The sequence below is a fragment of the Methylobacter tundripaludum SV96 genome, assembly GCF_000190755.2.
In the GTDB taxonomy this organism is placed as follows: Bacteria; Pseudomonadota; Gammaproteobacteria; order Methylococcales; family Methylomonadaceae; genus Methylobacter_A; species Methylobacter_A tundripaludum.
Genome location: NZ_JH109152.1, coordinates 1,091,864 through 1,149,534, shown reverse-complemented (window position 1 = coordinate 1,149,534; position 57,671 = coordinate 1,091,864). Strand labels below are relative to the sequence as shown.

Genomic DNA, 57,671 nt, shown 5'->3' with positions numbered 1-57,671 from the left:
TACCTCAAACGTCGAGATTACCTCCGGTACCGCCTTTACCATCACCTTGAGCGCCACCGACAAGGCGGCCATCAACCAGATGATCAACAAAAACGGCACGGCGTCGACCGGCGCAACAACCTATAACCTCGCCGCTGCCGAAGACTGGACAGCCGGAGCGGCTGCCGGTGTCACCGATGCGGACCTGACCGGCAACGGCATCACCGCCGGCAATGTCGCGGTACCTACCATTACCTCCGCTACTTATGCCAATAACACAGGCGTACTGGTAGTGACTGGCGCCAATTTTTTGAAAAAGGCAGGGGCTACCAACGACATTGATGCTTCCAAATTGACTTTTACCGGTCAGGGTGGAGCTACTTACACCTTAACAGGCACTGCAAGCGTTGAAATCACCTCGGCTACTGAGTTTACGCTGACGCTGACGGGCGCGGACAAGACCGGTGTCAACGCCTTGTTCAACAAGACCGGTCTCAACGCTAACGATAACACGGTCTACAATCTGGCCGCCGCAGAAGACTGGGCCGCAGGCGCGGATGCAGCGGTGGTAGTAGCCGACCTCACCAACAATGGCATTACGGTGACGGCCAACGTAGCGCCCACCGCCAGCAATGGCGCAATAACCGTCAATGAAGATACAAGCTATACCTTCGTGGCGGGTGACTTCAATTTCAGCGATGTGGATCCCGGCAATGTCTTGACTCAGGTGCAGATTACCTCGCTGCCGTCCACCGGCACTCTGGCTCTGAATGGGACAGCAGTTACCGCCAACCAGGTAATAACCAAGGCTGATATTGACGCAGGTAAGCTTACTATCAGAGGCGCGACAGACGCTTTCGGTACCGCGAATACCAGCGTCCAGTTCAAGGTTCACGACGGAACGGAGTACAGCAGTACGTCTTATACCGAAACCGTGAATATCACCGCAGTCAATGATGCTCCCTCGTTTACCAAGGGCGCAGATCAGACCGTTAATGAAGATGCCGGAGCGCAAACGGTGAATGGCTGGGCGACGGGGCTCAGCAAAGGCCCTGCCAACGAAGCTGACCAAACCTTGAGCTTTACTACCACCAATAACAACAACGCTTTGTTTAGCGTACAGCCGACTATCGACAGCAACGGCAACTTGACTTACACCCCGGCGGCCAATGCCAACGGTACGGCGACAGTCACGGTGTCGATCAAGGATAGCGGCGGAACGGCTAATGGCGGTGTCGATACCAGCATCACTCAAACCTTTACCATTACGGTGAACCCGGTTAACGATTTACCTACCGGCACGGTAACTATCAGCGGAACGCCCTCTGTTGGAATCACCCTGTCTGCCGCCAACACGCTGGCAGATGTTGACGGCTTGGGCACGATCAGTTATCAGTGGCAAGCTGACGGTGTCGATATCCCCGGCGGCACAGGCCGAAGCTTTACTCTGACAGACGCTCAGGCAGGCAAAAAAATCACTGTAGTCGTCAGTTACTCTGACGCGCAAGGTGGTGCGGAAAGTGTAGCCAGCGTGGCAACGGCTCAAGTAGAGGCTTTAGCACCTATCAACCTCACGCAACAAACCGGAAATGGGGATGACAAGCCCAGTTCGGATACCGGCACGGGCAATAACACCAATACCAATGCCAATACAGGTAACAACACGGGTACGGGTAATAACTCCGGCACCGGCAATAGTATCGGCGCTGACAGGAACAACAATGCGAGTGATACGCATGGTTCGGAAAACAGCGGCACGAATACCAATAGCTTCGGTGATAACAGCTCGGGCAATAACAACAACAGCAATTCCGGTTCCAGTCCTAACCAGACCATCGTTGTGGATATGAAGCTGACTGTCGATTCGCACGGAAACGGTACATCCGGCGGCACCATTAACCTGCCGTCCAACGTCTTTGCCGGGTTGAACACGTTCGGGACGATAACGATTACCGGCACGCAGTCTAGCGGGCAAAGTTTGCCGTCGTTTATCAGTGTTAATCCCAGTACCGGCGCTGTTACGGTAAAAGAGGGCGCTGTGGTAACTAGTCCGATAACGGTGAAGGTCACTATCAGGGATGCTCAAGGCAAGCAGGTGGTGGTTTTAGTCAAGGTGCAGCCGCAGAAAAATCAAGGTCGAGGTCAGGGTCAGGGTCAGGGTCAGGGTCAGGGTCAGGGTCAAGGTGAACAGCCCGATGATGGCAATGGAGATAATTCGCAGGAACAGGGAAGAGGGCAAAACCGGCAAAGCCAACTGGAGCAGACCGATAAGCAACTGGCTCACGCTGGCAGGCCCGGCCTGACTCAGCAGTTGCAAATGGTGGGCAGTAAAGGCTTTGAGCTTCAGCGGCAAACATTGCTGGATAGTCTGGCAAGCCTGGTTGGCGAGGATAAGGATGCCGCCTGAGATATACTATAAAAAACGGGAGCTTAAATAACGCATACCTTTCGCGTAAGGGCAGCCGGTCGGTTGGTCCCTTATCGAGGGTATGTTTTAACCTGATGGCAGTAAAACAAGGCGGAGAGAACCGCCTGTAATTCTTTCAACATAATATTAATAAAAAATCATCATTATGAACTATCCAGCCCCTCAGTTTATCGCCGGTCTTTCCGGTATTGTTTTGTTAGCCGGTTGCGCCATCATGCCGGAACCCATTACTCAAGTTGAACAAAAGACATCGCTTGATGCCGATAAACAGGTCATTTTTGCTAAACAGGAACCTATTGTAGGGCCACTTAGCGTCTATGACGCGATGGCCAGAGCGCTAAAATACAACCTTAATCATCGCGTCAAGATGATGGAGCATGCCGTGGCCGACGGGCAGTCCGATTTGGCAAAATACAGTTTATTGCCCGACCTGATTGCTTCGGCGGGTTATCGGGGACGCGATAATTTCAGCGCTTCCAGCAGCCGTTCAACCTCTACCGGCCGCCAGTCGCTGGAAACATCGACCTCTCAAGACCGGTCGCGCAAGGTTTACGATTTTACCTTCAGCTGGAACGTGCTGGATTTCGGTGTCAGCTACTTCCAGGCCAAGCAGGATGCCAACCGGGTTCTGGTTGCCGAAGAAAGCCGTCGTAAAACCGCTCAATTATTGATGCAGGATGTGCGCACCGCATTTTGGCGCATGGCCGGTACCCAGCAACTCGAAGGCGAAATTGATAAAATCCTGGGTAGCGCCAGACAAGCGTTGAAGGACGCCCAAGGCATTGAAAGCGAACGACTGGCCGCACCGCTGGCGATACTGCAATATCAAAAAGATCTGCTGGAAATCATTCGCAAACTGGAGGAACTCTCGGAAACGCTCCGTCTTGCCAAAACCGAACTGGCTTCTTTGCTGGGCGTATCGCCCAGCCAGAAATTTCAGTTGAAATTGCCTGAAAATAGCGCGCTACAAGCGCCGGAATTTTCATTGGCGATCGACAAAATGGAAGAAATGGCGCTGCAATTGCGCCCTGAATTGCGGGAAGAAATCTACAATAACCGTATTACGACGGAAGAGACCCATAAAGCCATGTTGCGCTTACTGCCCGGTATTGAATTCAAGACCGGTTATAACCATGACAGCAACTCTTATCTGTTAAACAACAACTGGCTGGAGTTAAGCGGCATCATCAGCCAGAACTTGATGGAGTTGATCTCGGCCCCAGCGCGTTTTAGCCAGATAGACGCACAGGAAAAGTTAGGGGACACTCGCCGGTTATCGGTTTACATGGCGGTGTTGACGCAGGTTCACTTGTCTTATCAGCAGTTTTTAGTGGCGGACCAGCAGTACAAGCGCACCTTGGAACTGGACGGCATCAACCAGAAAATTTCAAAACATATCACTACAGATGCGGAGAATGACGCCAAAACCGAGTTGGAACGTATCCGTGCGACGACCAATGCGCTGATGTCGCGGTTACAAACGCTTGAAGCCTATGCCAGTATTCAAAGTTCGCTGGGCAGGGTTTATGTCTCGCTGGGCCTTGATCCTTTGCCGGTCTTTATTGAAAATTACGACATTAATACCCTGGCGAGTTCGATTGAAGCAGTGGATAAAAACTGGCAAGCAGGGCGGTTCCCGTCGGCAACTAAACCGGAAGCAGACAAGTTATCGGCTGTTGACTCTGTGGTTAAGAAAAATTAGTCCTGTTTTAGGGCACAACCGAGTAGGTCGGGTTAGCGCAGCGTAACCCGACATTTGCCGCTTCAAGGTGTCGGGTTACGTTGCGCTAACCCGGCCTACCTGGCTTTTCAGATACAACCCTCAGCAAACAACCAAGACTTATTATGCGTACTTTTTTAAGATTGCTCATCTGCGCCACCGGTTTTAGCGTTTTCAACACAGCCTATGCCGCCGAGTCGGCTGAAATTCGCGCTCAACTTAATGCCCAGCATTCTTCTATTTTATCCAGTGAAATGGCGGCAAAAATTATTCAACTCAATGTTCAGGAAGGAGAGCGATTTAAGCAAGGAGATTTGCTGGTTGCTTTCAATTGTGCCGAACAGCAGGCGCAATTGAAAAAAGCGCAGGCTGTTGTACAAGCCGCCGAAAAAACCTATGAGGTTAATTCGCGTTTGACCAAGCTCAATTCGATGAGTCCGCTGGAGCTTGAAATGGCGGCTGCCGAAGTCGCTAAGGCCAAAGCCGATATTGCTTTGATGGGAGCGGTGTTACAAAAATGCGCGATTGCCGCGCCTTTTTCGGGGCGCGTGGCCGAGCGGATGGTGCAGCGTTATCAATATGTTAAAGCCGGCGATCCGATTCTGGATATTCTGGATGATAGCCAGCTTGAAGTCACTGTGCTGGTGCCGTCAAGTTGGCTGAAGTGGTTGAAGCCGGGCTACGAGTTTAAGGTTTTTCTTGAAGAAACGCAGCGCGAATATCCGGCAAAGGTCAAGATGCTGGGCGCGCGTATCGATGCGGTCAGCCAATCCATTAAAATTACCGGAGTCATTACCGGTAAGGCTGATGATCTTCTTGCCGGTATGAGCGGTCGCGCCATTTTTCCAGCTGCTGCGACTGCCAAGGACGGCGGAAGTGTCGCAAGCGGTATGGAACCGATGCGACCGACTGCCAAGGACGGCGGAAGTGTCGCAACCGGTACGGAACCGACTGCCAAGCATGACTGAGACGATGGCCGCGTCCCAGCGGCAGCTGACGGCGCTGGCGACGCTGCTGCAACTGGAAAAATCCTTCCGTAACGCCGATACCGCTGAGGCGCTGGCCTATACGCTGGTTAACGACAGCCGCGGCCTGATTGAATTCCGTCAGGCGGCGTTATGGCAAATAGACGGTGCGCAAGTGGTTGCAGTCTCCGGTCTGGCTGTCGTCGACGCTAATGCTCCCTATATAAGCTGGCTGAAACAGCTGTCCAAACAGTTGTCTGCGGATACTTCTGGAGCCATTCGCCCCTTAACAGCGGGAGACCTGAAAGGCGATTGTGCCGATGACTGGCCGCAATGGTTGCCTGCCCATGCGGTATGGCTGCCGGTATCGGCCTATGGCGCCACGCCGCAAGCCGGACTGTTGCTGGCTAGGGAGTCTGCCTGGACGGGGGGGGAGCTGTATTTACTGGAGCATGTGGCGGACACCTTCGGCCATGCCTGGGCGGCGTTGTCGCCCAAGCCGCCTTTCTGGAAACAGGACTGGCTGACTAAAAAACGCCTGATGATCAGCCTGGCTATGCTGTTTTGTCTGTTATGGGTTCCGGTGCGGCAGACGGCGTTGGCTCCGGCCAGCGTTATTCCGGCTCATCCGACTATAATCAGGGCCGCTATTGACGGTGTTGTCGATCGGTTTTATGTACAGCCCAATGATCAGGTGACCAAAGACCAGCCGTTGTTAAGCCTTGAAGAAGAGACCATCAAAAATAAGTTGACCGTGACCCGCAAGGCTTTGGCGGTTGCCGAAGCCGAATATCGTAAAACCGCGCAGCAGGCAATGTTCGATATGGACAGTAAAGCGCAGGTCAATATTCTTAAAAGCCGAACCGAACAGCAGGAAGCCGAGGTACGCAGCATGGAAGATTGGCTGGCGCGTATCGACATTAAAGCGCCTCATGCCGGTATAGCGGTGTTCTCCGATGTTAACGACTGGATAGGCAAGCCGGTTACCGTCGGCGAACGCATCTTGATGGTTGCCGATCCCGCCGATGTCGAGTTGGAAGTGCAGTTGCCGATTGCCGATGCGATTAATCTGGAGCCCGATTCCAAGGTGCAGTTTTTTTTAAATGTCGATCCGACCACGCCGGTTTCGGCAGTCCTTTATTTTTCCGCCTATCAAGCTGAGGTTACGCCTGACGAGGCCTTGGCTTATCGTTTGAAAGCGCGGTTCAAGCAAGCGGACGTATTGCCCAGAATCGGCCTGAAAGGGACGGCCAAGGTCTTCGGTTCGCGCGTTCCTTTTGTTTATTACGTGTTAAGAAGACCTTTGGCGGCATTGAGACAATGGATGGGAATGTAATTAACCTGCCGCCGTTGCGTGAAGAGCTGGATTTGTTTCCAGGGCCTTGCGCTTTCGACGGTTCCCCCACCTGGACGCTTTATGACCCGGTCAATCAGCACTTCTACCGTATCGGACAATTTGAAAACGAGATTCTGGCGCATTGGGAGTTAAGTTCACCCGAGGCCATCAGCGAACAAGTATCGCAGTACGGATTGTTCACCGTCAGCGTTGACGATATTCTACAGTTATTGCAGTTTTTAGCCGGTCATAACCTGCTCCAGGTCAGGGGCAAAGAGGCGGTGCAGCGCCTGGTCGGTCAAGCCAAGGCGGCGCATCATAACTGGTTTGTCTGGCTGATACACCATTACCTGTTTTTTAAAATTCCGCTGATCCGCCCGGATCGCTTGCTGGCGCTTACCTATCCGGCGCTGCGTTGGATCTATCGGCCGATGGTGCTGTACGTGCTGATGGCGCTGGTGCTGGTTAATCTGTATTTGCTGATCGATCGCTGGGACATGTTCAGCCGAACTTTCCTGCATTTTTTTTCGACTGAGGGTTTTGTGTATTATGCCGTTGCGCTGACCTTGACCAAAACTCTGCATGAATTGGGGCACGCCTACACCGCGCATCGTTACGGTTGCCGGGTTTCCGCGATGGGCGTGGCTTTTCTGGTGATGATGCCGGTGTTGTATACCGATGCCAGCGAGGCATGGAAATTGACCTCGCGGCGGCAACGGCTGGCGATTGGTTTCGGCGGTATTGCCGCCGAATTGGGGCTGGCCGTTTTGTGTACCTCGCTGTGGCATTTTTTGCCCGACGGTCCATTGCGCAGCAGCGTATTTCTGATGGCGACAACCACCTGGATCATGACGCTGTTTATCAATCTAAACCCGCTAATGCGTTTTGACGGCTATTTCTTACTGTCGGATTATTGGGGCATTGAGAACCTGCAAAACAGAGCATTTGCGCTGGGACGCTGGCAACTGCGGCGGATCTTGTTCGGTTTTTTCGATGAAGCGCCGGAGCGGTTTCCTCCGCATACGCAACGACTGCTGTTGATTTATGCCTGGGGTACCTGGATTTATCGCTTTTTCCTGTTTCTGGGGATCGCCTTGCTGGTGTATCACTATTTCTTTAAATTACTCGGCCTGTTTTTAATGATGGTCGAAGTCGGCTGGTTTATCATGCTCCCTATCGTCAAAGAAATTAAGCACTGGATTGAACGCCGGCAACACATGGAATGGAATCGCAATACGCTGACGACCTTGTCGGCAGTCCTGATCGCAATCGGCATTTTGTTTATTCCCTGGCAGAGCCGCATTGAAGCGCCCGGCCTGTTGAAAATAGCCGCCCATACCGAGCTTTTTATGCCGTTGCCCGCTAAGCTGGATAAGATTTTGGTCGTAAAAGGCGAAGCCGTTAAGTCAGGGCAAGCGCTGGTTCAATTCAGCTCTCCCGACCTTGAATCAAAACTTGAGCAAAGCAAAATAAAGATTGATTCATTGCGCTGGGAACAGTCTTTTCATGGACAGGAAAGAAGCCTGAGTGACCGGCATCTGGTGGTAATGAGCGAACTGGAAAGCGCGCTCAGCGAGTATGACGGCCTGATGGATGAGCGTAAACGCTTGACCGTTGTGGCGCCTTTCGACGGTGAAATCATCGAAATAAACGATCAATTGAACGTCGGGGAATGGATCGCCAAAGATGAGCCACTGTTAACGGTGGGGCAATTTAATGCTTACCTGATAGAAGCCTTTTTGGCCGAGGATCATCTGGGGCAGATTCAACCCGGCGCTAAAGCGGACTTTTATCCCGAGCAACTGGATTGGCCGGGTATGCCGTGCCGGATTGTACGGATCGACAATGCCGCAGCGATGCAGTTGCCGCCGGTTTTCACTTCCCGTTACAACGGAAGCATTGCCATTCGGGGTAACAACAAGGAAGTGTTGGTTCCCGAAACATCGGTTTACCGGGTCTGGCTTCAGCCCATGGAAACCGGTGAGCCTATCCATCGAGCCATCAAGGGTAATGTACTGATTGATGGAAAGCCCGAAAGCGTGGCCTCGTTTTTATGGCGACAAGTTGCAGCCGTCTTGATCAGGGAGTCCGGTTTTTAGGTGTATAGCACAGGGGGGCACCGCTGTTGGTGTTGCCTGGCAATGCCTGTTGTCGAGGGGGTAAAGCGTGTTTTTAACTGTCACTAAAATAGTAGACGGTATATAATCCTACGGTTTTATTCAATCATTTACTAAATTCATACCGGAAAAAAACATGCTGGGTAAGTTGGTTAGATTAGTTATAGGGAGCCGTAATGACAGGCTGATAAAGAAGAAAAGGTCGTTGGTCAAAAAGATCAATGCTCTGGCTTCTGACTACGAAAAGTTGTCTGATGATGCGTTAAAAGCAAAAACGCAGGAATTTCGTGATCGCCTGGCGCAAGGTGAAAAACTGGACAATCTGCTTCCAGAAGCGTTTGCGACAGTCAGGGAAGCGTCGACCAGAGTCTTCGGTATGCGCCATTTCGATGTGCAATTGATCGGCGGCATGATACTTCATGACGGCAAAATCTCCGAAATGAAAACCGGTGAGGGTAAAACCCTGATGGCGACCTTGGCGGCCTATTTGAACGCCTTGCCGGGACGCGGCGTACACGTTGTTACGGTTAACGACTACTTGGCCAAGCGCGATTCCGAATGGATGGGCAGGCTTTACGGTTTTCTAGGCTTGACGACCGGCGTGATTATCAGCCAGATGGACAGCGACGCACGGCGCGAAGCTTATGCGTCAGACATCACTTACGGCACCAATAACGAATTCGGTTTCGATTATCTGCGCGACAATATGGCTTTTAGCCTGGAGCAGAAAGTCCAGAGGGATTTAAGTTTTGCTATTGTCGATGAGGTGGATTCGATCCTGATCGATGAGGCGAGAACGCCGCTGATTATTTCAGGGCCTACCGAAGAAAGTACAGAAATATATATTAAGGTCAACAAGATCATTCCTTTCCTGACCAAGCAGGAAAAAGAAGGCGAGCCGGGCGATTATTCGGTCGATGAAAAAGTTCGCCAGTTGTACCTGACCGAAGAAGGCCATGAGCGTGTTGAAAACTTGATGGTCGAACATGGCCTGATGGCGGAAGGCAGCAGCTTGTATGACGCGACCAATATTCGCCTGATGCATTATCTGACGGCTTCATTGCGTGGTCATGTTTTATTCAAAAAAGACGTTGATTATATCGTCGCCAATAATGAAGTGATTATCGTCGACGAGTTTACCGGCCGGATCATGCCGGGACGGCGTTGGTCGGAAGGCTTGCATCAGGCTATTGAAGCCAAAGAGCACGCGACCATTCAAAATGAAAACCAGACGCTGGCATCGATTACTTTCCAGAACTATTTCCGTTTATACGAAAAACTGTCCGGCATGACCGGTACTGCGGATACCGAAGCGTTCGAACTGAACAAGATTTACGGCCTTGAAGTGGTCGTCATTCCTACGCATCGCAACATGATTCGTAAGGATTTGGGTGATGTGGTCTTCCTGACCACCGACGAGAAATATGTCGCCGTTGCCGATGATATTAAAGAGTGCGTTAGCCGTGGACAGCCGGTGTTGGTGGGAACTACGTCGATTGAAAACTCCGAGCGGCTATCCGCGTTATTGAACAAGCAGGGCATTAAACACGAAGTGCTTAATGCCAAACAACACGAACGCGAAGCCCATATCATTGAACAGGCCGGTATGCCGGGAGCGGTTACTATCGCGACCAACATGGCCGGACGGGGTACCGATATTGTGCTCGGCGGTAATCTAGAAGCGGAATTGGCGGCGCTGGGCGAAGATGTCGGCGAGGCCGATAGGGAACGAGTCCGTGGTGCGTGGCTAGACAGGCACGAGCAAGTCATCGCTACCGGCGGTTTGCATGTGATTGGTTCCGAGCGTCATGAATCGCGCCGTATCGACAATCAGTTAAGAGGCCGCTCGGGTCGTCAGGGCGATCCCGGATCAACCCGGTTCTACCTGTCGCTGCAAGATGATTTAATGCGTATCTTTGCATCGGATCGCGTTGCAAGTTTAATGCAGAAATTAGGCATGGGTAATGGTGAAGCCATTGAGCATCCTTGGGTAACCCGCTCGATTGAAAGCGCTCAGCGCAAGGTTGAAGGGCGCAATTTCGATGTGCGTAAAGAAATTCTTGCTTATGACGATGTGGCCAATGATCAACGCAAGGTTGTCTATGCGCAGCGTAATGAGCTGATGGCGGCCGAGGAAATATCCGACATTATCACTGCGATACGTGAAGATGTGGTCAATAATGTGATTACCCAGTATATCCCGCCAAAAACCATGGTTGAGCAGTGGGATACCAAAGGTCTGGAAGAACATTTGCATCAGGAATTTAACGTTGAAATTCCTGTGCGTAAGATGCTGTCCGAAGACCACTCGCTGCAGGAAGAGTCTTTACGTAAGCGTATTATCGAAATTCTGGAACAAAACCATAAAGACAAAGAACAGCAGATGTCCAAGGAAGTGTTACGGCATTTTGAGAAATCAGTGATGCTGCAAGTGCTGGATAACAGCTGGAAAGAGCATCTGGCGGCGATGGACTACTTGCGTCAGGGCATCCATTTTAGAGGTTATGCGCAAAAAGATCCCAAACAGGAATACAAGCGTGAAGCGTTTGAAATGTTTACTAACCTGCTTGAGCATATCAAGTATGAAGTGATAGGGATTCTGTTTAAAGTTCAGGTCAGGCAGGAAGAAGACGTTCATGCTATTGATGAGCAAATGCAGGCGCCCAGGGAAATGCATTTTGAGCATGCACAGGCACCCGCTTTGGATGCTTACGAAGAGTCGTTACTTGCACCTGCTGAACAGGAAGAAGGCGCTACTGCAGAACAGCCATTTATCAGAGATGGCAATAAAGTGGGTCGTAATGATCCGTGTCCTTGCGGTTCAGGCAAGAAATTTAAGCAGTGTCACGGTCAGTTAAGCTGATTTGATGGGTAGGAGCGGGTTCTAAACTCGCTCCGTGTACTCTTTCAAAACAGATTTTCAGTAGGTTTCTCATCAGACTGACCGGCATCAGTTGCCGAGTCGCCGGATGCGAATCTGGTCGGTACACGGTCCGCTTGGAAGTACTCCCATATCCCGCCTTTATTTGTGGCCGCTGTTAACAGACCTGTCTCAGGACTTATAAACGCTTTGACTATGCCCTCCGGCATTTCAAGAGGGGTTTCCGGGGTGTCTTTTAGGGCTACCCGCATAAACTCTATCCACATCGGTAATGCGGCTACGCCGCCCGTTTCAGAATTCCCCAGCGGCGAAAAGTCGTCAAAGCCGATCCATGCGGTAGCGACATTCGACTGCGTATAGCCATTAAACCAGGCATCCCTTTGTTCATTCGTGGTTCCTGTTTTTCCGGCAAGATCTTGTCTGCCCAGTATTTTAGCGCCTGTTGCCGTGCCGTGTTGAACGACATCTCTTAATAACGAATTCATCAGAAAACAAATTTGCGGCGTAATAATCCGGGGGGCGTAGTTGCGGTTTAATTCCTGGCTACTGTCGCAGGTAGGGCAAGCAATTTTAGGTTTGGCCTGATAAATAATTTCGCCCTCGTTGGATTCAATGCGTTCAATAAAATAGGGTTTGACCAGGAAGCCGCCGTTGGCAAATGTGGCATAAACCCGTGCCATTTGCAGCGGGGTTGCATAACCGCTGCCCAATGCCAAAGAGAGGGTCTTGGGTATTTGTTCTTCGGTAAAGCCGAAGCGCAATGCCGTTGCGACGGCTTTTTCAACGCCCATTTCCTTCAATAAGCGTATCGAGATGATGTTTCTTGAATGGGTTATCGCCGATCTGATGCTGGTAGGGCCATAGAATTTCTTGTTGTAGTTTTCCGGTCGCCACTCGTTTTCCTGGCCTGGGTTGTCGATGACAATGGGGGCATCGTTAATAAGGCTGGCGGCGGTGTAGCCTTGTTCCAGGGCGGTGGTGTAAATGATAGGTTTAAAGCCGGATCCCGGCTGTCTTTTTGATTGGGTCGCGCGGTTGTATTTATTGCGGTAAAAATCGAAACCGCCGGTTAACGCCAAAATGGCGCCATTGACCGGATTTAACGAAACAAATGCTCCCTCTGCTTCCGGTACTTGCGTTAAAGCCCAGGTATTATTGGGCAGTTGGCGAACACGGATAATTTCGCCAGTTCTTAGGGTCGTGTTACCGGCCCATTTACTATTTTCCCACGGTATTTCAATGAGGAGAGTGCTGTCTTGAAGTTTGGCTGTTACGAGATTATTTTTTACGCGCAGAACAATGGCGGGCAATGTATCGCCGATGACAGGGAGTTCGCCTACAGGAAGTTGGCGAGGGGCGTGAGCAGGACTGAAATCACTGGTTTTGTTAATGCGTGAGTGACGATATCCGTGGCGTTCATCATAGGCATGCAAGGTATCGGTAAGCGCCTGGTTTGCCGTTGTTTGCAGCGTTCCGTTTATTGTTGTATAGACCTTGAATCCAGAGGTGTAGGCTTGCTCGCCATAGAGCTCGAAAATTTTTTGTCGCACCATTTCGGCTAAATAAAGCGCTGAAATCTCAGGTGTGACCGATTGCAGCTTTGCGGTAGAGGGTTGCCGGGATGCATCCGCATATTCTTGCTGTGTAATGTGGTTAAGCTCAAGCATGCGGTGCAAGACATAATTGCGCCTTTCTATTGCGCGAGCTTGATTAGTGATGGGGTTATATATAGAAGGTGCTTTAGGCAAACCGGCAATCATGGCGTGTTCGGCCAAACTCAGCTCGGATAAGGATTTGCCGTAATAGACCTGAGCGGCTGCGGCAACACCATAGGCTCTGTGTCCCATGAAAATCTGGTTTAAATAAAGTTCCATGATTTTGTTTTTCGGGTATTCATGCTCTATTTTTAATGCCAGCATGATTTCCTTTAGCTTACGGGTGTAAGTTTTTTCGTTGCTAAGCAGGAAGTTACGGGTAACCTGCATGGTGATAGTGCTGCCGCCCTGTTTTTTCTTGCCGGTTAAGGCGAGTTGCAGGCCTGCTCGTATCAGGCCTTTAAAGTCGACGCCGGGGTGTTCGTAAAAACTGTCATCTTCTGCGGCAATGAAGGCATTAATGAGTTGTTGGGGGACTTCTTCTATATTAACCGGTGTCCGTTTCTTCTCGCCGAATTGAGCAATCAGCAGGTTATCTTTGCTGTAAATACTTAAAGGCGTCTGGTATTGAACATTATGCAGGGTCTTAACATCAGGCAGGTCGGCTGAAAGCTTGTTGTATAAAAAATAGCCTGAAGTTGCTGAGCCCAACGTTATGGTCGTAAAAAAAATAGCAAACCATTTTAGAATTTGTCCGCTTAATGTTTTTTTAGCCACAAGTGATCCTGGGAAACAGTACGATAGAGATAAAAATCTAGGCTTTAAGAATAACAGATACGTTTTTTGTTAAATGTCGGCTGGAATATTCCCTCTGGAGATAAAAACAGCTGGTTGAGCAAATAAATTGAACATTTTAAGCATCAAAATAAAAAAGGCTACTATACTTTCGCCAGTAAATAAGTTTTGTGATCGGTGGTTGTAGCGGAACGACGGCATGAATGCCGCAGATAGAGCGCCGAAAAACAGGCGCTTTACGACTGCATGGACTATTGCCGAGGCGAAGTTCCGGTTCCTACCTAATATATCAAATGCAGGAGGTAGAGTAATGCCGGAGCAGTGTAGCGAAAGGCCGGTATTGCAATTGAACGATCACATTATTCATCAAGTTTTTCAAGGGTTAGTTCATGAGTTGGTTTAGTCAGAAACAGAGCGCGGTTCTTGGTATTGATATCAGTACAGCGGCTATAAAGTTACTCGAATTGAGCAAGGTCGGCGCTCGTTATCGGGTCGAGAGTTATGCCGTAGCACCCTTGCCGCAAGACGCCGTTATTGATAAAAATATAGCCAACATTGAAGTGATAGCTGATGCCATAAAAATCGCTTTAAAGCAATCCGGGTCAAAGTTAAAGCAAGCATCTGTCGCTGTTGCCGGATCTTCAGTGATGACCAAGGTTATACCGATGCCTGCTTCATTAACTGACGATGAAATGGAAGAGCAAATCATGGTTGAAGCCGACCAATACGTGCCTTATTCGCTCGATGAGGTTAATTTCGATTTTGAAGTACAGGGCGAAAATGAAAACAACCCTGAAATGGTCAACGTCCTGCTCGCGGCATCGAGAAAAGAAATTATTGAGGATCGCGTGGAGGTGCTGGCAAAGGCGGGCTTAAAGGCCAAAATTGTCGATGTCGAAGCCTTTGCGATGGAAAATGCATTTAGCTTGTTGATTGACCAATTGCCGGATGCCGTAGAAGGCCAAACGGTTGCCATCGTGGATATCGGGGCAACCATGACTGCCTTAAATGTTTTATATAATTGCCGTACCGTATATACAAGAGAGCAGGGCTTTGGCGGCAAGCAGTTGACCGAAGAGATTCAGCGCCGCTACGGATTAACTTATGAAGAGGCCGGCTTGGCAAAAAAGCTGGGCGGATTGCCGGACAATTATACCGTTGATGTGCTTGAGCCGTTTAAACGGGCAATGGTTCAGCAAATTCAGCGGTCGATACAGTTTTTTGTTTCATCAAGCGCGAATAGACGTATCGATAGTCTTATTCTGGCGGGTGGTTGCGCATCAATACCCGGCATCGATAAATTGGTTCAACAAGCTATAGGGGTGCCTACCGTTATAGCGAACCCTTTTATCAATATGGCCTTATCCAATAAAGTAAAACCTCAGTCATTGAGCAATGATGCTTCGGCAATGATGATTGCATGCGGTTTGGCATTGAGGAGCTTTGACTAATGGCAAAAATCAATTTACTCCCTTGGCGTGAAGAACTGCGTGCGCAGAAAAAGCAGGATTTTATCAATGCTATCGGCGTGGCCGTTTTGGTTACAGCGATTATTTTTGTCGGGGTTCATCTGTATGTTGAGGGACTTAAAGCGTATCAGGAACAAAGAAACAAAATAATACAGGACGAAATAGCGTTATTGGATATAAAAATTGCCAAAATAAAGACTATTGAGGAACAAAAAAGCAAGTTGTTGACCAAAATAGAATTGATTCAGAAGCTACAGGAAAGTCGTCCGGAGATTGTGCATTTGTTTGATGAGCTTCCCAGAGTTACACCGGATGGGGTTTTTTTGACGAAATTTACTCAGCTGGGTGCAGAACTGCATTTTGAGGGCAAGTCACAATCAAATGCACGCATTTCCGCCTTTATGAGAGCTATTGAAGCCTCGGCTTGGCTGAAAGTACCGGCGCTTGATGTGATTCATACAGCAAGCAAAGCGACTTCTGAGCAGTTAAGCGATTTCACTATGCATGCAAAGCAGGGCAATAAAGATGCGCAAGCTGCGCCAGGAGGGGGCAAATGAATCTGTCGGAAATTAACTGGGATCCTAATGCGGCCGGGACTTGGCCATTACCCATTAAAGCGGCAACAATTTCAATTATATGTGCCCTGGTTTTCGGTGCAGGTGTTTACTATGACACGCTTGACCAGTTAGCGGCGCTCGATGCTTCTGAGAAAAAAGAGCTGGAATTAAAACAGTCATTTGAGACGAAGCAAAAAAAATCAATCAATCTTCCGGATTATGAGCAGCAATTGGCGCAAATTGAAACGGAACTGGAGGATATGATTCGTCAAATGCCTACGCAAGAAGAGCTTGCAAGCCTGTTGATCGATATTTCTCAGACAGGGTTGGCCAGCGGTTTGGAATTCAGGTTGTTTAAGCCCGGCGCTCCGGTTCGTAAAGATTTCTATTCAGAGCTGCCAATCAGTATTGAGGTCATTGGGAAATATGAGGAGCTGGGTTTGTTTGTGAGTGGTTTAGCTTCGTTGCCTCGAATTGTTACCGTACACGATGTAAACATAATTCCCGAAGGTAAGGAAGGGGAAATGAGGATGAATGCAACGGTAAAGACCTATAACGAAGGTACGGATGGAACTGCGACTACAGTTGTCAAAAAGAAAAGAGGGCAAAAGTAATGGAATACAATAAATCGCTGTCATCCAGCTGTATACGGACAGACTTGCAAAGTTGTGCCAGCTCCCCCTCTGTTGCGACACTTCCATCATCCTTGGCGGTCGGTCGCATCGGTTTCCTACCGGTTGCGACACTCCCGTCATCCCTGGCGGTCGTATGTTGCGTGGTTGTTATGGCTTTGTTGGCAGGTTGTAGCAATGATGATTTTTCAGATTTAACTCGCTATCTCTCAGAAGTTAAGGCTAGGCCTAAAGAACCTATTAAACCGTTGCCTGAAATCAAGGTGATTGAGCCTTTTATGTTTAAACCGGACGGTTTGCGTGATCCCTTTAAGCCGCTGGAGCAACCGGAACAGGCTCAGGGTATAGATGTTTCAGCGGGTAGCGGTATAAAGCCGGATACCTCCCGGCGTAAAGAAGAGCTGGAAGCATTTCCCTTGGATGGCCTAAGAATGGTGGGTACTATAGATATGAAGTCGAGTTTGTGGGGATTGGTAAAAGCGAGCGACGGCACAATTTATCGGGTCAAGGTTGGGAACTATGTGGGGAAAAATTATGGAAAAGTTATACGGATAGTCAGCGATAAAATTGAATTGATGGAAATAGTCCCTGATAAGCCGGGAACATGGCGTGAACAACCCGCTTCAATAGTATTGACAGAGTGATTTTGAGGATAAAAAATGAATTATAAACAAGGCGGCATTATGGTGAATACCCACAGGGCACAAGATAAAACGTGGCGACCATTATGTGCGCACATTGGGATAGCTTTATTCTTATTTATCTTCCAAATTGCATCTGTTAAAGCCGGCGAGCTGGCGTTATCAGGCATAGACTTCGCGACACAGTCAGGCGACAAGCTGCAAATTGAAATGGAAATGACGGGTCCTGCCATTACCCCCCAGATATTTAAAACTGACAATCCTGCACGTATCGCCCTGGACTTTCCCGGTGTAAAAAGCGCGCTGGCAAAAAAAATGTATCCGATAAATCAGGGGGCGGCGAGCAGCGTTTATGTGGTCGAGGCAGCCGGCAGGGTTCGGGTTGTTGTTAACCTGATTGAGGCAACGCCGTTTGAAACCAAGGTAGTCGGCAATAAAGTGCAGCTGACCTTGACTCGTGCAAAGGCTGTGATGCCTGCAAAGCCTGCTATTGCAAAGCCTGCAATGCCCGCAACACCTGTTCCAACAAAGACGACTAATTCGGTGGTTGCAGCGTTAATACCCGCGCAAGATATTAGCGGCTTTGATTTTAAGCGTGGAGATAAAGGCGAAGGACGCATACTGGTTTCACTGGCTAATCCCAATACCATTGTTAATTCCAAGGAACAAGGCGGGAAAGTTATCATCAGTTTTTTAAACACCCGATTGCCTGAAAGCCTGGCTAAACGGCTGGATGTTTCCGAGTTTGCAACGCCTGTTAAGTTTATTGATACGGTCTCGTCTGATCAGCAGACCACAATTACCGTGGCCATGCAAAATGAACTTTACGATTATTCCGTGTTTCAAGCGGACGGGTTGTTGACTGTGGAGTTTCGTCCTTTAAGCAATGAAGAGAAAGATGCGCTGGACAGATCGCGTACCAAATATACTGGCGACAGGTTGTCTTTAAATTTTCAGGAGATTGAAATACGTAGCGTTATTGCCATTCTGGCCGAGTTTACCGGACAGAATGTAGTTGCCGGTGATGATGTGACGGGCACGATTACTTTAAAACTGGATGATGTGCCTTGGGATGAAGCCTTAGACTTTATCATGATGACCAAGGATTTGGGCAAGTATGAGACCGGTAATGTTACGTTGATTTCACCCTTGGATAAAATCAAGGACTATAAGAAGAAACAACAGGAAACGGAGAAAGTCGTTGAACAATTAGATCCACTGGTGACCGAGTATATTAAAATCAATTATGCCAAGGCCGAGAACTTTAGAAATCTGTTGAATGGGCAAGATACCGGCGCTTTCGGTAGTTGCGGGGTAACCGGTACAACTGGAACCGCTTCATCCGGTGGCTCATCTGCCAGTACCGCTTCCGCCGGCGGTTCTTCGGGTGCGGGGCCGGCAAGCCAAGGTCAGGGGACTGGAGCCAGCGGTACAGAGGGCGGTAATGACAAGTTTGGCTTGCTTTCTCCTCGTGGATCGGCCGTTGTCGATGCCAGAACCAATACCTTGATTGTTCGAGAAACGACAAAACGTTTGGACGAGGTAAAGAAACTGATACGTAAGCTTGATGTCCCTGTGCGGCAGGTAATGATTGAGGCGCGGGTGGTTATTGCGGATGATAGTTTTACTGAAAATTTAGGTGTCAAGTTTGGTGCAGCAAAAGCGGCTAGTCTTGGAAGTGGCAAAAGTTTTGCTGTGGGTGGGTCAGGAACCAAAGGTAACGGTAACCTTCAGCCTGATGCAAATGGGAATATCGGTACGCTGAATGATACGCTGGTTGATTTGGGTGTGGCAGGACTGACAGCGACTCCTCCAGGCGCTTTGGGTATGACGCTTGCCCGAGGAGCCGATTATGTGTTGAATCTTGAGCTTCAGGCATTACAAATTGAAGGAAAAGGCGAAATAGTATCCAACCCAAGAGTAATGACCATGGATCGCTGCACTGCAGTTATGATGCAAGGTGTGCAGATTCCGGTTACGACGCCTGGGACGGCAAATACACCGCCAACAACTACTTATATCGATGCGGTTCTTAAATTAAATGCAACGCCGCAGATTACCCCCAGCGGATCGGTTATCATGAACCTGTTGATTACGAAGGACAATGCGAACACTACCAGTAATCCGGTATCGGGTAATCCCGGGATCGATAAAAGAGAGATTAAAACCTCGGTGCTTGTTGAAGATGGAGAGACGGTTGTTTTAGGCGGGGTTTATGAGGGCGCTGAATCGTATGGCAAGAATAAAATCCCATTTTTCGCCGATTTACCGGGTATTGGGTTTTTATTTACAAATTCAACAACCAACAAAACGAAGAAAGAATTGTTGATTTTTGTCACCCCAAAAATAATGAAAGATAATGTAGCCAGCGATTGATTGCTTCTACTTGAAGCAAAAAGGGGGCATAATGCCCCCTTTTTTAATGGTTTAACCCGCAAATAAGGCAGGTCATGACGCGATCAGAGAATATATATTTAGTTGGCCTCATGGGTGCAGGAAAAACTACGATAGGACGGCAGTTAGCCAGGGCGCTTAAGTTGCCTTTTTATGACAGTGACAAAGCGATTGAGGAAAGAACCGGCGTAGATATTCCGACCATATTCGAATTCGAGGGGGAAGAAGGATTCAGGGATAGGGAGCAGAAAATGATTCAGCAATTGACGCAAATGGAAGGTATCGTACTGGCCACCGGTGGTGGTGCGATTTTGCGCGAAGAAAATCGTAGGCTATTGAAAGAAAATGGCTTTATAGTTTATCTGCAATGTTCGGTAGAAAGGATTCTGGAGCGGACGCGCAGAGATACTCAACGCCCCTTGCTGAAAACAGATAACCCCAGAGATCGGATAGAAAGTTTATTCGCGCAACGTGAGCCGCTGTATTTGTCTTGCGCCGACTTTAAAATTGACACGGGCGTCATGCAAAGCAAAGAAGTCGTTAGCCACATTTTAGAAGAATACAACTCAGTTAATCGTTAATAAACAAAATCTCGGCACGCCGCTACGCTGCTCCTGCAGTGCTCTACCTCTTGCGTCCATGCGGTCGTATGTAGGTCGGGTTAGCGTAGCGTAACCCGACACATCGAAGCGGCAAATGTCAGGTTACACTATCTAACCCGATCTACAAGCATTAATAAATATGAAAAAATTACTGGTTGAATTAGGTGACCGTAGTTACCCGATCTATATAGGCTCTGATTTACTGAGCCAGTCTGAACTGTTCATAAAGCATATAAAGTCCAAGCAGGTTGTTGTGGTTACCAATGAAACCATTGCCCCCCTCTATCTGAATGCAGTTTTAAAGAATTTGCAGGGCTATACTGTCGAAACAGTGATACTGCCCGATGGCGAACAATTCAAGACTTTAGATTTTGTAACTCAAATTTTTGATAAACTGCTGGCCAGCAAGTTTAGCCGCAATGCCACCTTGATTGCTTTAGGCGGCGGTGTTATTGGCGACATGGGCGGCTTTGCGGCGGCCTGTTATCAACGAGGCATCCCGTTCCTGCAAATACCCACCACATTGCTGGCGCAGGTTGATTCTTCGGTGGGAGGCAAAACCGGCGTTAATCATCCGCTGGGCAAAAACATGATCGGCGCTTTTTATCAGCCGCAATGTGTTATCGCCGATGCCGATGTTTTGGATACGCTGGATGACCGTCAATTAGCCGCAGGTCTGGCCGAAGTGATTAAGTACGGCCTGATCAGGGACGCTGAATTCTTTGAATGGCTGGAAAACAACATTGGTGCGTTACTGGCCAGAGATAAGCAGGCATTGGCTTATGCCATTGAACAGTCGTGCATTAATAAAGCAGAAATTGTCGGCGAAGATGAAACCGAAACCGGCGTCAGGGCGACGTTAAATTTAGGTCACACTTTTGGGCATGCGATAGAAACCGGCGCCGGTTACGGTAAATATCTTCATGGCGAGGCGGTAGCCATCGGCACCTGTCAGGCCGCCGATCTTTCCAGAAGAAAAGGCTGGCTGAACGATGAAGATGTCGCAAGAATTATTGCACTATTTAAAAAAGCAAAGCTGCCCATCGTTCCGCCGGAACAAATTGATTCAGACCGGTTTTTGGAGTTAATGGCGGTAGACAAAAAGAATGTAGACGGTCAAATAAGACTGATCCTTTTACAAAAAATCGGCATGGCAACATTGCCCGTAGACGTAGACCAAGACCTATTGGAGATGACACTTAAAACCTATGGTAGAAGATGATACTTTTACTTATCATGTGAAACAGCAGCCGACCGATCAGGTAAATAAGGCCGCTCAATCCTTGATAACGAAGGAACGAACACAGAAGCTTGATTTATTAATTCACCTGCTTTCAAACCTGACACAAGCCCTTGTTGTCTGCGGTCCGGAAGGCATCGGTAAAACGACGTTGCTTAAGATTTTGCAGGAGCGCAAGACTGAATCATGGCGGTATTGCCTTATACAGGGTAATGCCGACGTAAGTTTTGAGGCGATTCAGGGGCAGCTGTTTAAGGCTCAGTCAAGCAAATCTGTTCACTATGCAGGTCAATATAAACAAGTCGTATTGGTTATTGATAATGCGGGCGAATTAGTTCCCGGCCTGATCGCGGCAATCATTCAATATGCAGCGGCAAATCCCGTTTTAAGAGTGATTTTCGCTTTAACGCATGATGAGTTGCAGGTGAAACGAGGCTCGGATCGAGCGATTGATGATTGCCATATCGTTGAAATCCCTCCCTTATCAGAAAAACAGTGCGGCGATTTTTTACAGCATTTGTCAACAAAACCTTACGCAAACTTGTCGCTTAAAGCAATCGGCGACAACATGATAGCGCATATCTACCGGGAGACGCATGGCGTTCCGGGCAGGATTATCGCCGAAATATCCGGATTGTCCACCGGCGTTAAGCCAGGCGGAAAATTGAAATGGATACTTGTCCTTGCTGTTGCGGCGGCAATTGTTATAGCGTTAGGCGTTCAGTGGTTAATATCATCAAAAAATAATGATAAAAAAGTAACAGCACCTGTTGCTGTCGAACAGAAAGCGGACAATATCGAAGTTGCTCCTCCACGGCCGGAGTCTCAGATAATGCTCGCGCTGCCGCCCGTTCAGCCGGTTATCCCGCAGCAATCAGTACCGGGACATGAAGCGAAAGACGCGTTAGAGTCTTCAGTCGAAGGCAATGTAAGCAAGGACTATCAACAGGCTGTTACTCCCACGGTAAAACCTGAGGCAGCAAGTACGGCTGTTGATAAGCAGCTAACAACTGAAACCAGCCCTGTAGCGCCTAAACCGTCTACTTTGAGTGCTCTGCCTCCTGATTCGACCTCCCGGGATGGAGGAAGTGCCGGAGCAGTCGCGGCCATGCCGTCGTCAGCGCATCCTGTACCGCTTGGGGCCGAGCAAGAAAAACCCAAGCAAGCGGAGCTAAGTAAAGCGTCTAATAACGCCGAATCGCCCGTCGCTCAGAATTCGGAAATTAAAGCCCAATCAGAGCCGGTAAAGGCCGTTGAAGTGGACCAGAAGCCGGATAAGAAGCAACCTGATGTCGCGCCGCAGAAAATGGCTGAGCGACTTTGGGCATCGCGAGAAAAATTAAAACAAGCGGAATTGAAGAAAACGGTTAATAGTGCGGAGCCGTTTACGCCCAATAGTCTGGAAACAACCCAGATACCGCCAAAGCCGGTAGACGTTGTGGCAGTTCCTGAACAGCGAGTCATGGAAACTCCCGCACCTCAGCAAGTGGAACCTGGTCGCATCGATTCCCTACCGATTGCGACACTTCCGGCATCCCCGGCAGTCGGTCGCACTGGTTCCCTACCCGTTGCGACACTTCCGCCATCCCTGGCAGTCGAAGCGCCATCGGCACCGTCAGCAAATAATTTTACGTTGCAGCTTATGGTGTTATCAAAGCAATCGTCTGCGGACGACATGTTCAAAAAATACCCGGCGTTGGCACCGGATATTAGAGTGATTAGAACGATAGCCAAAGGCAAAGAAAAATTTATTTTAGAGTACGGCTCATATTCCGATACCGAATCAGCCAATAAAGCCAAGCAGTCCTTGCCCTTTGAGTTCCACAGAGCGTTGGTAAGAAAAATAGCTCAATAGAACATAAGTAGCAGCAACCGATTGATCGCTCATACGATAAAACATCCTAATTTTAAACCCGACGAATTAAATCCATGACCGCATTAAAAAACGATACCTTTATTAGAGCGCTGTTAAAACAACCTGTGGACTACACACCGATTTGGATGATGCGCCAAGCGGGGCGTTATCTGCCGGAATACCGGAAAGTCAGGGAGCAGGCCGGCAGTTTTTTGGATCTGTGTACCAATCCTGAGCTGGCCTGTGAAGTCACCTTACAGCCGTTACGACGCTTTGATTTTGATGCGGCCATTCTGTTTTCGGATATATTGACCATTCCCGATGCCATGGGTTTGGGGCTTTATTTTACCGAAGGCGAGGGGCCTAAGTTTAGCAACCCGGTCAGGACGGCGGCGGACGTGAATAAGCTGCCGATTCCCGACCCGGAAACGGATTTACGTTACGTGGTTGATGCGGTTCGACTGATAAGAAAAAACCTGCAAGGCAGCGTGCCGTTAATCGGATTTTCCGGCAGTCCCTGGACGTTGGCGACGTATATGGTTGAGGGCGGCAGCAGCAAGAGCTTTCAAAAAGTTAAAAGCATGATGTACGAGCAGCCCAAGTTGATGCATGTCATGCTGGATAAACTGGCGCAATCGGTCGCGGCTTACTTGAATGCCCAAATCGAAGCGGGCGCTCAGGCGGTTATGTTGTTCGATACCTGGGGCGGCATGCTAACGACCGAAGATTATGTCGAATTTTCCTTATACTACGCCAAGCAAGTCAGAGCATTGCTTAAAACAACTGTAGACGGGCAGCAGATCCCCACTATCCTGTTCACCAAAGGCGGTGGGCTTTGGCTGGAAGCCATGGCCGATTCCGGCTATGATGCGCTGGGGCTGGATTGGCAGACCGATATGCAACAGGCTCGCGCCAGAGTCGGTCATCAGGTCGCACTGCAGGGCAATATGGACCCGGTTGCGCTGTATGCCAGTCCTGAAGTCATCACCGAAAAAGTAAAAACCATTTTACATAAATACGGCTCGGGTTCAGGGCATGTGTTCAACCTGGGACACGGCATTTTGCCGGATATGAATCCCGATCATGTTAAAGCGATGGTTGACGCCGTGCATGAGCACAGCCGGGTTTATCATCAGGCCTAAGCAATTAATCTAATCAATAAAGAGGTTACGACGATGAGAATATCGAAAACTTTTTTGGCAATCAGTTTGCTGGTTGCCAATATGGCCGTCAGTGCCGAGAGCAAGCCTATTGATATCGTGGTTCATAGGAGTCCGACTTGTACCTGTTGCGGCAAGTGGCTGGAGCATTTGAAAGAAAATAATTTCAATGTAGAAGATATCGTCACCAATGACGTGCAGTCCATAAAGGATAAATACGGCGTTACCCGGGAAATGGCGTCCTGCCATACCGCCATCGTCGACGGTTATGTTGTTGAAGGTCATGTGCCCGCAAATGACATAAAAACATTGTTGAAAGCCAAACCTAAAGTTGTCGGAATCGCCGTCCCCGGCATGGTTAACGGCAGTCCGGGCATGGAAATGGGCGAAACAAAAGATCCGTATAAAGTGATGAGTTTCGATCGTGAAAATCATGCCAAAGTGTTTAACAGCTACGAAGGCACTCAATGATTCATGCCGGGCTGTCCATGGCCGCCCCCCTTCCGGCGCTTCGCGTACAAATCCGCTCCAGGCGGATTTGTCTGGCCGGTGACGTAGGAGGTACAAAAACCATCCTGGCACTGTTTGAGATCGAAGGCGATGATGTAAAGTGCCTAAAAAAAGAGCAATTTTCCAGTACCAACTATCAAACGTTTACCGAGTTATTAGCAGCATTTTTGGCTGACACAGATTGCTCGCAGATAGCGGCTGTTTGCATCGGAGTGGCCGGCGTTATTGCCGACGGCCGTTGCGAAACAACCAATTTACCGTGGGTGCTCAGCAGTAAAGAAATTGGCGAGCGGGTCAATACTCAGAATGTCTGGTTGTTGAATGACCTGGAAGCTACCGCATGGGGCTTGTTGGACTTGCCGGAGCATAATTTCGTCGAGCTGAATCCCGATGAACAACGGCAGCAAGGCAACATTGCCGTAATTGCCGCCGGAACCGGCTTGGGCGAAGCAATAATCGCATGGGATGGTGCTAAATATCACATTATTGCCAGTGAAGGCGGGCACGCCGATTTTTCGCCGACTAATGAGCGGGAAATAGCATTGCTCAGGCACTTACTGGAAAAATACCCTGAGCACATCAGCTGTGAACGCCTCATCTCCGGTGAAGGCTTGGTTAATATTTATCAATTTCTCAAACATATCAACTGCGCACAAACCAACCCGGAAACCGAGCAGCAAATGACCGAGCGAGATCCGGCCGCAGTCATAGGCGAGGCAGGCGTTGCCGGAAGCGATGCGTTGTGTGTTGAAGCGTTAAGCTTGTTTTGCAGGTTATATGGCGCGGAATCGGGAAACCTGGCGCTAAAGTGCCTGCCTTATGGCGGTGTTTATCTGGCCGGAGGCATAGGTGCAAAAATCTTGCCCGTGCTGCAACAGGGCGAGTTTATGCAGGGCTTTTTGGCAAAGGGACGTTGTCGGGCCGTCTTGCAGAAAATATCGGTTAAAGTATGCACCAATCCTGAGGTTGCTTTGCTGGGCGCGTTAAGTTACGCCAAAAAAACGGCTAAGTTAGAACTATGAAAATTGGCGGTCCTAAAGAAATAAAAGATCAGGATAACTGTCAGTCGATAGCTCAGTTTTAAATAGTCTTACAGGGGTACTCTAAGGTACGATAGACGCTAATGCCGATGTAGCTCAGTTGGTAGAGCAACTGATTCGTAATCAGTAGGTCGCGAGTTCGATTCTCGCCATTGGCTCCATATAATCAAAGCCTTGCGAAGCTTCAATGTTTATCTTTTATTGAGGTGTCCATAAAGTGTCCAGTTGCAAATATTGTTTTGCTCCTCTTGAGCGTATTGCTATAGGTCGAGCACCTGTTTATTGTTCTAATGCTTGTAAGCAAGCGAGTTATCGCCTAATTTAAATGTGAATTAAGAGCTAAATAGAAGCCAGATCACCGGTTGGGCTAGAATATTGGGAAAGACACGACTCCCCCCAATCCTCTAAGTAAGCGATGAACTGGCAAGAACAATTAATAACAATTTACCTGTATGTATGCAAGCGCTATCAGGATAACCTTTGGGTTTATAGTCAGCGAATGTCGAATTACGCAGACTTGAGTTTTACAGATGAAGAAGTCATAGCGATCTATCTATTCGGTGTCATTGATAAAAATAGAGAGCTAAAAAAGATCTATGGTTATGCCGATCGCCATTTGCGGCATTGGTTTCCAAGGCTACCCAGTTACACAGCCTTTGTTCAGCGACTGAATAAGGTAGCTGATGTTTTCGCGCCGTTGCTGGAAATCATTCAGCAAGAGCAAGAAGAAAAAAATCAAGGGCAAGTCTGGTTGATGGATTCTTTCCCTGTGGCGCTAGCCAAGCAAGGTCACCGGTTTAAAGCACGCGTTGCAAGGGAGTTAGCGGATGCGGGCTATTGTTCAACCAAGAAACTGTACTATTACGGTGTTCGGGTTCATATCGTCGGGCGTCGTCAAGCGGGCACGTTGCCGAATCCTGAATACATTGGTGTAACCGGAGCAAGTTGCCATGATGGAACAGTATTTGATCAGATTAGGCCTGAATTAACTCACAATGAGCTCTATGGCGATAAAGCCTATCACCGATCAGATGCAAAAGAAGTGAAAGAAACTCAAAACCTGACGGTATTAACGCCGGTAAAAAAACAAAAAGGCCAAAGGTATTTAGAGCCCCAGGATCAATGGTTATCGACTGCCGTTTCTCGTATCAGGCAGCCGATTGAAACTTTATTCGGCTGGATTGAACAACAAACAGGCATTGAATGCGCGGGTAAGGTTCGATCATACAGCGGTCTGATGGTGCATGTATTCGGCAAGTTGGCCGCCGCCATGTTTTTTTGGAATTATTTACGCGTTAGCTCTTAATTCACATTAAAGTGGGATCTCATTTTGTGGCAGAACGTAATCGTCTTCAGTTACGTAGGGAATCGTTACGAATTGCCGGCGGTGCTGATTTTTTTAACCAGGTTAAACCGTTATGAAATGTCGGCATTGATTAATGATTAAGATTTGAATCAATCGGATTGAATTTAATTGCTTCTTCGAGGTGTTCGGGTGCTAAGTGAGCATAGCGCATTGTCATTAATAAGCTGCCATGTCCTAGAATTTTTTGGAGTACCAAAATATTCCCTCCGTTTTGAATAAAGTGGCTCGCAAATGTATGGCGTAGAACGTGGCTCATTTGTCCGGGTGGTAGGGTAAAGGATAGATTTTTGATTCGGCGCTTAAGTGTTGAGTAGGCATATTTAAAAACTTTGCCTTCTCTGATCGGTAATGACCTAAAAAAGTCTAAAGAAATGGGAACCGTCCTGTTTTTTCCGTTCTTGGTGGCTCGGTATGTGATTGAGTTAGGCTTTATGTCCGTATCAAGTAAATTCTCTGCCTCGCTCCATCTTGCACCGGTTGCAAGTCATATCCGGGTGATGTGGTAACAATCACTTTCTTTGCTTAATTTAAGCTCTTCTAACAATTCAAGGATCTGGCTGGATGTTAAAAAGGTTAGTTCTTGTTCATCAAGTTTCAGTTTCCGGATTTTTGCCACTGGGTTTTCTTTTTTCCATTCGCCGATGCGGGTTAGTTCGTTAAAAATTGCCGATAGGTAGGTGTGTTCATGATTGATCGTATTGGCTCCGACTCCGGTTTTTAAGCACTCATTTCGGTAGTTGGTAAAGTCTGAGCTTTTGATATTTTCAGCTCGCGGGTTTTTCATTCGGCCGCAAAGATTTTTCATCATTAAGTGTCTGTTTTTGCCTTTTGGCCGTGTGCCGAATACCATAGCTCAATTAAGTCTGATAGCTTGCGTTTGTCGGTATCTGAGGTGGGTTCCCAGTCGGGTGATTTTGTCTTGTTGGTTTTTATCCAAGCTTCCCAGCGAAGGGCATCGGCTTTGGTGGGTATCTTTTACCGTTGGCGCCGTTCGGCCTGATGTCAACGTCCAAGCTTCCTGAATCGTTTTTTTTAATCATGATGTTTAATCATAGTTTTTACATGTTTTTTCTTTAGTCGTTGAGTTGGTTATACATGCGGTTCCTTTAATTTTTTTCTTGGTTCTATATTGCGGTTTTCTTGTAATTGATTTGTGTATTGTTCATAGGGGTTATGCATTTGATTTATTCCTTTTTTATGTGCATTTTGTATTTGTTTTATATCTTCATTTGATTGGTTTATGAAATGTTGCATCATTTTTTCTTCTTTTTCTCTTTCTTTATCTATGTATTTTGATGCTTCATTTGCAATATTTTTTAATTGAATTTCTTCTATTTTTGCTGTTGTTGCTTTCCATATTATTAATAAAGTTAATAATATAGCTAATATTGATATTGCATTTCCTATTGTCATATTCTCTATAACATCTTTTAACTTTTTGTTTTTTATGTCGTTTACCTGCTTTCTATCGCTGCGAGACAGGAGTCGAGTAGTCCCCAGAAGCGATAGCGCATGTGTTTTCACGAAGTGCTTTTTGCGTAGTGAAAATGCAGGCTTTCCGACATCGCGTCGAGTCATTGCGAGAATGATGTTGGATACCCCTTGCTGGGTATCCAACGAATGAAGCAGGATGGCTGGGGCAGCCGAAGGCATTAGCGGTCGCGTAGCTTTTGCCGCTTGTTGGGCAAGGATGCCCATAAAAGCTTTCGCAAAAATAGCGACTCCCCGGTGCCCGTGTCACGTTCTGGGGCATGTTATCGATGGGCATTACTGCCAGTGTCGGCTTACTTTTCGGAACGGTGAGCGGATGACATTTTGCTAATCTGAGTACAAGCAAAACTAAATTCGGTCTGTGCGATAAGGCACATAGGTTAATTAATATGGGCTCTTAGCAAAGTGTCCGGAAAATCGGGGCAAGATCTTCTTTTGGTTAATTAACTCCTTAACCGTTACAATTTTGATTCCCAATAAAGCTTGTTGTTCTCCTAATCTCAGATTGAGACTGTCAAATATCTACAAAATTCGGTTTGATTCACTTACACTTACTCTTTCATAACTATGATGTGTCAACACTTTTCCGGACACAAAGTTAAGCAGATTTTAGCTGCATTTCGTAGTCCACTGGCGACACATAGTGATTTGCGGAATGAAGTCGCTCACGGTTGTAAAACACCTCGATATATTCAAATATATCCTGCTTAGCCTCAGCTCTGGTTTGATAACGCTGATGATGAACCAGTTCTGTTTTCAAGGTATGAAAGAAGCTTTCTGAGACGGCATTATCCCAGCAGTTGCCTTTGCGACTCATGCTTTGGATAATGCCATGCTCCTGCAATAGCGTTCGATGACTGTCAGAGGCGTACTGACTGCCTCTATCGGTATGCCATATCAAGCCTTTACCGGGTTTACGCTGCCAAACGGCCATCAATAACGCATCGTTCACCAGTTTGGCCCGCATGTGCTCAGCCATTGACCAGCCGACCACTTGCCGCGAGTACAGGTCAATCACGACAGCCAAATACAGCCAACCTTCCAGTGTATGAATATAGGTGATGTCGCCGACATAGGTTTGATTCGGTTGCGCCACCGTGAATTGCCGATCCAAGTGATTGGGGGCAATGGGCAAATTATGCTTGGAATTCGTGGTCGCTTTGAATTTGCGCTTGGTTTTACAGGCTAAACCCGCAGCAGCCATTAACCGGCCGATACGACGTCGACTGACCTGCCGATCCCGGTTGATTAAGGCCTCCCCTTGAGGCGACGCGTACCGTAGTTTTTCCGACTCTTCTGGAACAGGGTCTTTATGACCTCAACCAGCTCGGCATCGTCTTTTTCAATGGCTGTCTGAGGGCGCTCCTGCCAAGCCTAGTAAGCGCTACGAGAAACGCTCATGAACCGGCACATCGATTTAACCGAAAATTCGCTCTCATGTTGTTTGACCCAGGCGTACTTCTCGGCAACTGCTCCTGCGTTGCTCTACCTCCTGCATCCATGCAGTCGACCGTTGCTCCTTGGCAAAGTACGCCGCTGCTTTTTTTAACAGGTCACGTTCCTCTATTAATCGGGCGTTTTCCTTCTTCAGCCGCTTCAATTCTTCGTATAGATGCTCATCGGTTCGCACGGTTTTGCTGTACTCCTTCGGCTGGCTATATTTGTTGATCCAGGTATGGAGCGTATTGGCATTGACTCCTAAATCCCTGGCTGTTTGGGTAATCGGCTTATCAGAACCTATCGCCAGCTTCACCGAGGATTCTCTAAATTCGGCGCTATATATTTTTACTTTTTGTTTTTCTTGATCCATTTTCGACACACTCTCTATTTTCAGATTATTTTAGATTGTGTGTCCGGTTTAGTGTAGCCACTTCACTATTCAGTATTTTCCATGTCCATGCAACGTAATGTTATTGAACGCATCCTCATCTTCAACCAAGGGCGAGATCCCGATCGGCTGATAATGAAATACTGTGCGATGCGCACCGACGCCTTTGCTTTTTTGCGCGGCACATGTCACCTATTCTATCAAGACTGGCCTGCTAATTCGCCTCTCAATGACGCCCCTTCCGCCTGGATTTGCGGTGATCTGCATCTGGAAAATTTTGGTAGCTTCAAGGGTGAAAACCGACTGACCTATTTCGATATCAACGATTTCGACGAAGCTGCGCTTGCTCCCGCCACTTGGGAACTAGGAGACTGTCGGATTTAGCAGTGCAAAAAGTGTTAAAATAACCCTATCGAAACACCAAATCAAAAAACAAAAATGGCTACCCAATTCATCCTGATTGATCGCGATACCCCCTACATTCTGCCCCCGTGTGTTCAGGATTATTTGCCTGAAGATCATATGGCCCGTTTTGTTGTCGAGATTGTCGATCAACTGGATTTACGGACGCTATCAGCCGTCTATGCGGGCAAAGGAAAGCGCCCCTATCATCCGGCGATGCTGTTGGCGTTGCTGTTCTACGGTTACGCGACCGGCGTATTTTCCAGTCGCAAACTGGAGAAAGCCACTCATGACTCGATGGCCTTTAAATACATCTGCGCCAACGAAAACCCAGATCACGACACCATCAACAGCTTTCGCAAGCGCTTTGGCAAAGAGATCGAAAGCCTATTTGTCGAGATATTGGTACTTGCACAAACCTTGGGGCTGCTTAAGCTGGGTACGGTGAGCCTGGACGGCACCAAGATTAAAGCCAATGCCAGCAAGCATAAAGCCTTGAGCTGGGATTACGCCAATCAACTGGAAGCCCAGTTCAAACAGGAAGTTGAAACCTTGATGAAACTGGCTGAAGCCGCCGACAATTCCCCGCTTCCAGAAGACATGGATGTACCCAAGGAACTCAAACGCCGCCAAGACCGTTTAGCAGTGATTGCCAAAGCCAAACAGGAAATCCAGGCCCGTGCCAAGGCGCGTTACGCGCAAGAAAAGGCCGAGTATGACGAAAAGCAGGCTAAGCGTGAACAACACCTGAGTGAAACCGGCAAGAAAATGGGCGGCAAAGCCCCCCAAGCGCCTACCGATGCGCCTCAAGGTAAAGATCAAGTCAGCCTGACCGATGAAGAGTCCCGCATCATGCCGACCCCTAATGGTTTTGAACAAGCCTATAACGCCCAAGCCAGTGTTGATATTGCCACCCACCTGATCGTTGCTCATCACATCACCCAACACACCAACGACAAACAAGAAATCGAACCGGCCTTAGCCAAACTGGAACAGCTCCCGGAATGCTTGGGGAGTGTTGACAACCTGTTGGCCGACACCGGCTACTTCAGCCAAGCCAATGTAAAGGCGTGTGCTGATGCAAAGATAAAACCGTACATCGCCCAAAAGCGGCAAAGCCATAACCAAGCCCTTGACGCCCGGTTTCAGCATCAGCCGGAAATAGGCGAAAGCACCTTACCGCCGGTTGAGGCCATGACCCATCGCTTAACAACCAAAGCGGGCAAAGCACTCTACGGCAAGCGAAAATCTACTGTCGAAACCGTGTTTGGCATCATTAAACACGTCCAGGGATTCAGGCAATTCCAGCTTCGAGGCCTGGAATCCGTCCAAAGTGAATGGAATTTAGTCTGTATAGGCTGGAATTTAAAAAGAATGCATGTATTAAGAGGGTGAGAGAGGAAAAAGAGCATTGAGCTGCCCATAAAACAGAACTATGGGCATTAAAAATCCCAATAAACCACTTTTTTAAATTTTAATCGTGATTAAGTGGGGAGGCTCGCTCTATTAATCCGACAGCCTCCTAGACTCCTTCGCGGCTCGAGCTCCCATTGAGCTAATGGTGGCAGCACTCGACACAAAGCCTGAAGCAAGACCGGTGATGGGAAGACCGATACGTGGCCCCATTACTCGCAGTGAGATGTATCCTGTGGCGCTGATTGACATGATGAGGATAACAATTTTCCAGATTGTCCGAGGGTTCAAGGCATTGAAAGGACCCAGGTACTGGTCTGGTGCGAGGGGTAACAGAACCAGCGCCGCAGCGGCGAGAATCAGCGCATCATTGAGTTCGGCCTCACTCAGGATTGTGCTGACAAAACGGTGAAGGACGGTTCGTGCGGTCAGTAATAGGGCCAGAAGGACAGCCACTCCTGACGCCAAAGCAGGCTCGCGCATCGCCAAGCCGCCGAGTAGCAGTGTTAGTAACAGTGCCACTTCAGTCGTCAAACCTGGGTCTTTCTCATGGCTGAGCCGAAACGCCATCAAGGAAAGCCCTGCAATAGCCAGTGCCATCACAGCAAGCAGCATCGCATCGCCAAGCGTTAGGCTCACGGCACCCAGAAGAGAAGCCGTGGCGAAGGTCCAACCCCCATCGATGAACGAGTTGGGCCAGTTCCTTTGCGCCGTTCGCGTTCGGCACCGATTAGCAGACCGATTCCTAGCGCAATGCCATAATCAAAAATGGGTTGATCAGTCAGATGTATTGAGTTCATGTGCCGCCCGCGTATTATTTCCAGTTTTAAAAAACACCGAACAAGTTGATTCCATTCATGGTTCGGAAAACTCAGGACGCACTGACTCAACTAGTAACGTTCGTCCTGAGCTTGCCGAAAGGCATAATCAGAATTTCCTTTAGAGATTGATTGTCTTCGCGTTACTGAGCCGGGGAGTCGCTATTTTTGCGAAAGCTTTTATGGGCATCCGTGCCCAACAAGCGGCAAAAGCTACGCGACCGCTAATGCCTGCGGCTGCCCCAGCCGTCCTGCTTCATTCGTTGGATACCCAGCGAGGGGATATCCAGCTTCATTCTCGCAATGACTCGACGCGACTTCGGAAAGCCTGCATTTTCACTACGCAAAAAACGCTTCGTGAAAACACATGCGCTATCGCTTCTGGGGACTACTCGACTCCTGTCTCGCAGCGAAGGTGTCCTATCCCCCCGGGAAGTCATCTTCATCGCCTTGAAACAGGAAAAAAAACTGGAACTATGGGCCAGGGACAGCGGTGAGTTCCGCTTCATTCGCGACTATTACATCTAGGCCGCCAGCGGCGTGGCCGGCCCCAAATTGCGCCAAGGCGACAGGCAAGTACCTGAAGGCATTTAGGATATGGTCAGTAATAACTTCCCGATATGGATTGAGTGAAATTTTTCCGTTCGCCCTGAGCTTGTCGAAGGGTGAGCGGGAAAATTTCGGCCTACCGCGTCAAGCCGATCATGCTTCGACAAGCTCAGCACGAACGGCTCGACGATGGAAAATAGTGGTTTCGGGAAGTTATTTTCAACCAAATCCTTACCGCATCGTGGAGCTGAATCCCAATAGCCATTACCACTTGTCAATGAAACTAAATTACCCCAACGGATTCGACCTCTTACATGCCAGGCAGGGGGGGGGCGCACCGCTCCGGGTTCTGATATTTTAATCTATGGCAAAGCCGTCTCCATCGGTTGCCTAGCCATCTCGCCTCGGCACAAGGTCGCGAATACACCGACCTGACAGTTCGCCGACCATTCCACTGCCGAGCCACACCCGCCGATGCCGTGCCTTTCTTGGCAAAGGCGCTTTCATCAAAGATCAATACCGACTCCGACCCACCCAACAAAGCATCGCTTGATGCGTCGACCTCGTTAACTTCGCGCATACGCAGCATATTGGCTCGTTCGGATTGGAACAGTCCGCGCATATGGCCTCAAACGTGGCTGTGGCATCGCGGGTGCAAGACACGAAAAAAGATGAAAAAGACGCCAAATGGACATTACGAGTTTCTGGAAGCCCTTGTAGGACATCGCTGAGGGTATTTGTTGTATTTTCACGGCGCCATCGTTATTAGGCTATATGAAACAATAAGTTATTATACATTAAACCTTCTATTTTGGCCAGATGGGTTAATCTGACAAAGTAGAATTAAGAAGGACGGATATACCGGCGGTTATCCTTGTCATCCAGTATCACATCACCGGCTTCGTCGCCTTTCCCTTTAGCTTCCTTGACTTTCCTTTTAGCTGCCTTAACTTCACTTTTGGCTTCCTTGACTTTCCCTTTAGCTTCTTTGACGTTACTTTTGGCTTCCTTGACTTTCCCTTTAGCTTCCTTGACTTTAGTTTTGGCTTCTTCGACCCTACCTTTTAATTGATTTTTGTTCATGAGTATCTCCTGATTATTATTTAGCCATTACTAGATAGCCATGTTTAAAGTACGGAATTATGTTTCCCATCACTTAACGAAAATACTACATGCAAAACTGAATTTTATCTGTGCGCTAACGAACATGATCAACTGTTGGGTGCGTTTTGATCTTGCCCCGATCTAGCGGACACTCGGCTGAGAGAGTAATCTCTAAAACCGAGGTCAATAATGAAAACAAAAAAAGAATCAATCTCCCCCGCTGTTCGCCACAAATATACAGCCCAGTTTAAAGAACAGGCATTGGTACGTGCCGATCGTGATGGTATCCCCAAGGTAGCCCAGGATTTGGGAGTTGCCGAATCAATGCTATATTCATGGCGGTCAATACGCCGTCAGACAGGCCAGCCTTTTGAAGAGCAAAAGCTCCAACAAGCTGAACTGGCGCGCCTGAAACGAGAAAACGCTCGTCTTGAGGAAGAGGTGGCCTTTTTAAAAAAGGCGGCAGCGTACTTTGCAAAAATGCCCAAGTCGACTGCATGGATGCAGGAGGTAGAGCAACGCAGGAGCAGTTGCCGAGAAGTACGCCATGATTAAGGGCAACGAAGATCATTATCCCGTGGGTATGATGTGCCGCCTGCTATCGGTTTCACGCAGTGATTACTACAGTTGGAAAAATCGACCACTCTCCGGCAGAGATCAAGCCAACCAAAAGCTTCTGACTGAAATCAAACGTGTCTTTGATGACGAAAAAGGCCGACCGGGCTCACCCAGAATCACCCTGCGGCTTCAAGAAGAAGGCAAACCGGCCAGCCGGCACCGTGTAGCTAAACTGATGCGGGACAATGGTTGGCGTGCGAAAGCCGCCAAGAAATACAAAGCCACACCCAACAGCAAGCACTCCTTGCCTGTTGCGCCCAACCTGTTGGAACAAAATTTTACTGCGGATGTGCCTGACCAAAAGTGGGTGTCGGACATCACTTATATTTGGACCGAAGAAGGCTGGTTGTATTTGGCGGTGGTGCTTGAGCTTTATTCCCGCCGGGTGGATTGGTTGGGCTGTCGGAGAACGTATGACAGCCGCGTTGGTTTGTGATGCTTTGATAATGGCATTGTGGCGTCGTCACATGCCGAAGGGTGTCATTGTGCATTCAGACCGGGGCAGCCAGTATTGTTCTGCGCTTATCAGAAACTTTTTAAGCAACATCAATTGGTTTGTAGCATGAGCAAGAAAGGTGATTGTTACAATAATGCGGCAATGGAAAGCTGGAACCATAGCTTTAAGGTCGAAGCGGTGCATGGCGAACGGTTTTTGACGCGTTCGGAAGCCAAGTATCAAGTATTCGAATAGTTTGAAGTGTATTACAATCGCAAACGGCTTCACTCCAAATTGGGCTATGTCAGCCCAGAAACTTTTGAAGCTAAAAAAGTCGCTTAGTTAAGTGTTCGTGAAATTCGGGCAAGATCAATCAGCATAATAAAGCTTGATCGTTCTTTTGCAGCCACTGTGCCGTTGTTGAGGTGCGAGGAATAACTATTTATTACCGTTACGACGGTTTTCCATACGACGCAAGAATTCAGCCATAATGAGATGATACAACTCATCACCCAGATATAGGTCTTCAACACCCCGGTCGATACTGGGATTGTCATTGACTTCAATCACAAAGCCTTTGCCATCTTTTTCTTTGATATCGACACCGTACAAGCCGTTGCCGATTGGCTGCGTGGCCTTTAAGGCTGCTTCTAAAACTGCTTTAGGGACTTCAAAGGTCGGCAAGGTATCAAATTTACCCATATCCACTTTACTGCCGCCGTAGCGATAAATTTGCCAATGGTTTTTTACCATGTAGTAACGGCAAGCATACAGGGCTTGATTGTTAAGAATACCAATACGCCAGTCGAAATCGGTGTATAAAAATTCCTGCGCCAGTAACAATGCAGATTGTTTAAATAACTCGGCAACTTTTACTTCTAGCTCTTGACGGTTTTGAACCTTGACTACGCCGCGTGAAAAAGAGCCGTCGGGAATTTTAATGACAATGGGGAAGTTTGTAGATTTTTCGAGATTATCCAAATGCGAGGCGTTATCTTTATGCAGCAGCCACGTTTTAGGAGCAGGTACCCGATGGGTACGAAATAAGTCCGCCAGATAAATTTTATTGGTGCAACGGAGCATGGAGGTGGGATCATCAATCACTGCTAAGCCTTCGGCTTCGGCTTTTTTAGAAAAACGATAGGTATGATGGTTAATACCGGTGGTTTCGCGAATAAAGAGACCATCAAATTCCGGTAAGCGCACGTAATGTTGCGGCGAAATGAGCTCAACGTCGATGCCAAGTTGTCTTCCAGCGGTAATGAATTTTTTAAGGGCGCCGCGGTTACTGGGCGGTATTTTTTCTTCAGGGTTGATGAGCATGGCAAGGTCGAAGCGAGAGGATTTCTTCGGCCGATCTTTGCGCCAGACTTTTTTGCTGAATTTATCCAGGGCTGCCGCAAAATGAGTTTCGGCGACTTCATCTAAACTATGATGCGAGATAGCCTGTAATTCGCTAATTTCCCACTTATTTACGGAGGGAAAATGCTGTAGGGTGATTTCCAACACCGGGCATGAGAAGCGTTCAAACAGGATACGCGTCAGCTCTTGAAAAGCGGGTTCCGGAGGGATGCCAAAATAGCTGTGGAGGGTAATTTTAGTTTGTTGATCCTGGCTTTTAACGGCTTTTGACAAGGCTTGGGATAAATCTTCTAAATGCAGCCGATACAGTTCATTCCGGTCTAAATCGCTGATAACTTTAACTGAGGGTATGACATTATGACCTCTTGCTTCCGCCAGTAATGAGCAAAAATAGCCGTCGGACAGGTAACAATAACTGCGGCACAAATTGATAACTCGTACGCGCTGATCGGATGCAACCTGCTCGGTCGCGAGATAGTCTTCAAAGGTTATCAACTGTTCACTTGGGTAATATGGAGCCCAGTCAGATAGATTGTCAACCACCAGAAGGGTGTGTGCCATAGTTAAGCTTGTCCTGTTAAAAAACTGTTTAAGGGGGCGTAATAGACACTCTGAAAAAAACGTCGCTAAGGAATAAAGGGACTAAATGGCTCTGTTGCGTAATGCAGAGTTAGCCTTATGAGAGTACTTAACCGATACGGGGGGTATTCAAAACCGATAGCCATAAATTGGCTAATAATGCGACCTGTGGCGTCTTGTTCGATTTCGGGTAAGTGGGTCGGAACTCAACGGCCAAGTTATCATGCTGGCGATTCAAACCTAATCATACCGTGCTTGTTGACATCATCGGAGGACATACGCGTAAGATACAACAACGGCGCAAAGATGCTCCGTATTTGGCTGTTTGCAAGCATTGATTTGGTTTTAACCGAAACAAAAGTAAAGGCTTTTCAAGCCCTCTACGCCGCTTTGTTGATACAACTGAAAGTAATCACACAAAGTACTTTCATAAATGCCCACCAATAAGGCAATCCTATTATTAGATAGACCGCGGCTTTTTAGCCATAATGCTTCTAAGCGCCGCCGAACTAAAGGGACTGGGTGAGTATGCCTTTCCTTTTTTAAGATTCCTAATGTTTCTGAAGTAAATTCAATGTGTGTTGTCATAGTAATTCTATTGCCAAAAAGCTTTAGCAACCAGATGAACCGATTAAATTAAAATACAGAAAAGAGGGGAATGAGATTGCTTTGTTCCCCATGAGGGACTCTAAATATCATCAATGGATAATAGTGTAGATTAAGCATTAATTTAGTGATTTGCTATATGTACGAATACTTATAGCACCAGCTTTCTTACCCATATAGCGAGGTTTTTTTGCCTATATGAATTTTATCGGCTGTGTATGAATTATTATGTCTGTTACCGTACGGACATCTTCTGATCCAGATGCTAGATTGTTTTTGAGTTTATAGTGGAATGTGCAACTGTTCGCCTCTAAGCTTAGCTTGCCTGTTAGGGGAAGTTTATTTTTTTATAAACAATTTAGGAGAATAGATATGAACTGGGATCAAGTAGCTGGTAACTGGAAACAATTCACAGGTAAGGTCAAAGAAAAATGGGGCGATTTGACTGATGATGAACTCGATCAAATCGCAGGAAAACGCGACATTCTCGTTGGTAAGGTCCAAGAGAAATATGGGATCGCAAAAGAGGAAGCCGAAAAGCAGGTCAAGGACTGGGAGAAGACTCAAAGTTGATCGTTGGTTTCATTTTATGATTCTGACTTAACGCTGTTGTCAAGGGCTCCGGCGGTACGGCTATACTATTTACCGCCGGACATCCCAAGATGGACCTGATGTCCCAAATGTTAAAACATACAAGGGCGTCGTGTGCAGTTGAAGGGCTTTGTCAACTCCAGGTGGCTTCAATCAGGGCCGAAGAACTGGTGCAAAAATTCGATATTGCCTTCCTAATAGATGGCTCAATATCCTCCATAACTTTTTTGTAAACTGCGGATTCTCTCGAACAAGAGCGATAAATCGTTCAAGTGGAATTTGTGCCTGTAAAAAAACGTCCGATATTTGCCCCTTCAGCATCCGTTTTTCCAGGCAAGCCAGGAACTAGTGTTAAGCGCCTTGTAAAAAGTTCGCATGTATTGATTCCTCTGACGGTTCCAGCAAATATGCCGTCAGAAAAATTACCTTTACCGGCTAACTTGTTGCTAAGAGCTTATAAAGAACAATAAGAAAGATAACACTACTGCCCAATTTGGGCACAGGCTACTGTTGAAGTAGCCATGGTGCATCAGCATAAGTAATGACACTTATATTCTAATTGTAAATTCACAGCATAAAATACACTTATCACTTTCTGAGGAGGAATGGTCCCTAAGGATTTGGCTAAAAATAACTTCCCGAAATCAGTAATCTTTAGGGATGGCTCGGTAGTTCCAACGAGGAAGATAGTCATCAAACGCAATAGTCATGGTTTTGAGGAAATCAGTGGCGCATTTTTTACCCGTCGCATAGACCGCTGTCAAAATATCAACCGTCACGTTCAATCCCGTGTTAGTTTTCGCCTTCTCCATAAATTGCTTGGCGATGGTGAGCGAATGAAAAACAACACCCCGACAAGCACGCGTAATATGCGGAAACAACCGATGTTCGATGGGATTGTGTTTCGAGCAGTACGGTGGATAGTGCGCTATACGTATGTCCAGTCCCAGCCGGTCGGCCAGCTTTTGTAACGCTTCCTTGAAGACATGCCGATTACTGGCGTTGCTACCGCCACCATCACAAAGCAGCAACAAACGGCGGGCATTAGGATAATGCGTGCAGCCATGCTGCTGCCACCCATGTGCAACACTGTCACAGCAAAACTCACTGGTGTCGTGGCTGGTATTGAGGTGGACATAGCCCTCGTTTCGCGCCAAATCATAAAGGCCATGCGGAATCACTTTGCCTTCGCCGGCACTGGGAAAATCATGGTCCAGCGTATCCACCTGAGTCTGCGTATAGGTGTGGCCTTCGCGGGCAAAATTTCCGAAACTCTTTCTTCTTGGTGTCCATGCTGATGACCGGATCACCTGCATTCTGATACGCCGCCTTGAGTTTGGCAATATTTTGAAACTGCGCATCTCGGTCAGGGTGATTGCCCAGCGACTTTTTCTTACGCGCTTTACGCTGTCCTAAGCCGTGCTTTTTCAATAGCTTGCGAACCGTGCGCCGACTCGCTGGCGACCCCATTTCAGCCAGTCGTCGGCTGATCTCGCTCCGCGACAAGTTCGTCCATAACACGCCTTCACGCATCGGATCGCCCGCTGTGAACTCGCCAAGCAGTTTGAGAAAGTTGCTTTCCAGCGACTCACTTTGCCCGTTTATGCCTTTCCGTCCGCCCCTTTTTTTCGGATCCGGTTGGGTGCGGGATCCTCCGCTACATCCAATTCGGACAATCCACGTCGCACCGTTTTGGGATCAATGCCAAACAGCCCGGACACATATTCAATGCCACCATGCCCTAACTTGACTGACTCAATCGCCGCATAACTTCGCTTATCTTTTTCTGACAGCCTCGCAAACAACCGTTGCATTTTTAGTTCAATGTCCTTTGGGTATGCTGTCACTCTATAACTTTTTTCAGTGTGAATTTTCCAGTAATTATCACTTAACTGGTTTCGGTATGCCAACTCGATTTCGGGAAGTAATAGTTAGCCATATCCTAAGGACCTGCCTGTCCATCGAACCGGTCTTGCAACTAACAAGTGTCTTTTTCTGGGCGCTTGAAGCCATTCGCTGTCAGTACCTGTGTCATATTACCAAATCAAATCTGAACATTTAAAACTGATCACTGTGTTTTGTTTATATCAATGAGAAATTTGATAGCGTAATGCTTAATCATTAGTCCTTAATGCCGCATTGATATGGCGCTGCATTCACTGCGGTCTTCGGTCGAGAAGGTTGTAAGTTCGTGCGTATGAAAAGGTAAAGCACTACCCTCACCTTAAAAGCCGACATCATACAAAATCAGAAAGGTGCGGCTTATGGGTAAACACACAGATTTGCAGATTGAAAAAAATGGCCCTCATCCATTCGGCGGATTGTAGTTATACATAATCTGAGACACCGATTGTTAAAGATCGCCTATCTCAATTAAGATCATGTACCTAACACACTAATGGTATGCATAAAATGAACGGAACAGAAGACCTAAGCGAAAGGACAATTGAATTGCAGGAACTGCTTACCTCGCAGCAAACGCTGTTGCTATCGACGGCTTCGGCAAGCTGTATTCCTGATCTTAGCTACGCTCCGTTTGTACGGGACCAGGCAGGGTGTTTCTATATCTTTGTCAGCGAACTCGCTAGTCATACTGCCAATTTATTGAATCATCCGCAAGCCTCGGTCATGTTTATTCGCCCGGAATCCGAAACTCGCAATCTTTTTGCGCGCGAACGTGCGGTATTCAACTGTACAGTCAAAGAGCTGGATCGTGATGAGCCAATTTATACGGCACAGCTAATGGCGTTGCAGGATAAATTCGGCGAAGTTGTCAGTGTATTAAGGTCGTTATCCGATTTTCACTTATTTGCTTTATGCCCGCAAAGCGGCCGATATGTTGCGGGTTTTGGCCGGGCCTACACAATTAATGTTGAGGATGATACCTTGTCCTCGTTGACTAAAAAGCAGTGACTGCGTGCCTGTTCCTATCCGTCAAGACTTACCTGCTCTCCTTTCTATCTCATTGTTTTTAAAATAACCGCCGTCTTACTTGCCTGGAAAATGGATGCTGATTTACAGGGATGACAGAAATCCGAGTAGTGGCTGGATTGATACTCTAATTCCGTTCATACTGGATCCCGTATTCTCAAGCTGAATCCGATGCCATGCCGTTAACATCGTTCCATCCTATCGTCGCCCAGTGGTTCAATACCCATTTCGACGCCCCCTCGGACGTTCAACGCCAGGCTTGGCCTGCGATTCGTGCGGGCGAATCCACGCTGATCGCTGCCCCTACCGGCTCGGGTAAAACCCTGGCGGCATTTCTTGCGGCCATCGACCAGTTAGTGCAACAGGGACTGGAATCGCCGTTGCCGGATGAAACCCGGATTCTCTATATATCGCCGCTCAAAGCGCTGTCTAACGACATTCACAAAAACCTGGAACTGCCGCTGAACGGCATTCGCCTTGCACTACTGGAAAACGGTCTGCCCGATGTCGCCATCCGGGCTCAAACCCGCACCGGCGATACCTCGACGGCAGAACGCGCGGCAATGAAGCGCCATCCTCCGCATATTCTGGTCACCACGCCGGAATCGCTTTATATTTTGCTCACCTCGGATTCAGGACGCGAGATGTTGAGCTCGGTGCGTAGCGTTATAGTCGATGAGATTCATGCGCTGGCAGGCAACAAGCGTGGCGCGCATCTTTCGCTTTCCCTGGAACGTCTGGCGCAGCTGACAGCAACGCCGCCGGTGCGCATCGGTTTATCCGCCACCCAAAAACCGGTCGAATTGATGGCGCATTTTCTGACCGGAACCCAGACAACGCACTGCACGATTATCGATACCGGCCATAAACGGCAACGCGATTTGCAGATAGAAGTCACCGGCTCGCCGCTGGAAGCGGTCATGGCGGCGGAAGTCTGGGGCGAAATCTACAATCGTCTTGAACAGTTGATCGAGCAACACCGCACGACCTTGATTTTTGTGAATACCCGCCGTCTGGCCGAACGCGTGGCTGCGGCGCTGGCCGAACGCTTGGGCGAAGAATTTGTCACTTCCCATCATGGCAGTCTGGCCAAGGAACACCGGCTGGCAGCGGAACAGCGCTTAAAACAAGGTACGCTCAAAGCCCTGGTGGCGACGGCTTCACTTGAGCTCGGCATCGATATCGGCGAAGTGGACTTGGTTTGCCAGCTGGCCTCGCCGCATGCGATATCAACCTTTCTGCAACGGGTCGGGCGCTCCGGTCACCAACTTGGCGCTACGCCGAAAGGCCGCTTGTTTCCGTTGTCGCGCGATGATCTGGTGGAATGCACGGCCATGATGGCGGCGATTCAACGGGATGAACTGGACCACATCTCGATTCCCGATCATCCGCTGGACGTACTGGCGCAGCAAATCGTCGCCGAGATTGCCTGCCGCGAGTGGCACGAAAACGAACTTTATCAGGCTTTTTCCGCTGCCTGGCCGTATCGGGAACTGACCCACGAGCAGTTTATAGACGTCGTCAAAATGCTCAGCGACGGCTTTCACACACGGCGCGGTAGGCGTGGCGCCTATCTGCACAGGGATGCCGTTCACGGCATGCTGCGTCCACGCAAAGGTGCGGGACTGACTGCGTTGCTTAACGGTGGCGCGATACCCGACCAATTCGATTACGATGTGATATTGCAACCGGAAGGTATTTTTGTCGGTACCTTGAATGAAGACTTCGCGTTTGAAAGTCTGCCGGGCGATATATTTCAACTGGGCAACAGCTCGTATCGAATGCTCAAGATCGAACAGGGCCGGGTATTTGTTGAAGATGCCCACGGACAGCCGCCCAATATCCCGTTCTGGATGGGTGAAGCACCCGGCCGTAGCGATGAACTGTCGCTTGCGGTATCGAATTTACGCGCAACCGTGAATGCCAAGCTCGAACAGGGAGAAGATGCGGCTTACCATTATCTGAAAGAGGACTTGCAGCTTCCCCATGCCGCCGCGGAACAACTGGCGCAATATCTAGCCGCGGCCAAGGCGGCTTTGACGGTATTGCCTACCCAACAGCAAATCGTGTTCGAACGCTTTTTCGATGAAACCGGCGACATGCATTTCGTCATCCACTCGCCTTTCGGTTCCCGGATTAACAGGGCCTGGGGTCTGGCATTGCGAAAACGCTTCTGCCGCCGCTTCAACTTCGAACTACAGGCCGCCGCCGGCGAAGACAGCATTGTGTTGTCGCTAGGTCCAACCCACAGTTTTCCATTGGATGAACCGGCCAATTATCTTAAAGCGGCTACGGTCAGAGGCATCCTGATCCAGGCGCTTTTAGCCGCCCCGATGTTTCCGTCGCGCTGGCGCTGGGTTGCCAACACCGCGCTGGCCGTGCCGCGCAACCGCGCAGGCAAGAAAGTTCCCGCCTATTTTCAACGCAACGACGCCGAAGACCTTATCGCCCTGGTCTTTCCGGACCAGCTCGCCTGCCAGGAAAACATCGCCGGAGACAGGGAGATCCCCGATCACCCGCTGGTCAATCAGACCTTGTCCGACTGTTTGCACGAGTTGATGGACATCGACGGCCTGGAACGGCTGTTGACAGGCATCGAACGGGGAACGATCACCGTCATCGCCAGGGATTTGGCCAGCCCTTCACCGTTGGCCCTGGAAATACTGAACGCCCGGCCCTATGCCTTTTTAGACGATGCCCCTGCCGAGGAACGCAGGACGCTGGCTGTGCAGCAACGGCGCTTCATGGACCCGCAAAGCGCAGCCGACATCGGCCACTTGAATCCCGAAGCCATCGAAAGAGTACGCATCGAAGCCTGGCCGGAAGCCCATACCCCGGATGAACTTCACGATGCGTTGGTGGTTCTGGGATTTCTGACCGAAGCCGAGGGAGAACGCGGCCCGCTTTCGAACCTGCACGACAATCTTGCCCACGGCTGGACCAACCTAATGGAAAGCCTGCAAAAGAGCAAGCGCGCAACCGTCATGACTCTTGTCGATGACACGCGCCTGTGGATTGCGGCCGAACGATTGGAGGTTTTGCAACTGCTGTTTCCGCGGGCTCCGATTCATCCCGCCATCGAAGCGGTTGCCGCTGATGAAGCAATCGATCCGGACAGCGCCGTCAGGGAAATCGTTCGCAGCCGCCTGGAAGGATTGGGACCGGTCACCGTAGCGCAGCTGGCTGCCCCGCTGACGTTGGACATCGCCACTATTGACCGCGCCTTAATCGCGTTGCAACAGGAAGGCTTCGTGATTCAAGGAAGATTTACCCAGGAAAACACTGCGACCGAATGGTGCGAACGCGGCTTATTGGCGCGTATTCATCGCTATACGCTCAAACAATTGCGCACTGAAATCGAGCCGGTTGCTCCGGCGGATTTCATGCGTTTCCTGTTTCGCTGGCACGGTCTGGATCATCCGGGTGAAGGAGAAGCCGCCTTGCAACAGCGATTATTGCAACTGGAAGGCCTCTGTCTTCCGGCCGTATGCTGGGAAGCCGATATTCTGCCGGCCAGAATGCGTTTCTATCTGTCTTCCGATCTGGATAAATTGTGCAGCTCCGGCAAAATCACCTGGCTGCGTCTGCAAGCTCCTAGCGGGACTGCGTTGAACAAACGCAAAAACCCGGCCGGAAAATCCACCTCAATCAGCTTTATCAGTCGGCCTAATCTTCCTCACTGGCGCGCCTATGCGCCGCTGCCGGACAATGAGGCGCTGGATTTATCGGGCAAGGGGCAAAAAGTCTACGATGCGCTGAAGCAATGGGGCGCCAGCTTCTTCGAAGACCTGCTGGCAGAAACCGGCCTGCTCAAATCGCAACTGGAAGAAGCGCTGGCGGAACTGGCGGCCTGGGGACTGGTTACGGCTGACAGTTTCCAGGGTTTGCGCACACTGATCACGCCGCAGAAAGTCCAGCAACGCCGCAGCAAAAAATATCCGCATCATGATCCGTTCGCCGCCTCCGGCCGCTGGTCGTTAAACCGGTCGAATCAGCCGGTCGAAACCGACCGCTATCAACACTGCGAACACATCGCCCGAGTCCTGCTGCGTCGTTACGGCATTATCTTTCGTAAGCTGCTGGATGAGGAAGACATTCTGCCCCCGTGGCGGGAATTGTTATATGTGTTCCGGCGCATGGAGGCGCGGGGCGAGCTGCGCGGCGGCCGCTTCGTGCAGGGCTTCGCCGGGGAGCAATATGCCTTGCCGGAAGCGGTTAGCGCCCTGAGAGAAATCCGCAAACAATCCAGACAGGGCGATCTCATTGCCATCAGCGCTGCCGATCCGTTGAATTTAACCGGCCTGGTTACGCCGGGACAACGCGTACCGGGGCAGCCGGGTCAGCGCATTTTATACCGTGACGGAATTCCGATTGCCCATAGCGCGCAAAGTAAAATCAATTTCCTTGTACAACTTGAACTGCAGGATGAATGGCGGATTAAAAATGCGTTGCTGCGTAAACCGAACTTAACCGCTTACCAACATACTGCTCGCCTGCCGATTTGATCTGCTTTTTTAAAGGATTATATCGCCAATATTCAAAGCCTTAAGCCCTCCATTTTGTGGACAAAATTACCCCGCTCCTCAATTGGCCGCTTCCAGCGCAGCTTTATAGAGTGAATTGACCGGTTTGGTAAAAACTCGCCTCAGCATGGATTCGAATTCGCTGATGGGTAAGGTTTCGGCATGAGCGTCAAAGGCCGGGCTATCGTACAACTCACAAAACTCGGCTGTGCGCTCAAAGTGAACATGGTCGCGGAATTGCTCACGCATGTTGCGATCCATGCCGATATGGTGGAAGAAATAGTAGCCCTGGAAAATGTTATGGTGTTGGATCATCCAAAGATTGGCTTCACTGACAAAGGGCTTGAGAATGGCAGCCGCGATGTCGGGATGATTGTACGTTCCCAGCGTATCGCCAATATCGTGCAGCAGAGCGCAGACAACATATTCATCATCCCGGCCATCACGCAGCGCGCGGGTGGCTGTTTGCAGTGAGTGGATGTAACGGTCTACCGGAAAACCGCCAAAGTCACCCTCCAGAAGTTTAAGGTGGGCCATCACCCGGTCAGGAAGCCCTTTGGCAAATCGACTGAATTCGCTAAAAATCAGTTGCCAATCTTCCTTGGTGCCCTCCTGTAAGGACTTGAAGTTCGCACGTGTGTTCATGATTTCGATCTCCTCATGCATATAAGGAAAAAAAGGGGCTGCTCTATTTCAGGGAAATAAATGAAAAAGGGAATTGCCCGCCGTTTGTGAGTATCTTACAAGAGGCTTCTGATGGCAATTCCAAGTGTTAGCTTTGGGGGAAATCGCCAAAGGCAGCTTTTGGCCGAAGGCGATTAACCCACGCAGATTAATAATCGCCGGTGTAATCCTTTTTTCCAATTGCCACGCCATTATGCCGCAGTATGGCGTAAGTGGTGGTGAGGTGGAAATGGAAATTGGGCAACACAAAATCAAGCAAGTAAGCTTGTCCCAAAAAACTGAGCTCTTTGCTGCCAAATTTCAGCGTGATTTTGCGCTCTTCACTGCCGTCAACTTGCGACGCGCTGACGCTTTCTATAAACGCCTTGGTCTTGGCGATACGCGCTTGCAACTCGGAAAAAGTGCTTTCATTATCTTCATAACTGGGCACTTCAATGCCAGCCAGTCGAGCGGCGCAACCTTTGACCATATCAGTCGCAATTTGTACTTGGCGGCTCAGCGGAAACATATCGGGTGCCAGACGCGCGTTTACAAAAATGGCTGGATCGATTTTCTTTGCTTCGGCATGGGCGGCAGCTTTGTCGAGTATCCCGGATAAATTATCCAACATACGCACAAAAACGGGGATGGATGCTTGGTACATAGTCAATGACATAAAGGTTTCTCCAGTGAATGATGGGGGATTGTTGTAAATTCTATACGAATAGCCAGTACATATTATTTTATAAGCTGAAAAATCTCTAATGCATTACTGTCTAGGGCACGACAAAATAGCGGTCCCTTTAAATTTTATTCATTCCCGTATATTCATGACCAGCCCGGTAGCCGCTAAGGCAAAAAGACCGGAGGTCATAAAGGCCAAGGTGTAATTCCCGAACAAGCCATGTAAATAGCCTGCCCCGTAACTGGCTAACGCTGCGCCGACCTGATGGGCAAAACAGATCCAGCCAAAAACGACTCCGACATTTTGTTTGCCGAACAGATCCGCTGTGAGTGCTGAGGTTGCCGGAACCGTCGACAACCAATTCAGCCCATAGACAACGGAAAAGGCCATCAGTTGCCCGGTCGATTCGACATAAGGCAGCAACAATAATGAAACGCCCCGCAGCGCGTAATAAATCGCCAGCGGCCAGCACTTACCAAAACGATCGCATAACCAGCCGGAGAAAACGGTACCTGCAATATCGGTCGCGCCCATTACGCCTAATGACACGGCCATCGTCATTTCCGGAAAACCGTGTTCGATGCCGTGACTAATCAAGTGCGTCTGAAACAGGCCTGAGGTGGTAAAACCGCAGATACCGAAGCTGAAAGCCAGCAACCAGAACTGAGGATTGGCCATTGCCGAACGCATCGGGTTCGGGTCAGGACGAACTTCAGGTGCAGCGTCCCCATTGTCGCCATAAGGCTGCAATCCCTTTATGCCGGGATTATTAGTCATAAACATCATAACCAGTGGTAATACGACCAAGCCCAGCATCAACGCTATAAACAGCGTTACCGCCCGCCAGCCGAACTGCATGTTCAGGTTCATTATAATAGGCGTAAAAATTAACTGGCCCGATGAAAAGGCGGCGCCCAAAATCCCCAAAGCCAGACCGCGCCGTTGCCGAAACCAGCGATTGACAACGGTCGATCCCATCACTATTGAGGTGCCTCCCGAACCTGCGCCGATGATCACGCCCCAAAACAAATACAGTTGCCAGGGCTCCTGCATGAAGATGCTGCCGCCCGCCCCTAAAGTGACCAGGGTAAGCATGATCACGGTGATGGCTTTAGTTCCGTATAAATCCATCAATCTGCCTAAAAAAGGACCGGCCAGCCCAAATAAAAGCAGATTGACCGAAACGGCGCCACTTATTGTTTCTCTACTCCAATTAAATTCATGCTCCAGCGACAGCATAATGATGCCCGGAACGGACCGAAGCGTTGATGCAACAAACAAACAGATAAAGGTAACAGCGAGTACGATCCATGCATAATGAATGCCGGTGCGTTTAATGGTTGTCATGATTAGCGACGTATTCGAAATGGTTAAAATAATTATCTCGTTCCCACGCGTTGCGCTCGTCGTTATACATAAGTATTGAAAAGCACGTCATCCCGGCAGGGATTGCCGGGATCCAGGCTACATGGACGTACACAGTTTGCCATCCATGGCACTGGATACCCGCTTCCCGGCGAGTATGACGCGTTACTTAGAGACTTGTGTATAAAGACGAGCGCAGCGCGTGGGAACGAGGGTGGTAACATCTATGCTCGGAGGGAGAGAGGATTCTGTGTCGCTTTGACCACTCCGTTATCCATAAATCATGGCGCGTCTTCCAACTCATCAAGCAATTCAATCAAACGGGTTACGCCCTGAAGCAATATGCCGCCTACGCCCAACGCAAACCAGACGCCGATCACAAAGCCCCAATGAATAGGCGCGGCGAAAAATTCCTCCCTGAACCAAAAGGTATGTCCCCACTCATTAAAGCCAACGCTAACCAATATCATAAACGGCCCGAATACGGCCAACGTCAACGGCAGCGAAATGCCCTTGGCATAGAGCGGCAACCGGGTTCTGGCGTATAGCCAGGCGCAACCGCCTAAAATCACATACAGCGGAAAATTAAAATAAAACTCGATAATATGATTGGCCGTAAAAGGCGTGTCGCGGATTGCGACCTGATGCCAGGAATTATCCTGTTCGGCAAAATAGCTACCGGCCCAATACACCGCAAAGGTGTAAATACTGATCCACATGGTCAGGGTGAAATAGCGGCTGATTTCCTCCTTCGGTTCCAGCTTGTCCAGGTTACGATCACGCGAAAGCCATAAATAGCCCCATACACCGGTCACGAATACAGCAAGAATGCCTAATTCAACGTAAAACAGCTGCATCCAGTACTGTTCAAACGCCGGTTCGGACGAGTCCAATCCCGACGCAACGGCAAAAGCGCCTTGATATAAGCGTAGCCCGATATAGATAACCGTCAGCATGGCAAAGCCTTTCAGGTACATCGGTAAATCCTTGATATACCAGGGTTCTGCGTTTTTATTTTCTACCACTAAAGGTAATTGTTCGGATGTTGTAGCCATGATGTAAGCCTCTTAACGGTTTAATTGAATTTCGGAATCACTGCGGCGGTTATGCTGGAGATATAACGCGCGGCTGTTACCGAATCGTACAAAAACAGCAGGCCGCCGATCCGGCTGTCGGCATCCCGAATCAGCCCGTTCAGTTTTTCGGATTCCCAAAACCCATCCCTCGCGGTTATCGTCATCGTGCGCTGTTCGCCGGGTTGTATCGGTGCAGGATTCTCCAGGCTCAAGCCTTCAAACGCTGTCATGCTTGTTGAATCGCCTTGATACGCCGCTTGCAGATCCTTGTTCAAAAAATGCACATTAGCGGTAGAAAACTCGCCTATTTGAACAGGATTTTCGCTGCGATTATTGACCTTTACAGTGAACTCCATTGAACGTTCCGGTATCCGGTATTCGGCTTTCAAAGTCTCGACATCGACCACGCCGGCATTGACCTGGGCGGATAGCGGCAAAATCTGGTCCAGCGAAGCCTGCAACGGTATGGCATTTGGATATTCGCTTATCGTCATTGCATTGACGGCCAACACCAACAAGGGCACGCCGACCAGCATCGCTTTTGCAATTAAACGGTCGTTCGGCGTGACCAGTTCATCTTCCAAACCACCGGCTTGCAGCATTCTGTAGCGTGGAATAAACAACGGCCGCCGCAGCCACCAAAGCAGCCAGGCCGTTGCCAATAAGCCCCAGAACAGATGCCAGAATATACCGTTGCCCAGGCCATAGGTTTCCATATCGATTACCTCGCCGTTGATGGTTTTGACCTTATTGGAAAAATCCGACGGACTGCCGGTAATTTCCAGCCATACGCCCGGCCCCATCACCTGTCCGGCATCTTTCAGGTTAAAGAACGGATGGATGTGGTAACGGCCCGGCAATCGCCCTTTGAGCACAATCTTGAAGTTGTAATCGCCTCCGGGCTGCAAGGCCACCGAATTCATGAACGGTTTACCGTTCAGATAGCGTTCGGTCCTGATCAGCACCGGGCCGGGCGTCGATATATTCAAAAACGCCGCTTCAGGTTTGGGCACGCTGACCGGCCAATCCTCGGCGACATGGAATTTGCCGCTAACGCTGACTTCCTCATTAACATTAAATTTTTGTTTGTCCCATTGCACGTCGTACCACTGTATCGTGCGCATTCTGATAAACGGCTCTAAAGCCTTTTCCCCATGCGCCATCACAGTTGCGATATTCAGCGTGTACAGCGAAAGGATAAACCCGAGAGATGCCATGCACTTGATTAATAGCTGTTTCATAAATTGCCCTCCCCTCAGATTTTATTAAGGTAACGAACGGTTGCGAACCACTTCCCGATAAACCACCATAAGGTGTACATCAGGATGCATAACAGCGCCGAACAAAATGCCGCTAACGGCGCTGCGTATTGGCCGTAAGTGCGTAAGGTACCCCGCTCGATGATGCGTAAATATTCCGGCATGCCGGTGCGTATGTATTCGAAGCCGAACAAATCGGCGACCGTCAATTGGCCGTTGCCGTACTCGACAGGCACATGAAACATGCCGAACAGGGGCCAGTTGCTGGGGTAGAACAGCAACGCAAAAGACGCGCCCCCTAAAACCGCAGTGACGGTCAGGCTGTTGCTCAACATCAGGATCGCGTCCAGCACCAGCGCACCGGGCAACATGGTGGCGGGCAAGACCATGTTAATGGGGAAATAATTCCAATAATGATAGGCGAATATGCGGGTGATCCAGGTACCTATCAATAACGCAGCCACGCACAAGGTAGCGCCCATCGGCAGGCGAAACTTCGTCCACATGACCGACTGCACCGCCGCCGGGAAAGTAATGCCCATCAGCGGCGTCACCAGCGGCCACCATTGTCTGTCTTTCCAGTCCACCCAGAAATCCCAGTCGCCGACAGTCAGCGCAAAATGAAGATGGAAAGAACCGATAAACAGAAAAAGAGCCAATACCAGGATCAGGTAATCGTAAGCGCGGGTAATCCGCGCTTTTTCTCCTGTGTAAGGTCGAAATGACCGGTTTGAAATATTTACTGACATAATTGCTTCTCCTACCAAATAGCGATAGATAAGGCTGATTCGCTTATCCAAAAGAGTCAGCGTGTCGTAAGTTTTATCGGCAGCTCATTGAGGGGGAACTGAGCCGACTCAAGCTAAACAACACGCTTGAGTGATACAGTAGGTTGAAAGAACGGCTTTGTTAAATGTTTATATTTCATCCCGTCATTGACACAATTCATGGTCGAGGCATGCTGTGTTTTTGTTATCCTGACCCGAACCAACATTGAAAAGTACTCCTATGTCTAATTTAAGAACCTTTGACTTGAACTTATTGGTGGCCTTCGATGTACTGATGCGAGAGTTGAACGTTACCCGTGCTGCGGAACAGATGTTTATCACGCAATCGGCGATGAGCCATATTTTGCAGAGACTACGGCAACAGCTGGATGATCCTCTGCTGGTTAAAACGCCGTCCGGAATGAAACCCACTGAAAGAGCGCTGACCTTGATTGAGCCGATCAGGAGCTTACTGAATGAGATGGAGCAACTGATTCAGCCGCCGTTGGAATTTGAAGCCGGAACGAGTCAGCGGCGCTTTGTACTTGCTGCCACGGATTATATGGAATTGCTGTTAATACCCGAGCTGTTGGGATTGATCGGCCAAATCGCCCCCGGTATTGATATCCACCTTAAACGCACCGAATCGTCATTCCCGGCCGCACAATTGGAAAACGGCAGTCTTGATGTCGTGCTCGGTTTCGAATCGGTACTCAATCCACCTCCACATTTACACTGCGAACATTTATTTAGCGACCAGATGGCCTGCGTGGTCAGGCAGGATCATCCGCTGATAACAAAACCGCCTTCGTTGGAAGAGTATTTGGCAGTTCCCCATATGTTGATTTCCCGAACAGGCAGCAACGTCGGCTTAATCGATCAAAAACTGGCTGAACGGGGATTGGAGCGGCGCATCAAGCTGATCGTCCCTCACTTTCTTTCCGCACCGCTGATCGTTGCCGAAACCGATATGATATTGTCGCTACCTTATCGAATTGCCGAGCAGTTTAAAAAATTTGCGCCGCTGGAAATATTTCCCGTGCCTATCGAGCTTCCTTCTTACCAGTTAGTCATGATTTGGCATCCGTTACATGACAAAGATCCGGCCCATCTTTGGCTGCGGGACAAAATAATAGCGATAGGCCGGAACATTACTGGTTCATGAGCTTAAAGCTTAAAATAATTCACCACGAAGGCACGAAGAACACGAAAAAAATAAAACTTCGTGTTCTTCGTGCCTTCGTGGTGAATAAAAGATTTGTGATTAATGAGAAATTGTTTACCGTCCGGGCAATCCGGCAGCCAGGGCTTTTATCTGTAACAGGTAATACGGCGGTTTTGATGCCGCTACGCCGCCATTAAGCGTACTTGACTGATGCAGTCGATTGACTACCGCAAGCAGTTGCCCATTTGGCCCAAAGCTGAACGAATCCACCCACGAAAGGCGCGGGCACTGAGCCAGTCGTTGATACTTTTTATCGGCCGAAATAACGCCGATCGCATTGGCCGCCAACTCGCCCAGATAGATGTTGTTATCCTTGTCGATTGTGATGCCGTCTGAAATCGGCTTATCGCTGTAGCGTTGAACGCGATTTGCCAACATCCCGGCATCCAGGCTTTCATCGACCAGATCGTCCGCCTTTATCCGATAAAGGCTGAATCCATGCATCGGGCCAAAATAAACCCATTCGTTGCTCAGGTCTTCGGTGATCGGGTTGACTCCGATATGAGGCCTAACCCATTTTCCGGCTTTATCTTTAACTTGAACCGGTACATTATCAATAATCAAATCGACCTCTTCGGGAATAACGCTGTGATGACCTTCCAGTACGCGTCTTGCCGTTCCTGTGCCTAGGTTGACGACAATCAGCGCCGCATTTGCGCCACCGGCCGGATCGCTGATAAAAATATGATTGTGCCGAATATCGACCGCGAAATCGTTAACAAAAGCATCCTTGGGCGCTACCGGTGTCGGTAAATGGATAACCTGATGCAGTTTATTGCTGCGAGTGTCCCATCCCACCAGCTTAGGCGTGACGCTGCTGCGCATGCCGTTATCCAGCATCCACACGATGCCGTAGGCATCCGCTCGGATGCCCAGCACGGAATCCAGCTTCAGATTCGATATTGAATCGGAATCCGCCAGTTCTTTGTTGGGAAACGGCAGCAGCGCATTATTTTTATATTCAACCACCGTGTATTTAGGCTGATAAAACTGATGCATGCTCATGATGATGCGGCCATTATCGGTAACGGTAACATTGCCCGGACCGGTATCGAGATTGGCGATGACGTCGAATTTTGAATCGGGTTGTGCCGCCGCTTCAAATGCGAACATCAATAAAAGGGCGGTGACTTTAACGAGGGTATTCATAAATAGCTCCATTGGAAAAAGATTCATTGAAAACATTACTCCGTCGAGTCAAGGCTGTTAAATGATCTTTATTCATGGCGGTATTTATAAATTTTGTGAGGCCGGGGGCGACAGCGGATATTCAAATAAAATCATGTCAGTCCGGTCTTGGCGTATTGCCGAACTTCATTCCGCCATATTCATCGCCATAAAGCAGTCAGTCGCGACCGTCAGCAAATGGCTCAGAATGTGTCAGCCAATGCCAAATTGTAACGGCGGATGGAAGAAATTGCGTCGATCAGCAGTATCTAACCGCATTCTCACAATGACTCGACGCAATTTCGGAAAGCCTCATTTTCACTACGCAAAAAGACGGTTCGTGAAAACACATGCACTATCGCTTCTGGGGACTACTCGACTCTTGTCTCGCAGCCGAAGTTAAATAAATGCTGTGTCTATTATTATGCTGTACCAAGGTGGCATGGGGCTATGCTAGACTTGTTGCGTCTTTAGCGGTGCTTTGTCATAAATGTCACTGAATAACTGATGTTACGCAGTTAGCCGAATTTCGACCGCTTTAACATTCGGGCTGTTCTCGATAAAAGCTCCGGTGCTCGGCGCGGCATACCATCCGTGCGTAACATCAGTGAATAAATCTGAAAAGCTGCACTTCATAAGTCTAAGACCAACTTATTTAAATTATTTTAATGAAAAATATAATATTTATATTAGTTATAGCTTTTTTTATTTCAGATTGTGGCGCTGACGCTAGAGTTTTGGCGGAAATAATATCCCAAGCAAACGCCAAGTCCAAGGCTTTGAAAAACAAGAAAGCGAAGAAAAAAGTTAAGGCTGAAAGCACTATTTCAAAACATATAAAGCCAAAAAAAATAGCCCCGAATAAAAGCAACGTTTTACAAGATACAAAACCTAAAGAAATAGTGACCTCAGAAGAACTGGAAATTAGAAATGATCTTGCTTATATGCCTAATGAGGATAAACCATTCACCGGCAAACATGAGAAATATCATTCAAATAAAAAGAAATATATTGAAACAAATTATAAAGATGGGAAGAAAAATGGATTACTTATTATGTGGGATGAAAACGAGCATGAAATAGGTCAATTAAGCTTTATAAACGGGAATCAGCAAGAAAATTAAGCGTTATTGCCCCCTTACCTTCCCGTTTTTATTCTATCGTTTCAACCCACCGACAACGGTCATTCACAACATTGGCTGTATTCTTGTTGCCAATGCCTTTAGCGATGAGCGCAACCACTCGATCATCGGTATCATAACCTACGTGCGCGTCAATAGGATTGGCGAATTTACCCAAGCCGAATGCGTCAAGGATGGTCGCAACATTGATATTGATATTAGTCACATCAATGCAGAGTCTTGAGTCCAGATACTTTTCTACAAAACCATGTGGAATCGCATAACTTAATAAATCGTTTGGATCGCTAAAGGCAATGATGGGCGTTTTAGCCAACATGCGTTGATTATATTTTTCGCCATTCGGTTGACAATACGCAGATTTTTGATTGCTTACATCGGGTAATTTACGGCCTAACTGCAACATGGGCAGTTGGTTGGACATCATATAAATGGGGATTTCTTTAGTCTTTAATGCCTCTGAGAAATCGACATCGCGCTTATCCAGTAAAGAAGCAATGCGCTGCATTCCATCGATAATTATGCGGCTGCCCAGGCTGTGCGAAATAAAGGCATACTGATCGATATGAGTATTAGCCGCTGCTGTGTCGTCATTAAATGAACAGGCTTGCGTCACATCATCAGGCAAATCATCCCAGCTGCTTTTGGTCATCCAACAGAAAGATTGGCCGAATGAAACCTGTATATCTTCCCTGCTCTCTCCCAGATAGATAATTGGGTCAGGACCGGTATCATTGGAGAACCTCTTCATCAGGTTATTGACTTCAGCCCTGCGAAAGGAATATTCCCCCGAATTATCATAGGCCAGCACTTCTTTTTGCTTGGCGGTAATGACCGACCAGCTTAATTCATAAAACAGTAATTCCTTGCTTCTGTCTTTGCTTAGCAACCGGTTGATTCTTAAGTTGCCCAGATTTTTGCTTGAATCAAGTCGACTGGTCAGGGTAATGTTTTTGTACTGCGTTGACATCACCGGCAGATTCAGCTCTTTGGCCAGCTTTTCGACAAATTGCGTGGAATATCCCGGTAAATGATCGCCCACCCCATGCACCATGAGCACCTTCATTTTGCCTTGCTTACTGTTCAGAAACGGCGAAAGCCCTTTAAAAGATTTTCCCCATATTTCGCAAAGACGGGTATCGGCCAATTGCTGTTTTTCCAGAAAGGCTTCAGCCATACCCTTACCCAGGCTCGCACAGCCGCTTAGTTGGGCTGTGACAATAAGCAGCCAGGAAATGTTAACGATGTGTTTCATGGGTGATTTTATAAACCGGGCTTTGTGGCTGTAACCAACGCATTGACTTCAAGTCTGTGGCTAAGGGTGATGTCTGAAAATCCGCTATCACGTAGTTGATCTAACGCCACCGATTCGCGCATGACATGATTTTCCGATTCATCGCTAAACAAATGCACTATCCAGTGTTCCAGCACGTCCAGTTTATTGATCCGGGTCAGCACCTTGAAATAACCGCTGACTTCCTGCTGTATGGTGCGCGTATGTTGGGAAACATCATCCAAGCCGTAACGGTCGCCGTTAATGAATTGACCGCCGGGTTTTAAAATCCTGAAAATCTCTTGTATGACTTCCTTGCGATAAGTATCGAGAAAATTGTGTAAGGTATACGCCGAAGCCACCATATCGACGCTGTCGCTTGCAATGTTTGTTAACGCCGTCAAGGCATCATCGCCGCAAAAAGCCAGTTTGCCTTCTAGCGCCCATTTGTTCAGATGCGTTTTGGCCTGTTCCTGCATAACCGGTTCGTTATCGATACTTAGGATATTGAGCTTATCT

48 protein-coding genes, 1 tRNA gene and 2 pseudogenes (2 of these 51 running past the window's edge) are annotated in these 57,671 nt (G+C 48.6%); 30 read left to right on the top strand and 21 right to left on the bottom strand.

The features are described 5' to 3' along the window. From METTU_RS22225 to secA, 6 genes are all read left to right on the top strand, one after another. On the top strand, positions 1 to 2,386 hold part of the coding region annotated (locus tag METTU_RS22225; protein WP_217182788.1) for a beta strand repeat-containing protein (this coding region is incomplete at its 5' end). The annotated region extends 1,020 nt beyond the left edge of the window; 2,386 of 3,406 annotated nt are visible. Positions 2,387 to 2,552: 166 nt separating this feature from the next. Continuing rightward, positions 2,553 to 4,109 carry a TolC family protein gene (locus METTU_RS05200; protein ID WP_006890261.1) on the top strand — a complete coding sequence of 519 codons (1,557 nt, stop codon included), beginning with the start codon at positions 2,553 to 2,555 and terminating at the stop codon, positions 4,107 to 4,109. Between the two features lie 143 nt (positions 4,110 to 4,252). Then, the gene (locus METTU_RS23580) at positions 4,253 to 5,095 is read left to right on the top strand and encodes an efflux RND transporter periplasmic adaptor subunit (RefSeq protein ID WP_006890260.1); all 843 of its coding nucleotides are present in this window, start codon (positions 4,253 to 4,255) and stop codon (positions 5,093 to 5,095) included. Further along, a complete protein-coding gene (locus METTU_RS05190; RefSeq protein ID WP_040579630.1) occupies positions 5,088 to 6,428 on the top strand; it encodes an efflux RND transporter periplasmic adaptor subunit in 1,341 nt (446 codons plus the stop codon). The genes METTU_RS23580 and METTU_RS05190 overlap by 8 nt, the downstream gene beginning before the upstream one ends. Continuing rightward, the gene (locus METTU_RS05185; RefSeq protein WP_006890258.1) at positions 6,413 to 8,527 is read left to right on the top strand and encodes a site-2 protease family protein; all 2,115 of its coding nucleotides are present in this window, start codon (positions 6,413 to 6,415) and stop codon (positions 8,525 to 8,527) included. The genes METTU_RS05190 and METTU_RS05185 overlap by 16 nt, the downstream gene beginning before the upstream one ends. Positions 8,528 to 8,681: 154 nt before the next feature. Beyond that, complete coding sequence (secA, locus tag METTU_RS05180) at positions 8,682 to 11,408, top strand: preprotein translocase subunit SecA (RefSeq protein ID WP_006890257.1); 2,727 nt, start codon at positions 8,682 to 8,684, stop codon at positions 11,406 to 11,408. Between the two features lie 44 nt (positions 11,409 to 11,452). Here secA and METTU_RS05175 read toward each other — a convergent pair whose 3' ends face one another. Then, positions 11,453 to 13,798: a penicillin-binding protein 1A gene (locus METTU_RS05175; protein ID WP_006890256.1), complete on the bottom strand. Its 2,346-nt coding sequence runs from the start codon at positions 13,796 to 13,798 to the stop codon at positions 11,453 to 11,455. Positions 13,799 to 14,205: 407 nt separating this feature from the next. On the opposite strand from METTU_RS05175, the gene METTU_RS05165 reads away from it, so the two are divergent. The 13 genes from METTU_RS05165 to METTU_RS05105 all read left to right on the top strand — a co-directional run bounded on the left by METTU_RS05165 (position 14,206) and on the right by METTU_RS05105 (position 27,222). Further along, the gene (locus tag METTU_RS05165) at positions 14,206 to 15,267 is read left to right on the top strand and encodes a pilus assembly protein PilM (protein ID WP_006890254.1); all 1,062 of its coding nucleotides are present in this window, start codon (positions 14,206 to 14,208) and stop codon (positions 15,265 to 15,267) included. Then, positions 15,267 to 15,842, top strand: a complete 576-nt coding sequence (locus METTU_RS05160; RefSeq protein WP_006890253.1) for a PilN domain-containing protein — start codon at positions 15,267 to 15,269, stop codon at positions 15,840 to 15,842. The genes METTU_RS05165 and METTU_RS05160 overlap by 1 nt, the downstream gene beginning before the upstream one ends. After that, entirely contained in the window at positions 15,839 to 16,456 is a 618-nt protein-coding gene (locus METTU_RS05155; protein ID WP_006890252.1) for a type IV pilus inner membrane component PilO, read from the top strand. Before METTU_RS05160 ends, METTU_RS05155 begins: the two co-directional genes overlap by 4 nt. A gap of 170 nt (positions 16,457 to 16,626) precedes the next feature. Beyond that, positions 16,627 to 17,118 (top strand): pilus assembly protein PilP, encoded by a 492-nt coding sequence (locus tag METTU_RS05150; RefSeq protein ID WP_150107741.1) that lies wholly within the window; start codon positions 16,627 to 16,629, stop codon positions 17,116 to 17,118. A 15-nt stretch (positions 17,119 to 17,133) separates the two neighbouring features. Then, entirely contained in the window at positions 17,134 to 19,491 is a 2,358-nt protein-coding gene (locus METTU_RS05145; RefSeq protein WP_006890250.1) for a type IV pilus secretin PilQ, read from the top strand. A gap of 74 nt (positions 19,492 to 19,565) precedes the next feature. Then, positions 19,566 to 20,090: a shikimate kinase AroK gene (aroK, locus tag METTU_RS05140; protein ID WP_006890249.1), complete on the top strand. Its 525-nt coding sequence runs from the start codon at positions 19,566 to 19,568 to the stop codon at positions 20,088 to 20,090. Between the two features lie 160 nt (positions 20,091 to 20,250). Then, positions 20,251 to 21,333 carry a 3-dehydroquinate synthase gene (aroB, locus tag METTU_RS05135; protein ID WP_006890248.1) on the top strand — a complete coding sequence of 361 codons (1,083 nt, stop codon included), beginning with the start codon at positions 20,251 to 20,253 and terminating at the stop codon, positions 21,331 to 21,333. Continuing rightward, on the top strand, positions 21,320 to 23,206 hold the full coding sequence (locus tag METTU_RS23575) for an SPOR domain-containing protein (RefSeq protein WP_006890247.1): 1,887 nt from the start codon (positions 21,320 to 21,322) through the stop codon (positions 23,204 to 23,206). Before aroB ends, METTU_RS23575 begins: the two co-directional genes overlap by 14 nt. 74 nt (positions 23,207 to 23,280) lie before the next feature. Continuing rightward, positions 23,281 to 24,348, top strand: coding sequence for a uroporphyrinogen decarboxylase (gene hemE, locus METTU_RS05125; RefSeq protein ID WP_006890246.1), 1,068 nt, complete (start codon positions 23,281 to 23,283; stop codon positions 24,346 to 24,348). Between the two features lie 33 nt (positions 24,349 to 24,381). After that, positions 24,382 to 24,837, top strand: coding sequence for a DUF411 domain-containing protein (locus tag METTU_RS05120; protein ID WP_006890245.1), 456 nt, complete (start codon positions 24,382 to 24,384; stop codon positions 24,835 to 24,837). Continuing rightward, positions 24,834 to 25,898 (top strand): glucokinase, encoded by a 1,065-nt coding sequence (gene glk / locus METTU_RS05115; protein WP_006890244.1) that lies wholly within the window; start codon positions 24,834 to 24,836, stop codon positions 25,896 to 25,898. Before METTU_RS05120 ends, glk begins: the two co-directional genes overlap by 4 nt. Positions 25,899 to 26,001: 103 nt before the next feature. Next, a tRNA-Thr gene (locus METTU_RS05110) sits at positions 26,002 to 26,077 on the top strand. Positions 26,078 to 26,331: 254 nt separating this feature from the next. After that, positions 26,332 to 27,222: an IS982 family transposase gene (locus METTU_RS05105; RefSeq protein WP_006890243.1), complete on the top strand. Its 891-nt coding sequence runs from the start codon at positions 26,332 to 26,334 to the stop codon at positions 27,220 to 27,222. Positions 27,223 to 27,352: 130 nt separating this feature from the next. On the opposite strand, the gene METTU_RS24920 is transcribed toward METTU_RS05105, so the two are convergent. From METTU_RS24920 to METTU_RS24795, 5 genes and pseudogenes are all read right to left on the bottom strand, one after another. Beyond that, a complete protein-coding gene (locus METTU_RS24920) occupies positions 27,353 to 27,538 on the bottom strand; it encodes a tyrosine-type recombinase/integrase (RefSeq protein ID WP_150107738.1) in 186 nt (61 codons plus the stop codon). Between the two features lie 228 nt (positions 27,539 to 27,766). Continuing rightward, positions 27,767 to 28,132, bottom strand: coding sequence for a phage integrase (locus METTU_RS23050; RefSeq protein ID WP_436969939.1), 366 nt, complete (start codon positions 28,130 to 28,132; stop codon positions 27,767 to 27,769). Between the two features lie 239 nt (positions 28,133 to 28,371). Then, complete coding sequence (locus METTU_RS05095; protein WP_040579627.1) at positions 28,372 to 28,980, bottom strand: hypothetical protein; 609 nt, start codon at positions 28,978 to 28,980, stop codon at positions 28,372 to 28,374. Positions 28,981 to 29,371: 391 nt separating this feature from the next. Then, positions 29,372 to 30,040: pseudogene (locus tag METTU_RS24800) on the bottom strand (IS3 family transposase); the annotation flags it as partial. Positions 30,041 to 30,208: 168 nt separating this feature from the next. Beyond that, entirely contained in the window at positions 30,209 to 30,583 is a 375-nt protein-coding gene (locus tag METTU_RS24795; RefSeq protein WP_006889711.1) for a transposase, read from the bottom strand. An 81-nt stretch (positions 30,584 to 30,664) separates the two neighbouring features. On the opposite strand from METTU_RS24795, the gene METTU_RS05080 reads away from it, so the two are divergent. Then, on the top strand, positions 30,665 to 30,985 hold the full coding sequence (locus METTU_RS05080; protein ID WP_040579625.1) for a DUF2252 family protein: 321 nt from the start codon (positions 30,665 to 30,667) through the stop codon (positions 30,983 to 30,985). 54 nt (positions 30,986 to 31,039) lie between these two features. Then, the gene (locus tag METTU_RS05075) at positions 31,040 to 32,398 is read left to right on the top strand and encodes an IS1182 family transposase (protein ID WP_006889238.1); all 1,359 of its coding nucleotides are present in this window, start codon (positions 31,040 to 31,042) and stop codon (positions 32,396 to 32,398) included. Positions 32,399 to 32,509: 111 nt separating this feature from the next. Here METTU_RS05075 and METTU_RS05070 read toward each other — a convergent pair whose 3' ends face one another. Both METTU_RS05070 and METTU_RS05060 read right to left on the bottom strand, forming a co-directional pair. Continuing rightward, entirely contained in the window at positions 32,510 to 33,055 is a 546-nt protein-coding gene (locus tag METTU_RS05070; protein ID WP_217182786.1) for a DUF4010 domain-containing protein, read from the bottom strand. 1,571 nt (positions 33,056 to 34,626) lie between these two features. Continuing rightward, positions 34,627 to 34,866 carry an alanine-zipper protein gene (locus tag METTU_RS05060; protein ID WP_006890237.1) on the bottom strand — a complete coding sequence of 80 codons (240 nt, stop codon included), beginning with the start codon at positions 34,864 to 34,866 and terminating at the stop codon, positions 34,627 to 34,629. A gap of 210 nt (positions 34,867 to 35,076) precedes the next feature. Between METTU_RS05060 and METTU_RS25075 the strand changes: the two genes are divergently transcribed. The 4 genes from METTU_RS25075 to METTU_RS25060 are packed head-to-tail and all read left to right on the top strand — an operon-like array spanning position 35,077 to position 36,196. Continuing rightward, on the top strand, positions 35,077 to 35,442 hold the full coding sequence (locus tag METTU_RS25075; RefSeq protein WP_006890236.1) for a transposase: 366 nt from the start codon (positions 35,077 to 35,079) through the stop codon (positions 35,440 to 35,442). Then, positions 35,435 to 35,941: an IS3 family transposase gene (locus METTU_RS25070; RefSeq protein ID WP_050897719.1), complete on the top strand. Its 507-nt coding sequence runs from the start codon at positions 35,435 to 35,437 to the stop codon at positions 35,939 to 35,941. The genes METTU_RS25075 and METTU_RS25070 overlap by 8 nt, the downstream gene beginning before the upstream one ends. Continuing rightward, positions 35,919 to 36,071, top strand: a complete 153-nt coding sequence (locus tag METTU_RS25065; protein WP_436969938.1) for a DDE-type integrase/transposase/recombinase — start codon at positions 35,919 to 35,921, stop codon at positions 36,069 to 36,071. Before METTU_RS25070 ends, METTU_RS25065 begins: the two co-directional genes overlap by 23 nt. Next, positions 36,068 to 36,196, top strand: a complete 129-nt coding sequence (locus METTU_RS25060; protein WP_436969937.1) for a hypothetical protein — start codon at positions 36,068 to 36,070, stop codon at positions 36,194 to 36,196. Before METTU_RS25065 ends, METTU_RS25060 begins: the two co-directional genes overlap by 4 nt. Before the next feature lie 183 nt (positions 36,197 to 36,379). Here METTU_RS25060 and METTU_RS05045 read toward each other — a convergent pair whose 3' ends face one another. Continuing rightward, entirely contained in the window at positions 36,380 to 37,864 is a 1,485-nt protein-coding gene (locus tag METTU_RS05045; RefSeq protein WP_006890235.1) for a RimK family ATP-grasp domain-containing protein, read from the bottom strand. 363 nt (positions 37,865 to 38,227) lie between these two features. Beyond that, positions 38,228 to 38,470: a helix-turn-helix domain-containing protein gene (locus METTU_RS22215; RefSeq protein WP_081466870.1), complete on the bottom strand. Its 243-nt coding sequence runs from the start codon at positions 38,468 to 38,470 to the stop codon at positions 38,228 to 38,230. A gap of 390 nt (positions 38,471 to 38,860) precedes the next feature. Here METTU_RS22215 and METTU_RS05040 point away from each other — a divergent pair, with 390 nt between their 5' ends. Continuing rightward, positions 38,861 to 39,061: a CsbD family protein gene (locus METTU_RS05040; protein WP_006890234.1), complete on the top strand. Its 201-nt coding sequence runs from the start codon at positions 38,861 to 38,863 to the stop codon at positions 39,059 to 39,061. Positions 39,062 to 39,723: 662 nt separating this feature from the next. On the opposite strand, the pseudogene METTU_RS05035 reads toward METTU_RS05040, so the two are convergent. Together METTU_RS05035 and METTU_RS24320 are read right to left on the bottom strand one after the other, a co-directional pair. Next, positions 39,724 to 40,612, bottom strand: a pseudogene (locus tag METTU_RS05035) (ISAzo13 family transposase). 68 nt (positions 40,613 to 40,680) lie between these two features. After that, on the bottom strand, positions 40,681 to 40,893 hold the full coding sequence (locus METTU_RS24320; RefSeq protein WP_040579624.1) for a hypothetical protein: 213 nt from the start codon (positions 40,891 to 40,893) through the stop codon (positions 40,681 to 40,683). Positions 40,894 to 41,491: 598 nt separating this feature from the next. On the opposite strand from METTU_RS24320, the gene METTU_RS05025 reads away from it, so the two are divergent. Then, entirely contained in the window at positions 41,492 to 41,992 is a 501-nt protein-coding gene (locus METTU_RS05025; protein ID WP_006890233.1) for a HugZ family pyridoxamine 5'-phosphate oxidase, read from the top strand. 194 nt (positions 41,993 to 42,186) lie between these two features. Next, positions 42,187 to 46,515, top strand: a complete 4,329-nt coding sequence (locus METTU_RS05020; RefSeq protein ID WP_006890232.1) for a DEAD/DEAH box helicase — start codon at positions 42,187 to 42,189, stop codon at positions 46,513 to 46,515. A gap of 78 nt (positions 46,516 to 46,593) precedes the next feature. Here METTU_RS05020 and METTU_RS05015 read toward each other — a convergent pair whose 3' ends face one another. The 6 genes from METTU_RS05015 to amoA all read right to left on the bottom strand — a co-directional run bounded on the left by METTU_RS05015 (position 46,594) and on the right by amoA (position 52,330). Beyond that, positions 46,594 to 47,178, bottom strand: a complete 585-nt coding sequence (locus tag METTU_RS05015; protein ID WP_006890231.1) for an HD domain-containing protein — start codon at positions 47,176 to 47,178, stop codon at positions 46,594 to 46,596. A 187-nt stretch (positions 47,179 to 47,365) separates the two neighbouring features. After that, a complete protein-coding gene (locus METTU_RS05010; RefSeq protein ID WP_006890230.1) occupies positions 47,366 to 47,872 on the bottom strand; it encodes a DUF1993 domain-containing protein in 507 nt (168 codons plus the stop codon). Between the two features lie 138 nt (positions 47,873 to 48,010). Next, entirely contained in the window at positions 48,011 to 49,228 is a 1,218-nt protein-coding gene (locus tag METTU_RS05005; protein WP_006890229.1) for an MFS transporter, read from the bottom strand. Positions 49,229 to 49,527: 299 nt separating this feature from the next. Then, positions 49,528 to 50,301 carry a bacterial ammonia monooxygenase, subunit AmoC gene (gene amoC, locus METTU_RS05000; RefSeq protein WP_006890228.1) on the bottom strand — a complete coding sequence of 258 codons (774 nt, stop codon included), beginning with the start codon at positions 50,299 to 50,301 and terminating at the stop codon, positions 49,528 to 49,530. A 20-nt stretch (positions 50,302 to 50,321) separates the two neighbouring features. Beyond that, a complete protein-coding gene (gene amoB, locus METTU_RS04995) occupies positions 50,322 to 51,563 on the bottom strand; it encodes a bacterial ammonia monooxygenase, subunit AmoB (RefSeq protein WP_006890227.1) in 1,242 nt (413 codons plus the stop codon). A gap of 14 nt (positions 51,564 to 51,577) precedes the next feature. Beyond that, positions 51,578 to 52,330 carry a bacterial ammonia monooxygenase, subunit AmoA gene (gene amoA, locus METTU_RS04990; protein WP_006890226.1) on the bottom strand — a complete coding sequence of 251 codons (753 nt, stop codon included), beginning with the start codon at positions 52,328 to 52,330 and terminating at the stop codon, positions 51,578 to 51,580. A gap of 259 nt (positions 52,331 to 52,589) precedes the next feature. Between amoA and METTU_RS04985 the strand changes: the two genes are divergently transcribed. Further along, positions 52,590 to 53,513: a LysR family transcriptional regulator gene (locus METTU_RS04985; protein ID WP_006890224.1), complete on the top strand. Its 924-nt coding sequence runs from the start codon at positions 52,590 to 52,592 to the stop codon at positions 53,511 to 53,513. Positions 53,514 to 53,627: 114 nt separating this feature from the next. Here the strand turns inward: METTU_RS04985 and METTU_RS04980 are convergent, their stop codons facing one another. After that, a complete protein-coding gene (locus METTU_RS04980; protein ID WP_006890223.1) occupies positions 53,628 to 54,722 on the bottom strand; it encodes an L-dopachrome tautomerase-related protein in 1,095 nt (364 codons plus the stop codon). A 686-nt stretch (positions 54,723 to 55,408) separates the two neighbouring features. Between METTU_RS04980 and METTU_RS04975 the strand changes: the two genes are divergently transcribed. Next, entirely contained in the window at positions 55,409 to 55,864 is a 456-nt protein-coding gene (locus METTU_RS04975; protein WP_006890222.1) for a toxin-antitoxin system YwqK family antitoxin, read from the top strand. A gap of 28 nt (positions 55,865 to 55,892) precedes the next feature. Here the strand turns inward: METTU_RS04975 and METTU_RS04970 are convergent, their stop codons facing one another. Both METTU_RS04970 and METTU_RS04965 read right to left on the bottom strand, forming a co-directional pair. After that, on the bottom strand, positions 55,893 to 57,134 hold the full coding sequence (locus METTU_RS04970) for a hypothetical protein (protein WP_006890221.1): 1,242 nt from the start codon (positions 57,132 to 57,134) through the stop codon (positions 55,893 to 55,895). A gap of 8 nt (positions 57,135 to 57,142) precedes the next feature. Next, positions 57,143 to 57,671: the 3' portion of a class I SAM-dependent methyltransferase gene (locus METTU_RS04965; protein ID WP_006890220.1), read on the bottom strand. It continues 212 nt past the right edge of the window; 529 of the gene's 741 nt are visible here — the last part of the coding sequence; its start codon lies beyond the right edge, outside the window — the gene reads right to left on this strand; the stop codon is at positions 57,143 to 57,145.

What these genes read in the sequence shown, in the direction of transcription:
- METTU_RS25075 (WP_006890236.1), top strand. Translation starts at nt 35,077, where the DNA reads ATGAAAACAAAAAAAGAATCAATCTCCCCCGCTGTTCGCCACAAATAT.
- METTU_RS05060 (WP_006890237.1), bottom strand. Translation starts at nt 34,866, where the DNA reads ATGAACAAAAATCAATTAAAAGGTAGGGTCGAAGAAGCCAAAACTAAA.
- METTU_RS24795 (WP_006889711.1), bottom strand. Translation starts at nt 30,583, where the DNA reads ATGGATCAAGAAAAACAAAAAGTAAAAATATATAGCGCCGAATTTAGA.
- aroK (WP_006890249.1), top strand. Translation starts at nt 19,566, where the DNA reads ATGACGCGATCAGAGAATATATATTTAGTTGGCCTCATGGGTGCAGGA.
- METTU_RS05200 (WP_006890261.1), top strand. Translation starts at nt 2,553, where the DNA reads ATGAACTATCCAGCCCCTCAGTTTATCGCCGGTCTTTCCGGTATTGTT.
- METTU_RS05025 (WP_006890233.1), top strand. Translation starts at nt 41,492, where the DNA reads ATGAACGGAACAGAAGACCTAAGCGAAAGGACAATTGAATTGCAGGAA.
- METTU_RS22215 (WP_081466870.1), bottom strand. Translation starts at nt 38,470, where the DNA reads ATGACAACACACATTGAATTTACTTCAGAAACATTAGGAATCTTAAAA.
- aroB (WP_006890248.1), top strand. Translation starts at nt 20,251, where the DNA reads ATGAAAAAATTACTGGTTGAATTAGGTGACCGTAGTTACCCGATCTAT.
- amoB (WP_006890227.1), bottom strand. Translation starts at nt 51,563, where the DNA reads ATGAAACAGCTATTAATCAAGTGCATGGCATCTCTCGGGTTTATCCTT.
- METTU_RS24920 (WP_150107738.1), bottom strand. Translation starts at nt 27,538, where the DNA reads ATGAGCCACGTTCTACGCCATACATTTGCGAGCCACTTTATTCAAAAC.
- hemE (WP_006890246.1), top strand. Translation starts at nt 23,281, where the DNA reads ATGACCGCATTAAAAAACGATACCTTTATTAGAGCGCTGTTAAAACAA.
- METTU_RS05165 (WP_006890254.1), top strand. Translation starts at nt 14,206, where the DNA reads ATGAGTTGGTTTAGTCAGAAACAGAGCGCGGTTCTTGGTATTGATATC.
- METTU_RS23575 (WP_006890247.1), top strand. Translation starts at nt 21,320, where the DNA reads ATGGTAGAAGATGATACTTTTACTTATCATGTGAAACAGCAGCCGACC.
- METTU_RS05155 (WP_006890252.1), top strand. Translation starts at nt 15,839, where the DNA reads ATGAATCTGTCGGAAATTAACTGGGATCCTAATGCGGCCGGGACTTGG.
- METTU_RS05150 (WP_150107741.1), top strand. Translation starts at nt 16,627, where the DNA reads ATGGCTTTGTTGGCAGGTTGTAGCAATGATGATTTTTCAGATTTAACT.
- METTU_RS05190 (WP_040579630.1), top strand. Translation starts at nt 5,088, where the DNA reads ATGACTGAGACGATGGCCGCGTCCCAGCGGCAGCTGACGGCGCTGGCG.
- METTU_RS05145 (WP_006890250.1), top strand. Translation starts at nt 17,134, where the DNA reads ATGAATTATAAACAAGGCGGCATTATGGTGAATACCCACAGGGCACAA.
- METTU_RS04970 (WP_006890221.1), bottom strand. Translation starts at nt 57,134, where the DNA reads ATGAAACACATCGTTAACATTTCCTGGCTGCTTATTGTCACAGCCCAA.
- METTU_RS05045 (WP_006890235.1), bottom strand. Translation starts at nt 37,864, where the DNA reads ATGGCACACACCCTTCTGGTGGTTGACAATCTATCTGACTGGGCTCCA.
- METTU_RS05010 (WP_006890230.1), bottom strand. Translation starts at nt 47,872, where the DNA reads ATGTCATTGACTATGTACCAAGCATCCATCCCCGTTTTTGTGCGTATG.
- amoA (WP_006890226.1), bottom strand. Translation starts at nt 52,330, where the DNA reads ATGTCAGTAAATATTTCAAACCGGTCATTTCGACCTTACACAGGAGAA.
- METTU_RS05120 (WP_006890245.1), top strand. Translation starts at nt 24,382, where the DNA reads ATGAGAATATCGAAAACTTTTTTGGCAATCAGTTTGCTGGTTGCCAAT.
- METTU_RS25065 (WP_436969938.1), top strand. Translation starts at nt 35,919, where the DNA reads ATGACAGCCGCGTTGGTTTGTGATGCTTTGATAATGGCATTGTGGCGT.
- METTU_RS24320 (WP_040579624.1), bottom strand. Translation starts at nt 40,893, where the DNA reads ATGCAACGGTTGTTTGCGAGGCTGTCAGAAAAAGATAAGCGAAGTTAT.
- METTU_RS25070 (WP_050897719.1), top strand. Translation starts at nt 35,435, where the DNA reads ATGATTAAGGGCAACGAAGATCATTATCCCGTGGGTATGATGTGCCGC.
- METTU_RS23050 (WP_436969939.1), bottom strand. Translation starts at nt 28,132, where the DNA reads ATGGTATTCGGCACACGGCCAAAAGGCAAAAACAGACACTTAATGATG.
- METTU_RS05020 (WP_006890232.1), top strand. Translation starts at nt 42,187, where the DNA reads ATGCCGTTAACATCGTTCCATCCTATCGTCGCCCAGTGGTTCAATACC.
- METTU_RS05160 (WP_006890253.1), top strand. Translation starts at nt 15,267, where the DNA reads ATGGCAAAAATCAATTTACTCCCTTGGCGTGAAGAACTGCGTGCGCAG.
- METTU_RS25060 (WP_436969937.1), top strand. Translation starts at nt 36,068, where the DNA reads ATGAGCAAGAAAGGTGATTGTTACAATAATGCGGCAATGGAAAGCTGG.
- METTU_RS05015 (WP_006890231.1), bottom strand. Translation starts at nt 47,178, where the DNA reads ATGAACACACGTGCGAACTTCAAGTCCTTACAGGAGGGCACCAAGGAA.
- METTU_RS05080 (WP_040579625.1), top strand. Translation starts at nt 30,665, where the DNA reads ATGTCCATGCAACGTAATGTTATTGAACGCATCCTCATCTTCAACCAA.
- METTU_RS05105 (WP_006890243.1), top strand. Translation starts at nt 26,332, where the DNA reads ATGAACTGGCAAGAACAATTAATAACAATTTACCTGTATGTATGCAAG.
- secA (WP_006890257.1), top strand. Translation starts at nt 8,682, where the DNA reads ATGCTGGGTAAGTTGGTTAGATTAGTTATAGGGAGCCGTAATGACAGG.
- METTU_RS04975 (WP_006890222.1), top strand. Translation starts at nt 55,409, where the DNA reads ATGAAAAATATAATATTTATATTAGTTATAGCTTTTTTTATTTCAGAT.
- METTU_RS05185 (WP_006890258.1), top strand. Translation starts at nt 6,413, where the DNA reads ATGGATGGGAATGTAATTAACCTGCCGCCGTTGCGTGAAGAGCTGGAT.
- amoC (WP_006890228.1), bottom strand. Translation starts at nt 50,301, where the DNA reads ATGGCTACAACATCCGAACAATTACCTTTAGTGGTAGAAAATAAAAAC.
- METTU_RS05095 (WP_040579627.1), bottom strand. Translation starts at nt 28,980, where the DNA reads ATGGGCATCCTTGCCCAACAAGCGGCAAAAGCTACGCGACCGCTAATG.
- METTU_RS04985 (WP_006890224.1), top strand. Translation starts at nt 52,590, where the DNA reads ATGTCTAATTTAAGAACCTTTGACTTGAACTTATTGGTGGCCTTCGAT.
- METTU_RS05075 (WP_006889238.1), top strand. Translation starts at nt 31,040, where the DNA reads ATGGCTACCCAATTCATCCTGATTGATCGCGATACCCCCTACATTCTG.
- glk (WP_006890244.1), top strand. Translation starts at nt 24,834, where the DNA reads ATGATTCATGCCGGGCTGTCCATGGCCGCCCCCCTTCCGGCGCTTCGC.
- METTU_RS05005 (WP_006890229.1), bottom strand. Translation starts at nt 49,228, where the DNA reads ATGACAACCATTAAACGCACCGGCATTCATTATGCATGGATCGTACTC.
- METTU_RS05040 (WP_006890234.1), top strand. Translation starts at nt 38,861, where the DNA reads ATGAACTGGGATCAAGTAGCTGGTAACTGGAAACAATTCACAGGTAAG.
- METTU_RS23580 (WP_006890260.1), top strand. Translation starts at nt 4,253, where the DNA reads ATGCGTACTTTTTTAAGATTGCTCATCTGCGCCACCGGTTTTAGCGTT.
- METTU_RS04980 (WP_006890223.1), bottom strand. Translation starts at nt 54,722, where the DNA reads ATGAATACCCTCGTTAAAGTCACCGCCCTTTTATTGATGTTCGCATTT.